The organism is Paenibacillus sp. FSL L8-0641 (assembly GCF_038006265.1).
In the GTDB taxonomy this organism is placed as follows: domain Bacteria; phylum Bacillota; class Bacilli; order Paenibacillales; family Paenibacillaceae; genus Paenibacillus; species Paenibacillus polymyxa_D.
The window spans coordinates 4,867,501-4,925,171 of sequence record NZ_JBBOUW010000001.1 but is presented as its reverse complement, the minus strand read 5'-3'; the positions used below and the strand labels follow the sequence as shown (position 1 = coordinate 4,925,171).

Below are 57,671 nucleotides of genomic sequence, written 5' to 3'. Positions count from 1 at the left end.
AACCTTTTCCATGAGAAAGGTGTTTATTATATTTTAAAAAGCTTAAGAAAATATCTTGAAATCAATAACAAAGAAAAGTGTATGGTCTGTACAGCTTTGTTCGAAAGATTCAGACTTGAGGCCACGAAAGACCAAAAAGCAGAATATGAAAGTATCATGGAGGAGGTTTTAATCAATGCAAGTAAAAAACCTGAAATACATGCTAATTATAGGGCTTTTTAGTTTCTTTGAATTGTCCCATACTATTACTGTTTTTGGACATGGAACTGGAGCTTAATAGTTATCAAGTTATCAAAAAAGCCAATTCCTATGGATTGGCTTTTTTGGTTCATCCCGTTAAAGGGATGAATTGGGTTTTATTATATTTTTAACCTGTAGGGAAGGTATCAGCTTGTAAACTAATGTAAATACCACACCGAACAGGAGGTTTATTGATGTGAAATGGAAACAATTGGAGGAATGCATCGAAGAAAAGCGGAAGGAACTAAATGATTTGGCGAATGAGGTGGGATTGAAGGACCGGCGGGTGTTAATCAAGTCCATGGAGTTAGATCGACTCCTTAATAAGTACAGCGACTGGAAATATAGCTATCGTAGACAACAGAGCATCCCCCAAAGTTCACAAATACAAGAGAAGCAACACGAGCTTGTCCTATCTTATTAATCTTCAAGCATCATGACAAGATAGAATCTAACTTCACCAGGGCTTCTAATACATAGTGGGATATAGAATAAACAAAATAATCTCTATTGCATCTCGTACGCTGCTCTTATCCACGTTGTTCGTACGGTTTATTGTTCTGCGTCTACATCAGGCGGAAGCCATGTATTAATGATGAATATGTATCAAAAAAACCTCCCGATTCACGTTATTACGTGACTCAGGAGGTTTTTGGGTTTTACTGTTGAAGTTGGCGTAGTACGGTGATTTCGACACGGCGGTTTTTTTGTCGTCCAGCTTCGGTACTATTGTCACCAACCGGTCGGGTATCTGCATAACCCGCATACTGAAATCCTGAGGGTGAAAGTTGCTCTCTGTCGAGAAAGAATCGGAGTACAGATAGTGCCCGTGCGCCTGAAAGCTCCCAGTTATCCTTATACATCGATGAGTTCGAGGAGCGCGTGAACGGAATGTTGTCCGTATGGCCCTCAATGCTAATCGGTGTTTTCAAATCTCGAAATAGACTGGCCAACTTGGATAGTGTGTTGGCAGAGCCTTGCTTGAGTGCAGCTCTACCTTGATCGAATAAAAAGCGGTCATTCAGCGTAATGACAATACCACGCGGCTGATCTGACACAAAAATCTGATTTTCCAGTTTGTTGTCCGTAATATATTCTTGAATGACACCCATTAAATTTTGCAGCTCTTTTTCCTGCGTGCGGAATGCTTGTTCACGTTCGGTAAGCTTTGTCGATCCAGTTTCCTTTTTATCGGCTGCTGGTTGCTTGGTCGTGGGTGGATTCTTGCTGGTATAACGATCGGCAGTACCTGTAATGCCCGAGCCTTGCTCCAAAATAGAATCTCCCTTGTGGAACGTATCCTGAAGGGATTGAACAACGACATCGTATTTTTTAGCATCCAAACTACTCATGGCATACATCACAACGAAAAATATGAGCAGCAGGGTGATTAGATCGGCATAGGTAATCATCCAGCGGTCACGATGGTCTCCGCCGCCTCCTTGACCCCCACGGCGCTTACCGCGCGTTCTCATGGAAGTCCTCCTTTGGAGATGCGTCCTCAGTGCGTGAGCGACGAGGCGGTTTGCGATCTATATTTTGCTCTGAGCGGATAAAGAACTCCAACTTTTTGCGTACAAGCTTTGGATTCTCTCCGTTTTGGATAGCTAGAATACCTTGGAGCAGCAAATCCATTGTGATAATTTCACTCTCACTGGCTGCTCTTATTTTGGATGCGATGGGTAGAAAGATCAGATTGGCGCTAGCAACGCCGTATAGGGTTGCGATAAAGGCAACAGCAATGGACGGACCAAGCGCAGTAGGCTCGGTCAGGCTGCCCAGTACATGGATCAGGCCCATAACCGTACCGATAATCCCCATCGTAGGGGCATAACCGCCTGCGGATTCAAATATTTTGGCGTACCCCTCATGTTTGTGTTCAATGGCATCTAACTCAAGCTCTAAGATCTGTTTGATCTGTTCCTGCTCGGTGCCGTCGATGACCAACTGAAGACCTTCGCGCAAAAATGCATTCGGATGCTCTGATGAAATACGCTCTAGCGCAAGCACACCGGATCGGCGTGAGGTGGCAGCCATGGAAACCAAATCTTCTATATATTGCTCCGTAGGATTGTCCTCACGGCTAAATGCCATCCGTAGAGCGGTGGGGATCGTCTTCAGCTTGGAAGCGGGGTAGCTGATCACAACTGCGGCGAAAGTTCCCCCAAATACAATGAGAGCCGATGTACCTTGAAGCAGCCCGGTAAATTCGCCGCCTTCCCATAAGAAGCCACCGATTAATGCTATGATTCCTGCGATGATGCCCAATACGATGGTGATATCCAAAATTTAATTCACTCCTATTCAAGACTTATCGTTTGCATCCGCGGTAAGAAAGAGGTATAATACGGGAACAAACATTCTTATCCAACCATATTTCCCAAGTATCATTGCTCGGGAAATATCGACATAGAGTTACAGGTAAAGACGTTAAAGCTCGACTGGTGTAAAATCATGATGTTTCCATTTTAGACGATAAGGGTGATGCAGGGCAATGAGTGATATCGTTGTTAGCGATAAGACTTTTGAAATTCAGTCGGAATTCCAACCTCAAGGCGATCAGCCCCAGGCCATTTTTGAATTGGTAGAGGGAATTGCAGAAGGAAAGAAGCATCAAACGCTATTGGGTGCTACGGGAACAGGTAAGACGTTTACCATCGCACAAACCATTGCCAAGTTAAATCGGCCTACGCTGGTTATTGCACATAATAAGACTTTGGCTGCTCAACTGGCGAGTGAGTTTAAAGAATTCTTTCCGAATAACTCCGTCGATTATTTTGTCAGCTACTATGATTACTATCAACCGGAAGCATATATCCCGTCTTCCGATACGTATATTGAGAAGGATTCCAGCATCAATGAGGAGATTGATAAACTTCGCCACTCAGCGACAAGCTCTCTGTTTGAGCGTCGTGACGTTATTATTGTAGCGAGTGTCTCCTGCATTTATGGTTTGGGTTCGCCGAAAGAATATTCAAGCCTGCTGCTTTCGCTTAGAGTTGGCATGGAGAAACCCCGCAATCAGATTTTGTCCCGCTTGGTCGATATTCAATATCAGCGGAACGATATCAACTTCGTGCGGGGTACTTTCCGTGTACGGGGGGATGTTGTTGAGATATTCCCGGCTTCCCATGGGGAACATGCTATACGTGTAGAACTATTCGGGGATGAAATTGAACGAATTACCGAGATTAATGTGCTTACAGGTGAATTGATCGGTGAACGTGATCATATTGCTATTTTCCCGGCATCTCACTTTGTTACTCATGAGGATACGATGAAGGTAGCATTGGTCAACATTGAACGTGAGCTTGAAGAGCGGTTAGCGGAGTTGAAGGAGCAAGGGAAGCTGTTAGAAGCGCAACGTTTGGAGCAACGTACCCGCTATGATATCGAGATGATGAAAGAGGTTGGTTTTTGTTCCGGTGTCGAGAATTATTCAGGTCCACTGACATTCCGTGAACGAGGAGCAACACCATATACGCTAATGGATTATTTCCCGGATGATATGCTGATCGTCATTGACGAGTCCCATGTAACATTGCCGCAGATTCGTGCCATGTATAACGGTGACCAAGCACGTAAGAATGTACTGGTGGATCATGGTTTTCGTTTGCCGTCTGCATTGGATAATCGCCCGTTGAAGTTTGAAGAGTTTGAGGACAAGGTAAGTCAGATTATCTATGTATCAGCTACTCCAGGACCCTATGAGATGGAGAAGTGCGAAACGATGGTGCAGCAGATTATTCGTCCTACCGGGCTTCTTGATCCGATTATTGAGGTGCGTCCGAGCAAGGGGCAGATTGACGATCTTATTAATGAAATACGGCTTCGCATAGAACGTGAAGAACGGGTGCTGGTGACCACACTTACGAAGAAGATGTCCGAAGATTTGACTGACTATTTAAAAGAAGTAGGCATCAAGGTACGGTATATGCACTCCGAGATTAAGACGTTGGAGCGGATGGCTATTTTGCGGGATCTTCGTCTAGGGACCTTCGACGTGCTAATCGGGATCAATCTTTTGCGGGAGGGTCTTGATTTGCCGGAAGTATCTCTGGTCACGATTTTGGATGCAGACAAAGAAGGCTTCCTGCGTTCTGAGCGCTCTCTGATACAGACAATCGGACGGGCAGCACGGAACAGTGACGGTCGTGTTATTATGTACGGCGATAAGATTACCGATTCTATGGATAAAGCGATAAAGGAAACGGAACGTCGGCGTGCGATTCAAATTCAGTATAATGAAGAACATGGGATTACCCCGCAAACCATACGTAAAAAGATTCGTGATGTTATTGAAGCAACTAAGGTGGCAGAATCGAAGAATGATTACCTTCCTAATGAGACGGGTAAACTTTCCAAGAAGGAGCGCCAATCACTCATTCAGCGTCTGGAAGCAGAGATGAAAGACGCCGCCAAGAACCTACAGTTCGAGCGGGCAGCCGAGCTGCGTGATGCTTTGCTGGAGTTGCGAGCTGATTAAACATTGAGAATAAGCTAGAAGCAAAACATATGAAAATAAAATGTTTGATTGCTTTGCTTTTAAAAATAGTGAGGGCGGCCTATGTGGTCGTTCTCTTTGCGATATATCACTTCCATGGGATAATCCAATGCGATATAGCATGACGTGAACTACGGCTAAGGAGATGAAACATTTGGCGAATGAAAGCATCATCATCAAAGGCGCACGCGCGCATAATCTCAAAAATATTGACGTGACGATTCCACGGGACAAGTTCGTCGTCCTGACAGGGCTTAGCGGCTCTGGTAAATCGTCACTGGCTTTCGATACGATCTATGCGGAAGGGCAACGGCGGTATGTGGAATCTTTATCTGCGTATGCCCGTCAATTCCTCGGGCAAATGGAGAAACCAGACGTTGATTCGATTGACGGTCTGTCTCCTGCCATTTCCATTGACCAAAAAACAACAAGTCGGAATCCGCGTTCTACTGTCGGAACAGTTACCGAAATCTATGACTACCTGCGGTTGTTGTTTGCCCGGGTGGGTCATCCTCATTGTCCTGAACATGGCATTGAAATCACGTCACAGACCGTCGAACAGATGGTAGACCGCATTTTGCAGTATCCTGAGAAGACACGACTGCAAATCCTAGCTCCATTGGTATCGGGTCGCAAAGGTGAGCATAAAACACTGTTTACGGATATAGCCAAGCAGGGCTTTGTGCGGGTACGTGTGAATGGCGAACTGCGTGAATTGTCTGAGAAGATTGAGTTGGAAAAGAATAAGAAGCACTCCATTGAAGTGGTCGTAGACCGCATCGTTGTCAAGGAAGATGTGCGTGCGCGTCTGTCTGACTCTATTGAGACGGCATTGAATCTTTCAGGCGGGCAGTTGCTTGTAGACATTATGGGGCAAGAGGAGTTGCGGTTCAGCTCCAACTTTGCATGTCCTATTTGTGGATTCAGCATAGATGAACTGTCTCCGCGGATGTTTTCCTTTAATAGTCCGTTCGGCGCTTGCCCGGATTGCGATGGGTTAGGAGTTAAAATGGTGGTTGACCCTGATTTGCTCATTCCCGATCCTGAAAAAAGTGTGGAAGATGGGGCGTTTCAGGCTTGGAGTGGGGGAACTTCCACTTATTATCCTCAATTTTTACAGTCAGTATGCGAGCACTACGGTATTCCACAGGACATTCCTGTTAGTCAATTGACGACAGAACAAATGAACCTCATTTTACATGGAACGGGTGAGCAGAAGATCCGTTTCCGCTATGAAAATGATTTTGGTCAACGTAAGGAAGCCTATGTGACCTTTGAGGGGATTATCCCCAACTTGGAGCGTCGGTATCGTGATACGGCTTCTGAGGGCATACGTGAATTTATTGAAGGCTTTATGAGTGCAAAGCCATGTAACACCTGTAAGGGACATCGACTGAAAAAAGAAAGCCTGTCGGTAACCATTCAAGAGCGCAATATTGCTTATGTAACAGCCCTGTCTATCGGTGAAGCCTCAAACTTTTTCCATACACTGGAGCTGAGTGAGAAGGAGAAGTCGATTGCCAATCTCATTTTAAAAGAAATTAACAGCCGACTGGGATTCCTCGTTAACGTGGGTCTGGAATACCTGACTTTAAGCCGTGCGGCAGGCACGTTGTCAGGCGGTGAGGCACAGCGTATCCGGTTGGCGACACAGATCGGATCCAGTCTGATGGGTGTGCTTTATATTTTGGACGAGCCTAGTATCGGGCTGCATCAGCGAGATAATGATCGTCTGATTAGTGCTTTGGAGCATATGCGGAATCTTGGCAATACCTTGATCGTGGTGGAGCATGATGAAGATACGATGATGGCGGCGGACTATATCATTGATATCGGGCCGGGAGCTGGAATCCACGGTGGGATGATTATGTCGCAGGGGACCCCGCAGGAAGTTATGGAAGACCCGAATTCCTTAACCGGGCAGTATTTGAGCGGACGCAAGTTCATTCCGGTCAATACCGAGCGGCGCAAGCCTGCTGATAAGTGGCTGGAGATTCGCGGAGCTAAGGAGAACAATCTCAAAAATGTGAATGTCAAAATTCCGTTGGGTGTTTTCTCGGCTGTTACTGGTGTATCCGGCTCTGGAAAGTCGACGCTGGTCAACGAAATTTTGTACAAAACGTTGGCGCGTGATCTGAACCGGGCGAGAGTGCGTCCAGGGCAGCACAAAGAAATTCGCGGGCTAGAGCATATCGAAAAGGTTGTTGAGATCGATCAATCGCCAATTGGCCGTACACCGCGTTCCAATCCTGCAACGTATACTGGTGTATTTGATGATATCCGTGACTTATTCTCGCAGACGAACGAGGCCAAAGTACGAGGCTACAAGAAAGGCCGCTTTAGCTTTAACGTTAAGGGAGGTCGTTGTGAAGCTTGTAGAGGCGACGGCATCATCAAGATTGAGATGCATTTTCTGCCAGATGTGTATGTTCCATGTGAAGTGTGCAAAGGCAAGCGTTACAACCGGGAGACCCTGGAGGTTAAATACAAAGGAAAAAGTATTGCCGATGTGCTGGAGATGACGGTAGAGGATGCGACGGAGTTTTTTGAAAATATTCCGAAGATTCATCGCAAGATCCAGACGCTGATGGATGTAGGTTTGGGGTATATCAAGCTGGGTCAGCCTGCGACTACCTTGTCTGGCGGTGAAGCACAGCGTGTGAAGTTGGCCTCCGAATTGTATCGTCGCAGCACAGGCAAAACCATTTATATTTTGGATGAGCCGACAACTGGTCTGCATGTTCACGATATTGATCGATTATTGACGGTGCTGCATCGTTTGGTTGATTCAGGAGAGACGGTGCTGGTCATTGAGCATAATCTGGATGTGATTAAAACAGCCGATTATCTGATTGATTTGGGACCGGAAGGCGGAAGTGGCGGTGGAACGATCTTGGCTACCGGGACACCGGAGCAACTCGTGAAAGTCGAAGAATCCTATACAGGTCGATACTTAAAGCCGATCCTTGAACGGGATACAGAGCGTAGCCAAGCGCTTCAGACAGTCGATCTATAGATATCGTTTAACGTACGCTTTAAAAGCCCTGCACAGGCAGGAAGGCAGAATACGAACTACTGTATTTATGCCTTCGCCTTGGCAGGGCTTTATTTTTTTTGTAAAAAAAGAAAACTTTTATCAAATTCCTGCGTTAAAGCATGTGACACGTAGTTTACCAAGCGCTGGGATAATAAATCTATCCGTATATTCATCGACAGAAAGTCTCTGAGTAGTCTCTAAATTTTGGAGTTTTGGATGTTTAGGTTCGGACTTGAAGAGGTAAATATATAAATCGTCATAGCATCATACAAAGTTCCGTGCCCACGTGACACCATTACAAGTTGAAGCGAAACCGTCTCTAGTTTTATCACATCTAAGGTTCATACAACATCTCTGAGGAAGTCATGAAGGGAGCTGGAACGCTTGAAGGTTAAGCAAAGTAGAGTTTTACGTACACGTGTGTATACATGGGCAGCAGGAGCTGCTTTGGCGGCATGCTTGATGGGATATAGTGCTGCACCGTCCTATGCCTCCGAGGTGTCCGAGGCGTTTGTGCCCAAACAAGCCGAAATCGAAACAAGTGCGGCCATTGGCAGTATTAAGGATTTAGGAAACGCTCACAATTACATTCAACCCACAGCAAATGGTGGGTTTTTAACGCTGAACGTCGAGGACGATACAGAAGCAAGTGTAGTACACGTCACATATGGCAAGCTGGACAGTTCTGTGGAGGCTGTATGGAAACATCAGCAGGATCTGAACGTACAGCCTGGAACAAGCAGCAGGGGAGTCCAGCGGGAGACGTCGGATGGTGGCTTGCTGTTTCTGATTGAATATACAAAACCGAACGGAATACGAGAGTTGCAGGCTTCACGATTGGACGAGGATGGAAACACCTTGTGGTCCAAAACATTACCCACAGATGGCTTGATATCTCATGGGGAGGATTCTCAGGTTGGCTTGGAGCCACTGGAGGATGGCGGTTTCCTGGTCTCCTATCTGAACCTTGCGGAACAGTCCTTCACTGTACTCAAATACACTGAAACTGGCGATATACAATGGAATCGAACGACGGCCGGAGTGACCTCGGGTTGGCTGGTCGGTAGTCACAATGGATATTATGCGCTTTTGAACAGCTCAGATGGTCCCGTGGGGGTACAAGCAGATGTATATGGTCGCGATATCCGTGACATCCATCTGGACTTGGGATCAGGTAAAGAAATTGCCGCAGTACGTGAGTTGCCGAGCGGTCATATTGCTGTAACAGGGCTTAAAGGAAACAGCAAGCGTACACAGGTGCTAAGTAATAGTCTGCAATTATTTAGCAATACAGCGGACTACGGGGCTGACCAGGTGTATCTGCCTGAGGAGCAGCTGTATGTCCAGTTCAGTGATCAATATGATCCACTGGGGAAAACGACGAAGATGCATGGCATCACCATTACAGGCTTGAAAGAAAACGGTACGAAGGTGTGGGAAACGAGGACTCATTATAAGGAGGACAATTCCTTCGGCATCCGGTATGATACGGGATTGATATATAAGATACCTTCAGGCTACGCGGTGGTGACATCTACAACAGGCGCTCATAAACCGACAGTGCTTGATTTTGCGAAAATATTGATACCGGAGTAATCCGGTGTCTTTTTTTTGTGAAAGTGAGGGAGACGATATTGCGGGGCTGTATGGCGATAAGAAACAGCCTGCTTGTATATGGGATACAAGCAGGCTGTTAATAGGCTCTATATTTAGGATGCAACGTGGCTGGACTGTAAAATGGCAGACAGCTTTTCCTGGAAAGTCGGAATACCTACACGCTGTACATATGCGTAAAAGCTTTCGCCAGCGCTCCTGTTTTCTTTGTAGAACAGAATGAGCTCCGCCAGCACAGGTCCAACCTGATCCCCACGTACGCGACCTTTGAGCGCCTTGTTAAACTGGGCGCCTGCCCCAAGCGCTCCGCCGACAGCGATGTCGAACGCGTCGACCAAGCCTTCGGGTGTCTTTATGAGCGAGCCTTGCAGACCGATGTCCGCAATATGCTTTTGACCGCAGGAATTTGGGCAACCGATAAAATGAATGCGCACCTTTTCATCCAATTGTACGTGCTGATCCAAATACTCGGCAACGTCAACCGCCCGTTTTTTGGTTTCCACAATCGCCAGATTGCAAAACTCATTTCCTGTGCACGATACCGTACGACTCATAAAATGCTTGGGTCGTGGTGTCAGGCGTTGCAGCACGGGAGCTTCCAGTAGTTCATCCACTTGCTCATCCGGCACGCCGCTCAGCAAAATATTTTGCGACATCGTGGTACGAATCTGACCATCGCCATAGCGGTCAGCCAGTTCGGCCAGTTCATGCAACTCGTCAGCGCTAAGGCGACCGACAGGCACGTTCAGACCGACATAGTTCAGGCCTTTTTGGGCTTGAGGATGCACACCGTCAAAATAGGCGGCTTGCCAGCCAATCGTTTTGTCTTCACCTCGTCCGGGCATTTCACCGATGTACTCGGTGAGCTTAGCCAGAAATTTGTCTGGGCCCCAATCGACAACGAGGAATTTCAAGCGAGCATGGTGCCGCTTTTCCCGATAGCCGTAATCACGGAAAATGGTGGTGACAGCAATAGCAACCTTCAGCACTTCCTCTGGACGAACAAACAAATCCAGAGACTGTGCCATATGCGGCTTGGCGGACAAACCTCCACCAACCATCACATGGAAGCCGATCACTTCTTTTCCGTCGAGGATCTTGGTGGCCGGAGTGAAGGACAGGTCGTTAATTTCAGCCTGTGCATTGTTGTACGTATTACTGGAGATAGACATTTTGTACTTACGCGGCAGATTGGAGAAGTCTCGATTTAATAAGAAAAAACGGTTTACTTCATCTACAATCTCTTGGGTATCTACCAATTCATTGGGATCAATACCAGCCAGCGGATTACCGACAATGGTACGCGGGCAGTCTCCACAGGCTTCGAAGGAATACAAGTTGACTTTTTCCAGTCTTTCAAAAATATCGGGCAAGCTTTCGACTGTCAGCCAGTGAAATTGAATCGCCTGGCGAGTGGTGACGTCCACAAGACCGCGTCCATATAGCGCGGATATGTCCGCCAATGCATGTGCCTGTGCTGAAGTCATGATCCCTGTGTTGATGCGGACTCGCATCATGAAATGACCATCCTTGGGCTTTTGCTGATATACCCCAGCCCATTTGAAACGGTCCATATCGTCCGCAGAGATCGAGTCATAGCCTTCATTGGCATAGTTTTCGATAATGGTACGGATAACGTCGAGACCGTCCTTTTCCAGCTTGACTAACTCGAATTTGTTAAGCTTATCGGGATGAGCGTTCCAGATTGGTTCGTAGGCCATTCTTTTAACCTCCTGTAGGTGCTTATTTATACTTTAGTGTTTTGGATAGAGGAGTCATGATTTTATTCTTTATTTCCGACAATAAAACTAAGATATAATGTGATGGTATCATAGTTGGTTATGCCCGTAAATGAAGGAATGACCTAAACGGTATAACGATTATTTATCGTTTTTGCTTATTTTTTTGATATAAGGATTTGGAAAATTTATAATATAAATAGCATGAGAGGACAGGGATGCAGCAAACGGCGCCTTTTAGAAAAAGATAGGGCTTAAAGCGATTGTATACGTGTCCCCTCTATGGTAGATTTGGACTAACTGATAGAACAGGGTCATGTAAGAGAGGGAATGGTGAGTATATGCGTAAGATGGGGAAAAGGGCAGTTGTTCTGGCTTTGGGCAGCGCTCTATGTATTTCTGGAACGGCAGGTGCAGCCAGCAGTGGAACTGCGTTAAAGGCCAAAGTCATTAATGGCGGGGTCTATGTTAACGTAAGCGATATGAATAAGGCATTAGGAACCAGCGGCGCATATAACAGCGCAAATGGTACATATACGTTATCGGCCGGTCGTGTGCCGCAGGTGGTTAAAAATGTATCTCCTTCTGTGGTTGGTATCATTGGCCGTTCAGCCACGGGAGAGACCGTAGCAGGAGGAGATCGATACAACCTGGCTCACGGCACGGGTGTCATCATTCGTACAGATGGATGGATTGTGACGAATGCGCATGTTATCGAAGGATTAGGTGATGCCGTGGTCGTAACCTCGGACGGAAAATCTTACGGAATCACCGACAGCTATAGCGATCCGATCAGTGATTTGGCATTAGTTAAAATCAAGGCAAGCGGCCTCAAACCCGCTACCTTGGCAACTTCAACGAACAGTCTACAGGTAGGGGAGCAGGTAGTGGCTATTGGTACGCCTATATCCTTTTCACTTCGCAATTCGGCAACCTCAGGTGTGGTTAGCGGGCTGAACCGTGGTGTCAACGCTGCTTATCGTTTGATCCAAAGTGATACCGCGATCAATCCTGGTAACAGCGGCGGTCCGCTGGTCAATCTCAAGGGTGAGGTCATTGGGATCAATACGATGAAATTCTCGGCGGTCGGCATTGAAAATATGGGCTTTTCGATTCCGGCGGATACGGTGAAATATGTCATCGGCCAATTTTTCAAATACGGAGAGGTTCGGCGCGCTAGTCTTGGTCTAGGGCTGGAAGAAAGCTGGTCAGCTATCGTCGGATTACCTACCGAGGATCCTTTGAAAGTTACGAAAATTACTTCAGCCAATGCCGTTCAGGCCAAAATCAAGGAAGGCGATGAGCTGTATAGTATTAACGGTAAGCGTGTAGCTTCCGCTATTGATGTCAATGAACTGCTTAAAAACTATCAACCAGGTCAAACGGTGAGTGTACTTATGCAGTCTGACGGTGATATTGTGAAGCGCAAGCTGGTACTGACACAGGATAATGGTGAAATCTATGAGTCCATTCAGTCTGGAGAAGATAGTGAAGATTCGAACGGTTCGGAAGCCGCTGAAGATGGTGGTGTAGCGCCTTCTAAGGAAGCATCGGAGCCAGCTCAAGGAGCAACTACTGGAAAGTGAACAATAATGCCTCTTGAATCTATAAAATAAAGCTAAAGGGAGATTTACTGTGAAGCATATTCAAAGAAAAATGATGCGTAAGCTGGGGGTCGGCGCTGTCGCATTGTCCCTTCTGCTTTCCGCTTTGCCAGCAGTTGCAGCAGATCATGATAAAACCATGCTGGAATTACGGTTGCAAAGCGGCAGCAATACAGCCATCGTGAACGGTCATAATGCCAATATTACGAAGCCGTATTCCAAAAGTGGTGCACTGATGGTTCCGGCTGGTGTGTTTAAAAAGGCATTTAACAGCAAAATTCGATTAGCTGAAGATAATGTGGTTAAAATCACTAGCGGAACTCATGTTGTATCGCTAACCATTGGTAGAAGTACAGCGTGGGTGAGAGGTCACAAGGTGACACTTCCAGCTCCACCGGAAATGTCATCAGGTATTCTCATGGTGCCTCTGCGTCAAGTAGCAGAAGGGCTTGGCGGTAAGTTGGAGAAGAATGGTGCCGGAATCATTATTCGGATGGAAGCACAAGAAGAGGCAGGCACGGTAGCTGAAGAGACACCGAACATTGATAATGATGAGGGTAAGACACAGATCGGGAACAGTTACTATGACTGGTCTATGAACTATCCAACAGGGCTCGTCATCGGTCAGGGAGGTGGAGATGAGAGTATTTCCACATTTATGGACGAGAACAGTGCGTATTATATGGAAGTGCACACAGCGTCACAGCCGGTTCCACTGAATGCGGACGATCTGCTGCAACAATTGGTGCAGGCAGCCAAGGAAACGGGAGAAACTGTGATCGATCGAAAATCCTTCCCGAAAGCGAAGGTACCTTATGCTCGTGTCATTACGAAGGATGGGGACGGCGTGCTGTGGGAAAATCGTCAGTACTATGACAACGGACGATTGTATGTAGTTTATTTTTCCGATGCTAAAGCAACGAATTATAAAGATCTGGCCCAGTATGCGGGACTTTTAAATTCCTTCAAGACCTCCTTTAATGCGCAGGATAAAAGTATTAAAGACTTGTCTACTGTCGTAGGAGGCACACGCGAGGCCGGGAATCCAGACTACGGTGTGTCACTCAGCATACCCGCAGGCTGGAAAATGGACGATCAACGGATGCAATATGAAAGTAATGATGGATCGAGCTTCCGTGTGAAAGTAACCTCAGCTCCAGCAGATGGAAAATTGGAGAACTGGGGCCAGCAGCTGCAAAAATGGCTGAGCGATTCATTTGTGTCCACGGCTTATGAGGCACAGAAGACGTATCCGCTGGAGGTTGCAGGCGTTCAAGGGTTAGTACAGGAGTACCGCTATAATTTTGGCGATGGATGGGTCAAAGAGTACAATGTGCTGATTCAGCAAAATGGATACCGCTACTTGGCTGAATACGCAGTGCCTGAAAAAGTAAGCAAAGGAAATGATCAGTTCAACGCGCTCATTTCCTCGCTTCAAATCGATTTTCAAACCGTAGCGAGTAACTTTGGACAGTTGGAAGAAGACGACTATTTGACAGACAAAACGAAAACGGTCAAAAAGACGTCAAAAGCCTATGAATATACAGTGAATATCCCACGATATTGGACCGCGATTAGCGATCAATTTGAATTGGGCGATGTAGAGTACCAGTTTACCGGAGGACGCTTTTCCATCAAAATCGACAACGACCAATCATTTGAACTAACGGTATCCCAGCTCAAGGACTTCTACGATAAGCAAGCAAAGAACTACAAAAACCTCAAAGTTGAGGAAGTTAAGGACGTAACATTTGCTGGTGTTCCGGCAGTGTCCTTTACATTCCATCGTATCGAGGAAGGCATTGGCTACACAGGCCACCAATTGGTTTTAGAACGTGATGGAAAAACGTATACCGTGACAACGACATTGAATGATGCGAACAACACGGCTGTACAGTCTAACGCACTGGATTCGACGTTAAATTCGTTTAATTTTGTGAAGTAAGAGGGTGTAGGTAAGAGATTAGCGAGGTTGTGGGGGAAGCGCTACGCGTGCCATTTGAGCCTACGAGCGCTGACGCTTCTTCGGATTCAAATGGCCCGCTTCACTGGCGCCCGCCAAATACCGCCAATCTTATAATGAGTGAAGTAAGCACTAGGGAAGTCGATACGGATTTCCCCGTATAGGAGGAATCCAAAATGATTACGCTAAAAGCAGTCGACAAACATAATTGGGAAGCATGTGCCGAACTTGAACCGACACCTGAGCAAAAAAGATTTATGGTATCTAACCTTTTTTCGATTGCGGAATGTCAGTTTTTAGATGGATTTTTATCTAAAGCAATTTATAATGATGACGAATTAATTGGTTTTACAATGTATGGTTTAGACCCGGATGACGGAAATTACTGGGTTTACCGATTTATGATTGACGAAAAATTTCAAGGTCAAGGTTATGGCTACAATGCGATGTTGCTGGTTATCGACGAAATAAGGAAAGCCAGTGATAGGACGGATGTTATCATGATTGGGTATAAACCAGACAATGAACTAGCTAGAAAGCTATATAGTAAATCAGGCTTCAGGGAGAAGGGAATATCACCCTGGGGAGAAATGCTTGCGAAGTATAGGTTTGCCTAGTTAATGATAGGATGACTCACCTCCAAAGCACCGTTTGACGGGATTGGAGGTGTTTTTAGTATTATTTTTTAAAGGAATCGCTTGGAAAGTGTAGAAGCTTAGGTCGCAGTCTGGTACACTAGATTAGTTACAAGATAAGAATGATTCTGCCGCAGATGTTTGTGATGCGGATTTTTTGAGTTAGATGTAATTCACGCGAGGAACCGATGGTTCAGTGTGTGGATGATCGGACAAGATGATAGAGACGGATAGGATTTAAAATATGATTCTTAGTAGGCTTCCATTCCCCTGACTAAACATGATCAGCTTTGGAATGAGTCTATGGAACATCCATGAGATTACCAAGTAAGCAGCATAGCTGCCCTGAAAACAACGATTATTCCTCGGGGGATCATTCGTTTTCAGCATATGGGGAGGGCAATAATGAAATCAGCAGTACGAAGAGAAGATGTCGAGCTTCTGGCACCAGCCGGTGACTGGGATTGTATGCGTGCGGCGGTGGCAAACGGGGCTGATGCGATCTTTTTCGGGGTGGAAAAGTTCAATGCACGAGCACGAGCGAATAATTTTCGCATGGAGGAACTGCCTGAAATTATGGCGTTTTTGCATAGCTATGGAGTTAAAGGTTTTTTAACATTCAATATATTGGTATTTGAAAACGAGTTGGAGGACGCTAAGGAGCTGGTCGATGCCTGTATTGATGCCGGAGTCGACGCCTTAATTGTCCAAGATATGGGCTTGGTGAAAATGATCCGCGACATTTCACCGGATTTCCCGATCCATGGTTCTACCCAAATGACGATTACCTCGCCGGAAGCGGTAGAGTTTACAAAGCCGTACAATATGGAACGGGTCGTGCTTGGACGCGAAAACAACCTGAAACAGATCCAAAAAATAGGCGACCAGGCGAGACTTCCAATGGAGGTATTCGTACATGGAGCGTTATGCGTATCTTATTCTGGCCAATGCCTGACTTCAGAAATGTGGGGCGGCCGCTCTGCTAACCGTGGTGAGTGTGCACAGGCATGTCGTTTACCTTACGATCTGATGGTGGACGGAGAGCAGAAACCAATGGCAGATGTGACGTATCTGCTGTCACCTAAGGATCTGGCAGCGATTGACTTGATGCCTGAACTGATCGACGCGGGTGTTGTTTCTTTTAAAATTGAAGGGCGACTGAAAACACCTGAATATGTGGCGAATGTGGTCAGCAAGTACCGCAAGGCCATTGATAAGTATTTTGATGGCGATACGTCCAAGACCAGCAAAGAAGATATCCGCGAGCTGCAACAGAGCTTTTCACGCGGCTTTACGCACGGTTTTCTCGAAGGGACCAATAACAAGAAGCTGGTTGACGGTACGTTCCCGAAAAGCCGGGGGGTGTATCTGGGCCGAGTGGAACAAATCCTTCGTGATGGTGTAGTGTGCCGTATTGATGCCCCACTCAAGCGTGGCGATGGGATTGTATTCGATGCGGGAGATCCCACGCAAAAGGAAGAAGGCGGACGCGTATACGATATCCGTCGCAAGGGCGTGAAGATTGAAGGCGAAGCCGGAGAAGGCTGGATCATTGACATCGTAGCGGGACGCAACGATGTGGATCTGCGCCGTGTGCACGTGGGCGACCGCATTTGGAAGACCAACGACCCAGCGCTGGATAAACGTCTGCGCCAGTCGTACGACACGGACAAGCCGTACCGGGTCTTCCCGGTACATGTGCGAGTCAGCGGCTCCCCAGGGCAACCGCTGTCGACGTGGTGGACCGATGTGCAAAAGGGCACAACGGTCCGCGTGGACTCCGAGCTGGAACTCGAAATTGCCCAGAAGCGTCCGATGACGCACGAACTGCTCGAAGAGCAGTTCGGCCGACTGGGCGGAACGGTGTTCCAGCTGGAAGAACTGGACGTCCATCTGCATGGGGACGTCATCGTGCCGATGCGCGAGCTGAACGGTATCCGCCGTCAGGCGGTGGAACTGCTCGCGGGCGAGCGTCCCAAACCGCCCGTGTACACGAAACGGGCGGTCGAGGTGTATGACGATGCATCGGCTCCGGCATCGTCTGTGGCACGCGGTCAGGCAGAGCTGACCGCGTTGTGCCGCAGCCTCCCTCAGGTGGAGGCTGCGCTCGAGGCCGGCGTGGAATTCATCTACGCCGACTTCGAGTTCATCAAGCAATTCCCAGCAGCCGTAGAGGCTGTGCACGCTGCAGGCCGCCGAATTGCGCTGGCGACCCCGCGTATTCACATGCCGGGTGAAAATGGCTACCACAACAACATCCTGCGCTTGAAGCCGGATGCTGTGTTGGTACGCAATCCAGGGGCACTGTATTTCTACTTGCGACATCGGTTGGAGAACCCGGACGCACATCACCCGCAATTGATTGGTGACTTCTCGCTGAACATAGCCAACCATAAAGCGGCTGATCTGTTCCTGGATTCCGGCTGCGACCTGGTTACGCCTTCGTACGATCTGAACATTCAGCAAATGGTCGATATGCTCAGACGTACACGTACTGATAAGCTGGAGATCGTGATCCAGCAGCATATGCCAATGTTCCATACTGAACATTGCGTATACTGCACCTTTATGAGTGAAGGCACCGACTACACTAACTGTGGACGTCCATGTGAGGACCATCGCGCATCCCTGCGTGATCGAATTGGTATGTCTCATCCGGTCCGTGTGGACGAAGGCTGCCGCAACACGGTGTACAACGCGATTGAGCAATCCGGCGCGGAATATCTGTCCAACTTCCTGGAGCTGGGCGTGTCCCATTACCGCGTGGAATTTTTGGAGGAGACACCGGAGCAAGTGCATGAGGTTATTGATCTCTATAACCGTGCCCTGCGCGGAGAAATCAGTGGAACACAAGTATGGAAGACGCTGAAAGCGACGAATCAGTTGGGTGTTACACGTGGGCAGCTGGTGAAGTAAATAACTGTATATTTGTTCGGGAGCCAGAAAGATTCCGGCAGCATAATATATTCATATAGAAAGCAAGTGATTAGAAGACATGTTCTCTTTGAGGGAAGGTGTCTTCTTCTTTAACCTATCAAATTCATCTATCTTCCTGTTATAATCATAGACAGTATATCTATCCGTTATATTGAAGACAAAGGAGTTTAACCTATGAAAATCCGTAAAGCGATTATTCCTGCTGCGGGATTAGGGACTCGGTTCCTTCCTGCTACGAAAGCGATGCCTAAAGAGATGCTTCCCATTGTAGACAAACCAACAATTCAATATATTATTGAAGAGGCTGTTGCATCTGGTATAGAGGATATCATTATCGTTACTGGTAAAGGCAAAAGGGCGATTGAGGATCATTTTGACTACTCCTTTGAGCTGGAGCATAATTTGACTGCGAAGGAAAAATGGGATCTGCTCAATGAAGTGCGTAAACCATCGGAGATGGCAGATATCCACTATATTCGTCAAAAGGAACCTAAAGGGTTGGGGCATGCCATCTGGTGTGCACGTAAGTTTATCGGTGACGAACCCTTTGCCGTCCTTTTAGGGGATGACATCGTTGAGTCTGAGAATCCATGCCTCAAACAGATGATTGACGTGTTCGATGAGTATCAGCGTTCTGTTGTAGGTGTAAAACAAGTGGATTGGAACGAGGTACATCGTTACGGCATAGTTGAAGGTCATGCACTTACTTCCAAAATCTCTGAGGCGGAACGATTGGTAGAAAAGCCAAAGAAGGAAGAAGCAACCTCCAACTTGGCGATCATGGGACGTTATATTCTGACGCCTGATATTTTTGATATCCTGGGTCAGCAATCGGCGGGAGTAGGCGGGGAGATTCAGTTGACGGACGCATTGTCCAAACTGGGAGAAAAGAATCCGATCCTGGCCTACGAATTTGACGGCAATCGCCATGACGTTGGCGAGAAATTAGGATTCATTGAAACTACTATTCATTATGCTCTGCAGCATAACGAAATCAAGGATGAAGTACTGGCTTATATGAGACAGGTTATTGAAGAGATTGATCAGCAAAAATAGCCTTACTATAAGAAGTTTCGGGAAGATACTTTTTTGCGAAAAAAAGGTAAAAATTTTAAATGATGTAATAAAAAGAAACTTTTTCTCTCTTGATGCGTCTTATATATAGAGAGATTGCTCCTTGAGGTTCTCTCAACTTTATCGAAGGGAGGGATTAAGATGAATTCTCCAGAATTAGTCTTTTTCGAACAAGAGGACACCTTTGATTTGGACTTACAAATTAATGATCTAACATTAAAGCAAGCGACAAGTCCTTGCACAAGCACTGTAACTTGTAGTGTTTCTAGATGCCTTGGTACACATGTGACTTGTGAGTGTTGGTGCTAACTTTAAAAGAAATCTGACCCTGGATATTATTTCATACATCCAGGGTCTTTTACTTCAGGAGGAGGTTATCCTATAGTGGATAAAGTTACAAATATAAATATGTTTCAGTCATTAGATTTTTTTATGGTGAGAGTACCACTATTGCCTATTGATTTTTACTATAACTTATTCAGTGAGAGTACTACATATGATGTGACAAGGAACAAGGCTTTATCTTTGTTAACAGACCCTGTTATACGGGAAGCGATCACCATAGCCAGCCCTTCACTTATGAATTCTATCAATAATGTCCTAACCAATAAAAATACTAAAAAAATGAACACGGTGCTACGGGCAGTTGTGAATTATCTAATCAGGCTTTCTTCAAGAGCTACACCTTATGGGATTTTTTCTGGGGTTTCTATAGGTCTCTTTTCGGAACTTAGCTGCTTGGAAGTGGGTGATACTAGGCAGAACAGGAAAATATCCCGTCCAGATATGGAATGGATCATGGGATTGGTTAGATATTTAGAGAAAGAGGGAAATGTGGTAAAACAGTTGGCGGTGCGGACTAATCCATCCTTGTATTTATCTGGTACAAGAATAAAATTGCCATTTTTAAACTATATTGAACAACACCACGATCCTGATGTAAAACGAATGAAAAGTAGTTCGATAAAAGTGTCCAAGCCGGTTCAGCTTGTGATGGATTATGCACAAACTCCGATTCCTTTTGCTAATCTAGTTAAGAAAATACAAGAAGAGTATCCCGAAAACAAAGAAACTTTAATAACTGAATTTCTGATGAAGCTATTGAATCAGGAGTTTTTAATTAGCAATTTGAGACCACCATTATGCATAGATAATATGGATTTGCCTTTTGAATATCTACGAAAACAGATAGCACCTATAAACAATATTGAATATATCAAAAAAGGTCTGGATGAAATTAGTGAAGAAATAAAACAATACGATGATTCTCCAATAGGTAAGGGGGAATCCTTGTACAATCAGCTATGTATAAGAATGAGAAAATTAGTTCCAACGAAAGAAACTTTGCAGATTGATATGGAGACAAAAGTAGAAGAAGCCTTTTTAAGCCAAAATGTCTCTAAAGATATTGCTAGATCAGCAGAGATCTTATGGAGGCTGTCGCCGGATTTGAGTAATCCTCATTGGACACAGTACCGAAATGATTTTATAGAGAAATATGGTATTGATTGTCAGGTTCCGATCTTAGAGCTTTTGGACGAAGATTTAGGGTTAGGGGCTCCGCCTGATTATAAATATCCTGAGAGTAGATATAGTTTAGAACACCCTATACTAAATGCAGAGAGAGAGAAGGTTCTGGCAAACTGGATTACAAATGTTATTAAAGAAGGAAAAATAGAAATAGAACTGACGAATGAAAAATTAAAGAGAATCGAGACTTTATCTGATGAGCTTTTGCCCCCTACCTCTATAGAAATGTATGTTACCATAGCAGCAAATAGCGAAAAAGCTTTGAAAAATAACGAATATAAGATCATTATCAACCCCAATTCGGGAAGTGCAGGTGCGGGTAAAACATTTGGAAGATTTGGACCAATCCTAGATAAGACTGCAAGAGAGAAGATCACGAACACGTATAAAATTCAAGAGGAATACAGAAAAGATGCTATATTTGCTGAACTTGTATATTTAACGGTCAATAGTAGACATTCTAACGTAGTGATTACCAACAAATCATGTAGTCACCAAATTGTGTTGGGAACTAATTATTCCAATGTAGATACTTCAAAACAAATTTCAATTTCTGATTTATATGTAGGATGTACCCACAATTACTTTTATTTAAAGTCACAGTCGTTGAATAAAGAAATAATCCCAGTTTCCACCAACATGCTAAATTACAATAATGCTCCCAATGTATACCGTTTTTTAATGGAAATTTCACAAGAAAGACACAGAAGCATTTTGCCTTTTCAGTGGGGAGGCCTATCGGAATTCCCTATGCTGCCTCGTGTGAAATATAAAAACATAATTTTATCTTTAGCGAAATGGTCGCTTAATAAAAATAACGATGAATTAAAAAAATGTAAAAACGAGGAGGATTGGATTGAGGGTTTTGAAAAGTGGAGAGGGGAGTGGCGCGTTCCAAGATATGTTTATATTACCACTTCTGTTTCAGATAACAGAGCACTAATTGATCTTAAAAATGAGTTTTTCATATTAGAGCTATTTGAGAAATATCATAAATTAAGTGATTCACAATCATTATGGTTAACCGAGAGTGGATTTGAACCAAGTGACGTATGGGCTAGAGGGAAAGAAGGGCGCTTTATCGCAGAGTACGTTATTCCCTTAGTAAGGACAAATGTAGAGGGACCTTTGACCCCGAAGCAGTGTGAAGATATGAATCTTATTCAAAGACCAATCAGAGAGCATTCAAATATTATATATTTACCGGGAAGTGAATGGCTTTATATAAAGCTTTATGGTATGTCTGAACGAGAGGAAGAGTTTATTGGCAATTACATTAGAACATTTTGTGAGCAGGTAGAGAATCAAGGAATAATAAATCGTTATTTTATTGTTAGGTATAAAGATCCGGATCATCATATACGGTTACGACTTCATGGTGAGGAATCCGTTGTTTGTAAACAACTAATCCCTGCTATTCATATGTGGGCTAGACGCCTAAAGGCTGAAGGTCTACTAAGTAAAATAATATTTGATTCATATGAGCCGGAAATTGAGCGATACGGTGGTAAACGTTTAATTAGTATAGCGGAGCGTTTTTTTGCTGTTGATTCGAAGATTACAGTAGAACTGGTCTCTTTAAAATATAACAATAAGTTGAATGTTCCTATAGAGATTATTGGTTTCATTAGTGTAATTGATATTTTAAATCAGTTTATACCAGCGGTAGAACGGCAAGTTACTTGGTTTCATGAAGAAGAATGGCATAAGGAGCATGTAAAAGATTTTATGAAGGATCGCACTTTTTATATAATTTTGTGCGATGTTTCGGACAATTGGTCCTCACTTAGAAATTTGGAATACGGGGACTACTTATTATCTAAGTTTCAAGAGCGAAAAAAAATAATAAATGAATATAAAGAGGCACTTGAACATGAAAAGGATTTAACGAATACATTTTCCAATATTCTAGGTAGCCTCATTCATATGCATTTAAACCGTCTTATAGGTACGAATAGGAAAATGGAAAGAAAGATAATGTCGTTGTTAAGTCATTCTTTATATCATTTTAATGAATCAATAAAGCACAAGAAAAATGTATTTCAAAGGAGTTGAACGTTGATGACAGTAGTACAAAACAATAAGAGCCTGCATAACGATATTATGAAAATTGTAAGTGTTATAAGTGCCAGGTTGACTGACCCCCAGTATGTACAGACTATATGTTCTTCTGAGCAGAATCATGTAGATAAACAAGAGGAGTTTAATTGGAATGATATAAGCCTGGCAACTGGATTTCCAGCAATCAGTATTTTGTATGGGAGACTAAGTACTGTATTAAAGGATGAGAGATTAAAAGAGTATGCACACTCCTACCTTTTAAGTACTCGTGAATCATTAAAGAAATCAGGAGCGTCATTATCACTATGGGAAGGATTATCTGGTGTTGGATTTGCCGCGTATCTATTATCTGACAATGGTATAAAATACAGGAGATTTATCAACCAAATTAACACTTTGATATTGCATCATGGTAGTGCTGATCTACTGAATGCAAAAAGTAGGCTGGAATCAGGTACGTCAATTAATGATTATGATGTAATTTCCGGATGGAGTGGCATAGGAAGGTATCTGTTACTGTTCTCTGATATACCTGAAATTAGGGAGCTCCTTATTGGTGTTCTTGAGTATCTTGTTCTTCTAAGTAAAGATAGGATTATCAACGATAAACAAGAGATTCCGAATTGGTATATTTCAAATAAATATTTACTTTCACATGAAAAGGATGAATATCCATTTGGATATTTTAATATGGGTTTAGCTCATGGAGTTCCTGGCCCCTTGGCATTATTATCTATAGCGTTGCTTCAAAATATAAAGGTACCTGGTCAAATAGAGGCAATTCAACGATACTGTGACTGGATAACAAAATGGAAATTGGAACAAACAGATAGAATACAGTGGCCCTTAATTATAAGCTACGAAGAATTTACAAACGATCAATTATACTCTAAAAAACATCGGGATGCTTGGTGTTATGGTTCGGCAGGTGTTGCGAGGAGTCTATTTTTAGCAGGTAGATCCATCGGAGATAGAAGCTTGGAGGTTTTAGCTGTAAACGCATTTAAATCGATATACAAAAGATCTATCGAAGAGTGGAATATTTATTCACCAACGGTATGCCACGGATATTCAGGATTATTGAAAATTACCTATCATATGTATCGGGACACACACGATCCTGAATTGCAAGAAAACTATCAAAGCTTGCTCCGAACGGTCGTTAAAATGTTTGACGAAGAATCGGCATTTGGTTTTTATGATTTATATAGGGATTCTAATTCTACTAAGAATTTAAATTATGTAGGTTTACTTGACGGTGTTTCGGGAATAGCCATGACATTACTAGATTCTCTTTATCCTGATGAAAAGGATTGGGGGGCGAGCTTATTGATTTGCTAAGGTAATAAGTAAAGTAACGGATGAATTACTCAAACCACAGAGAGGAACTGGTTAGCGTTCTTAATCGATAACAGGGTTACAATTCCACTCAAAAGATGAACAATAAAAAGGGTTATCTCAAAGGCAGTTTTTTTATAGTGAAACAGCCTAAATGGGACGAATTATAATTAACTTCATGAGAAAAAGCGTAGGTTACAAGGCTGAATTAGTCCGAAACCTGCGCTTTTTGCTTCACTAGAGTCTGTAAAATAGTTTGTTTAGTAAAATGGAAGTCATAGAAAGGGGGGAGAATACATGGGGCTTTGGTCAAAAGAGCAACTGCGAGCTTTCATTAAGGAGAAAAACCAGGTGACTCACAGGATGTGTAAAATGCCTCAAATGAACTGCTCGCGGAGACTCTTCAGGAGGTGTTGGAAGCAGAAATGGACGCGCACCTGGGCTAGGAGGAGCAAGATATCAAGGGTAAAATGACGCCAAACAGCCGTAACAGCAATAGCAAGGAAGAACGTCGTTAGCGAGTATGGCGAGCAGGAGCTTGCTGTACCTCGACGTGGGCGGCCAGCCAAATGAATGGAATAGCTCTTAAACGGCTTTGACGATTTGACGGGATGAGTAGATGCACTTCATGTAGGCGTAGAGAATGACTTTGGTGAGCTTATTGCGATGATTGCTGTTTCACCCCCTTCAGGGTAGGCTGCGTCTAAGGTGGTGTCATCGAACCAATTCAGGGTCTCACTTACGACGCGAGCGAGTTGATACTGATGACTTCTCGAATGGAATCGACCCAAGCAATGATGACTTTAGGTTCCACCTATTTTCCAGTCCTTGTACTTTTTTTCTGCTTTTACTTTTTCAAGCTCTAAAGAGAGTTCTGGACCTCTTCCGTAGCTGTATTGCTTACCTACAGGCTGCTCCAGACGGTATACTTCGTCCACCACATCCACGTCTTGAGCTGTGTCTTATTCCGTATCCCGAACTGCTCTATAACCTCTTTTACAGGTACTCATGCCAATCTAATTTCTATCACTTTCATTTTTATTTCTAACGGGTAACTCAACTCTAGTTGCCAACGCAAAAACACTTTCAAGGTTATCACCCTATCTTACGACAGGATTGCATTCTCTTGAAAGTGTTTTAATTGTCTCACGTTATGGGGTCAGTCCCACTTCCATTTTACCAAGGATGGGCTTTTTTGTTTTTTAGGGCATCCCATCGATTTATGGGACAGCCTCAAATAAACAAAACAGAGAACAACTAAACTCCAGGGACTATTCCCTTTTCAGTTCGTTTATCAGTTCTTTTTCCTTGGGATCAGCTTGAATCAGCTTATCGTACAATGCTTTGTCATCTTGTCCCTGCTTTTGCAAAGCGGCAATATAGTATCGGGTTACCTCACGATTCGTAGCGTCACTCAGATCGTCCTTCAAGCCGTTTTTCAGGATGATGGCAGCCTCGGAGGGTTTACCTGACATGAACTCAATTTTTCCAGCACTGAGCGCAATGCTTGGAGTTACTTCAAAAGTACGTATCAATTGAATTTCAGGTGGAATCGTCTTAAGATGAGCTACCCCATCTAGAACCTGCTGATAAGCAGCAAGACCTGCTTGGAAATACTTCTGTTCCTTGGCTGAGTCCTTAGCCAATCGAGCTTTATTGCCAAATTCAAACGCTTGGGTAATCAGCAAATTGTACCAATCCAGATCCCAGATGAAGTTAGCACGGTTATTTTCTAAAATGGCAAATGCCTTGTCATTGTTTCCTTTAGCTTGCTCAAGTCGCATTTTGATAAACAGCATATTTCTATTATACGGTTCTGCCTGCAGCCCCAAATCAACAATGGCCATACCGCCTGTATAGAACTCCTCGCGTTTCGTTTGCTTATAGACCTGATAATACATACTAGACAAACCAACAATTGAATCAATATGAGTTGGACGCAGATTCAAGTCCTTATTATAAGCAGCTTGTCGTTGTTCGAACGAATTGCTGCTTTCCAGAGCTTTTGCTTCCCAGGCAGCATTACTAGCTTGTACAAAGCGCAGCCCTACAAACAGAAGCACAATACTGAGAACACCAATGACGATACTATAAATCGGACGGAAACCTTCAGGCTTCATCGCCAAGCGTTTTACAGGTTGTGCATCCATTGCTACAGCCATACCCCCGAGTCCAATGAATACGAGTATACCCATGAACACATAACTCATATTAAAGTCCAATAGACTATGGAGCAAAATGGACATTGCTAAAATCAGGTAAAGGAAGTGGCTATCCCGATTTTCCTCATCGCTCTTGGTGTAACCTTTAATGTATTTATAGAAAATATAAAGGATGAATGCCATAAAAATAATGAATCCAAAAATACCGGTCTCTACCAGATACTGCATGAAAAAGTTATGTGCCTGTGCGCTTGTGTAACCATAGTCTTGATATTTTCCATACAGTGTAGCCCAGCCGCCGCCACCTGCGCCAATTAACGGATAGTCCGCAATTAGCTTAGAAGCATCACGATAAAAGGTTATACGCTCCAGTACACTATGCTGTTGGAAGTTGATATTTTCCAGACGTGTTTCCACATTGGCTGGTAGAAAACTTCGTAGTCCTGTACCAATGAGCAGGAATGCAATTACACCAATTACGACCACAGAGCCAACAGGTAGCCACAGATTAGAGAGTTTACGTGAGGCTAGACCTTGCATCCATTTTTCCAAACGAGCTCCTAGAGAGGTTTGTACAAGCCATAGAACAACAGCAGTCACCAAGGAAGCCCCAAGAAGCAGTCCCCAGCCTTTAGCAGCCACAGCACCGTTGTAGGTCTGATTCAGCTCTAATCCCCAATTTGTAATTGGACTCAAAATAGCAAGTGAGACGACACCCGCAATTGCACAATGCAAAAGCCATAAGATTTGCCGTGCTGGCTTAAAGAACAGAAGTAAAAGAACAAAAACGACTGGCAGCATAATGAGACCACCACGTGAAAGTGTCAGGAACAGTGATACCAATATAGGCACCAGCATAAAGGCATGAGTCGCTTTTCCATACCACGTCTTCGACTTCATCAGACAAAAGATAGCTGCGAACAAAAATGCCATCAAAAATGCCGCATATGTATTCGCGTATTGGAAGACGGATGTGAGACGCGGACCATTAGTGTCAATTTTTATGGCATCAATATAGCGATTACCGCTTACCATTGATGAGAACCAATCTACGAGTCTTCCGGCGAATGCCCACTGTCCAAACCAGTTGATGAGGCCGAAGCCTATAATAATATAAGCTACGGTCATAATCGCGGTTTGGATGATCTGGTTGCTCAACCGATCTCGCAGGGCGTACAATGTAATGATGAAGAACGAGGCATAGATGCACTGCACCACTACCATGTTCATCGCGAGATAATGAGAAGCAGCAGAAATCAATGAAAGCACGAACGTCAGCGGAAGTAAGATAACAAGCACAGCCAACCAGTCTCTTTGATCTTCCAATTTGAATTTCTTATAATAGGTTACGATCCCCAATATCAGCAGAATCGTGCTGATGATCAAAGCCCAATACAGAGGCTTCTCAAATTCGAGCATTTGCCCATTAAAAAGTGCAGCCTGGAAGGGGGCCCAAGCTAAAAACAGAGTCATGCCAACAATTAACACCCAAAACATAGCCGGCCTTTTATCGTCACGGGTCGACGTTTTGGCCTGTTTCCCGTATACTGGATTCGACAAGGTTTACAATCTCCTTTTCTTGTAGATACGTCAATATTTTAGCACACAGAGAAAGATGAGCAAAGAAGCATTATCGCTTTGTTTGTCTACAGAGGACACGAACTTGCCAGGAATGTGTTGATATGTACATAACACAATGATAATTATTTTAGTTAATATCGTTGGGTTTCAATGACTTTTGAGCTTACTAACAAGCATTGGCATAGCTACTATGGAAGAGTTATAATATCATAGTGTTTTTGCCCTAATATTCGAAATATGTTCAAGAGAGGTGAGGATGTAAGAGGTTCCTCAGTATACAAGATGAAAATGGTTTGGAGATTGCAAGATCAGAAAGAATAGAAAAATAAGATGTAAGATTGGATAGGAGGTTGAGGGTCATTTTTCTTGCTATTTGGAATTATCGCAACTTTGTAATCGGTATGGTTAAAAGAGATTTTAGATCCCGCTATTTAAATTCAGTGCTTGGTTCGGCTTGGGCAGTGCTCAATCCGCTAGCTATAATTATTGTATACACTGTAATTTTTTCACAAGTTATGAAATCCAGATTACCTGGAGTAGATGATACGTTGACATATAGTGTGTATCTTTGCGCCAGTTTATTACCTTGGCTGTATTTTACAGAAACAATACAGCGTACCATGACTGTATTTATAGACAATGGAAGTCTTATTAAAAAAGTGAATTTCCCAAAGGCGACATTGCCAATTTTTATACTGATTGCTTCAACAATAAATTTTGTGATTATATATGCACTCTTTATAGCTTTTTTACTTATTATTGGACGGCTACCGGGTATTGAAGCGTTGGGAATTATTCCCTTGCTCATTGCTCAACAACTTATTGCTGTAGGCTTAGGTTTATTTATAGGCTCTATTAATGTATTTTTTAGAGATGCCGGTCAAGTTATGGGGATTATATTACAGTTTTGGTTTTGGTTTACTCCAGTTGTTTATTCTATTCAAATTCTCCCTGATAAGGTGAAAAATCTCTTTTCGCTTAATATTTTGGTTCCAATTATTGAAGGTTATCAGAATATTTATCTCCAGCACAGTATTCCAGATATGGCTGTTATCTTCAAGTGTCTGTTTGTTGGGCTAATTTGCTTGTTTATTGGTTATATAACCTTCAAAAGACTTGGTAAAGAGATGGTAGATGAATTATGAGAATAAAATTAGAGAAAATAGGAAAAAAATATAAAATATTTAAATCTCCTTCTTCACGCGTGGTTGAATGGGTATTCGGGAAGAAAAATCATCGAGAGAAATGGGTTTTAAAGGATTTAAGTTTTGAGGTAAATGAAGGCGAATCACTTGGCATAATTGGGCATAATGGTGCTGGTAAGAGCACTCTGTTGAAAATTCTTACTGGTGTACTCGAACCCTCAGTAGGTTCATTCACAACAACAGGCAGAATCTCAGCTCTCCTTGAACTGGGGATGGGATTTCATCCGGATTTTACAGGTTTACAAAATATAAGAATGTCATTGCAATTAACAGGAGTAGATAACGACACAATAGATAAACTAATTCCTGAAGTCGAGGCATTTGCCGAGATCGGAGATTATATTTCTCAACCTATGAGGACATACTCCAGTGGTATGTCTGTACGTTTGGCTTTTGCTACAGCTACCGCTATTCGGCCGGATATATTAATTGTTGATGAAGCATTATCTGTGGGGGATGCGTACTTTCAACATAAATGCTTTGATAGAATCAGAAAATTTAGAGAAGAGGGTACGACACTTCTCTTTGTTTCACATGATCCAGGAGCAATTATTAACTTATGCGACCGAGCTATACTTATTGATAATGGAGAAATTGCTCAGGAAGGAACACCAGAATCTGTCCTGGACTATTACAATGCTGTTATTGCCCTCCGTGAAGTAGAATATAGTATTAGTCAAAGTGTTGGAGAGGACAATCGGGTTAATATACGTTCTGGAAGTAAGGAAGCCAAGATAACTAGGGTTGAATTGTTTGATAATAGGAGCCAGCCTGTTCATGCTATTCAAGTAGGGGAGCAGTTCCATTTAAGGGTTATATTTGAAAGTGGGATTGATTTAATTAATCCTACTATCGGATTTGTAATTAAAGATCGACTTGGAAATCCTATATTCGGAACTAATACTTATCAACTTGGAGTTAAATCTGGTGAACTTAACGCCGGAGACGAAGTTATAGCATCCTTTAGTTCATTTGCCAACATTGGCACAGGGACCTATAGTGTTTCCGCGGCAATTCATGATGGCTTAACTCATGTTGAAAAGAATTACGATTGGTGGGATCATGCGCTTACATTTCAAGTTGTAAAAGGTCCGGAACCTTCATTCGATGGGACTACTTATTTACAAACTCAGGCTGATTTTGATATTTCTCCACATCATCAGAAAGAAGGTAGTGATTTCAATGAAAATTGAGTTTGATGATCGTGAAATAGATGTGAAAGATATTATGAAACAAATCAAAAGTAATATTGCCCAACGGGGATACCAAGAGGAAAATATAGATTCAGCAGGTCACAATACTGCAGAATTAATAAATATAGAAGAATATCAATTTGTATTAAATCGTATTTGGAATTATTCGGCGGATTTTCCGATAATTACTCATAGACGTGGTATCGGAAAATTAATTGTTTTAGGCAAGAAAATCATAAGAAAGCTTACCAGGTGGTATGTTAATCCTGCTTTTGAAAAGCAAGTTGATTTTAATGCTCATACAGTCCGAATGCTAAACGAAATAGTTAAGCTTCTTAAAAACAATAAGACCGACAAAGATAAAAATGATGAGCATCTAGTACAGAATCATGAGCCTGAAATGAATGTAACAGTTGAGCAACTTCAAAATCGTATTCATGAGTTAAGTGAATCAGTTGAATTGCTTCAGAATCGTCTCAGGGAAACGAATGAGTACAAGGTTAATCTGAATCATGAGGTTCAGTCTTTAGCCAACGAATTCCGTTTAGATGCACAGCAACTTCGTTCAGATTACAATCTTCGTTTGGACCAGATGGATTCTTCTATCAGGGTAGCCACTGAAAGATTGAGACGAATAGAAAGAAATAAAAATTATATTTCAATTGATGATAAATCTATTATAGATGTTGATTCTACTAAAGTAAGCCATAACAGTCAGGCAAATGATTCATTAGATTTTGATTATTTTCTCTTCGAAGAATATTACAGAGGTTCAAGAGATCAAATTAAAGAGAAACAGAAGCATTATCTGGAGTACTTCGGAAATGCAACTCACGTTCTCGATTTAGGTTGCGGACGGGGCGAATTTACTGAAATGCTACTGGAAAAAGGAGTAAAGGTTACATCTGTTGATCTGAGCGATGATATGGTGGCTTATTGTCGAGAGAGGGGATTCCCGGTTATTCAATCGGATGTAATCACTTTCTTGGAAACTGTTGACGATAATTCAGTTGATGGTGTTTTTTTAAGCCATGTTATTGAACATATGAAAACAAGCGATTTGATTAAGTTAGTCCAACTTGCTCATAGAAAGTTGAAGCCGACCGGTTGGTTTATTGCTGAGACACCAAATCCACAAACAATGTCTGTGTTTACTCAAAGCTTTTACATGGATCCGACTCATATCAAGCCCGTACATCCACTAACTATTAAGTTTATTTGCGAAACAGCCGGATTTCACCGTAATGATTTACATTACATTTCTCCAAACGATGCTTACCTTCAATTGCCGAGATTGGAAGTGGCCGGTGCAGAGATCGCCAATCTGGATAGATTTAATGAGACTGTTGAGCATTGGAACCGTATCATTTTTGGATGTCAGGATTACTTTATTTCCGCTCAAAAATAGACAGGGGAGTACTAAGAAATGAAAATTGCTTTTGTCATCCCATGGTATGGAGCCAATATATCTGGAGGGTCGGAATCCGCATGCAGAAATTTGGCTGAGCGTATGGTTAAGTCGGGGGAGACTGTAGATGTAATTACAACTTGCGTGAAGGATTTTCATAGCAATTGGAGCGTTAATTACCACAAGCCCGGGTCTGAACTGATTAACGGTGTGAATGTCATTCGCTTCAAAGCTAGAAAGCGGGATACTGCTCTATTTGACTCAATTAATAAGAAACTGATGGATAATATTCCTATCTCCATGAAGGAAGAGGATATCTATCTCAAAGAAATGGTAAATAGTCCAGAATTAGAAAAATATTTAAGTCGGAATAAGGATCAATATAAAGCTTTTATTTTTACTCCGTATATGTTTGGCACTACATATCATGGAGTTCAACAAGTGTACGAAAAAGCAATTTTGTTCCCTGCTTTTCATGATGAGAGCTATGCCTATTTCCAGAGATTTAAAGAAGTCTATTCTAAAGTTAAGGGTATTGTATTTAATTCTTTAGCAGAGCTTGAATGGGCTGAGGAGCATTATAATATTGGTCATATTTCTAAACGGGTAATTGGATTAGGTGTGGAACGGTTTATAACTGACCCAGAAGATTTTAGACAAAAGTATGGAATCAAGGATCCGTTCATTCTGTATGCAGGAAGAAGAGATCCCGGTAAAAATGTAGACAAACTCATGAATTACTTTCTGGATTATAAGAAAAATCGGCCAGATAGTGAAATGAAGCTTGTTTTACTAGGTGGAGGAGAATGTTCCAAAGGCATTGCTGATGATAATGGTATCTATGATTTGGGTTTTGTGTCCGAAGAGGATAAATATAATGCATACAGTGCGGCCTGTTTTTTTTGTAATCCCTCTTCTTTTGAGAGTTTTTCGATTGTCATTATGGAGAGCTGGTATGCTAAACGCCCCGTGCTTGTTTATGAAAAATGTAATGTTACAAAAAAGTTTGCTGAAGAATCTAATGGGGGTCTGTATTTTAATAATTATGCAGAGTTTGAAGCCTGTGTAGATCTCTTAACAGAAAATCACAACTTAGCAGATAAAATGGGTTTGAATGGTTACCATTTTGTAAATTCACGATTTAGTTGGGACCGGGTAATTGCCAATTATAAAGATTTTATTGATATCAGTATTAACAAGGAGAATTCATGATTATTAATCAACTGCTACCTACGATTAGTTACGGCGATGCTGTAAGTAATTCTGCTGTAAATATTATGAAAATACTTCGTGACATGGGGATTAAATCGTCTATTTATGCTCAAAATATTCATCCTAAAATGCAAAAATATGCAAATCACTATAAAGAATGTCCCAAGAAGGATCCATTAATATACCATCTCTCTACAGGCAGCGAAGTTGTTAGTGAGTTACTAACAGTCAGAGCAAAAAAAATCGTTTATTATCATAACATAACACCACCTCATTTTTTTAATGGGTATAGCGGTGTGAGTCGCATGCTCTGTGAGCAAGGGCGCAATCAGCTTAGAGAACTATCAGATCAGTTTGCTTTCTCTCTAGCCGCTTCAGAGTATAATCGTTTGGAGTTGGAGCAAAATGGATATAAAAATACACAAGTTATGCCTATCATTATTAATTATGAGGATTATGACCAAGCCCCAGATAACACGGTATTAAACGATTCTTTACAAGATGGTTGGGTGAATTTAATCTTTGTAGGGAGAATAGCGCCTAATAAGAAGCAAGAAGATGTAATTAAAACATTTTTTTACTACAAAAAGTATATTAATCAGAAGTCACGTTTAATTTTAGTAGGCTCTTACCAAGGTATGGAGCGTTATTATGAAGAGCTATTGCGCTTAATTAAAACGTTAGGTCTTAGTGACGTTTATATAACTGGACATTTACCGTTTAATCAAATTATTGCATATTATAAAAGTGCAGATTTGTTTTTAAGCATGAGTGAGCATGAAGGGTTTGGTGTTCCATTTGTTGAAGCAATGAAATTTGACTTACCAATTATAGCCTTCAAGAGCAGTGCTGTTGGAGAAACAATTTCTAATGCAGGATTGCTGACATTAGATAAAGATTACATCCTTACTGCGGAACTGATTGATTATGTACTTCGTGATACTCATATCCAACAGCGATTGAAATTCAACAGAGCTGAGAGGTTAAATTACTATTCAAAAGAAAACACTTCATTATCATTCCGAAAATTTATTGAACAAATTGTTGATAGGCTTTAGGAGGATTTTATGAAAAAGCGGGTTGCTTTTGTTGTTCAAAGATACGGATTAGAGGTAAATGGCGGGGCGGAGTATCACTGCAGATTAATAGCAGAACTCCTTACAGATCAATATGAGGTGGATGTTTTAACAACAAAGGCTTTAGATTATATGACGTGGGAAAATTTTTATAAATATGATCTTGAAGAGATTAATGGTGTTAAGGTTAGAAGATTTGAGGTATCCAAGCCAAGAAATGTCCAATTATTCAATCAAAAATCAGATTTTATTTTTAATAATAAGAAAGAATCTACATATTTTGATGAACATGATTGGATGTGGAAACAAGGCCCTGCTTCTATTGACTTGCTACAGTACTTAAAAAACTACCATCAAGATTATGTGAAAGTTATTTTTTTTACTTATAATTATTTTACGACATATTATGGAGTTCACCTCATTCCAGAGAAAAGTATTCTCATCCCCACAGCTCATGATGAACCACCAATATACCTTTCTTTGTACAAATCGTTATTCCATTTGCCTCGACATATTTTGTTCAATACGCATGAAGAAAAAGATTTAGTTCATAAATTATTTCATAATGAACATGTTCCAAATGAGATTGTAGGGGTTGGTGTGAATAAGCCAATGGTAGCTGCTTCCACCTCAGAACAACGTCTTAAATTAAGACTGCCTGAAAACTATTTTATTTATGTTGGAAGAATAGACGAGTCTAAGGGCTGCAAAGAATTATTCGAGTATTATTTAAAATATAAGTCTGAACAAAGGGAATATCCTAAATTAGTTCTTGTGGGAAAAAGTGTAATGGGAATTCCTAAGGACCCAGATATTGTTCCATTAGGTTTTGTAACGGAAGAAGAGAAATTCACAGCGATCTCAGAGTCTCTATGCATGGTAATGCCTTCTAAATACGAGAGCTTGTCAATGTCAGTACTCGAAAGCTTGTCTATGTCCACTCCAGTAATAGTAAATGGTCATAGTGATGTCTTAAAGGGCCACTGTGAGCGTGGGAATGCAGGTTTGTATTATACTTCTTATGAAGAATTCAAGGCCTGCTTAGACCTTATTTCAGATGAAAAGAGCCTAAGAGAACGTATGGGAGAGAATGGGGTAACATATGTTGAACAATTTTATAATTGGGATGCAATTAAAGAAAGTTATGTAATTGCCATTGAGAATTGAATTCAACCCCAAAGATGTGCCTTTTATAGAAGAAGCATCTTTTGGGTTCTTCTTTATTACACGAGGATTATATTCCTTGAAATTACCTTCTTAAATTTGCCCTTCCTCTCTTTTATGAGGGTCGACTCAGAAGTGCAATTAACTTATACTGGTTCAAGGGGGCTTTGAAAGAACCTGTAGCGTTTTTATACATTTCATACACATATAGTAGAGTTATTAAATTTACTAATGTGTTTATATCTGGTGAGGTTGATAAATGATTAAAACGAAGATTTCTCGTATATTATATAGGTTGGGAATGGGACTAAAGCCTCTGTTTGTGAAATTTCTTTCCTTTGAAACTAGGCAAAGATTGAAAAAAAAAATATTAAAATCAGCTTTTCCTATTGAAAAGTCAGGTAAGAAGTTAGCAGCAAGTAAAACTTCTAAAGGAATTAACTTAATTGGCTATAACAGAGCTGAAATGGGGATTGGGGAATCTTGTCGTATTGCTGCTAAGAGCTTAAGTGCAGCCGATATTCCCTTCGGAATTATCAATTTCACTGGGACTAATAGGGCACGTATGACGGATTTAAGTTGGACTGAGAAGGAAATTGATAGGCCAATATTTAATGTTAATATTTTTCATATTAATGCTGAACAGATGACTGAAGTTTATGCTGCTCATGGTAATTCTATTTTTCAAAATCGATATAATATTGGGTATTGGGCATGGGAATTACCTGACTTTCCAGATGAGTGGTGCGACTCTTTTCAACTATTAGATGAAATATGGGTTCCATCTACTTTTGTGAATAATTCAATTGCAATTAAGAGCCCTATTCCGGTGGTAACTATACCTCATTCTATAGAAGTGCTGATCACCCAGCCTCGAAACAGAGCTTATTTTAAGTTGCCGGAAGATGTTTTTCTCTTTTTATCTATGTATGATGTGAATAGCTACCAAGCACGCAAAAACCCGCAAGCATCTGTAGAAGCATTTAAACGTTCTTTTGCATTTAATGATCAAAGTGTTGGTTTGGTCATTAAAGTTAATGGTTCAAATGCTAATCAAGAAGAAATGGAAATGCTTCTTGAACTCGTTAAAGAATACGATAATATATATTTGATTAAAGAAACACTATCTAGAAATGACATAAACGGATTAATTTCAGTAGTGGACTGTTTTGTTTCACTCCATCGTAGTGAGGGATTCGGATTGGGTTTGGCGGAGGCGATGTATCTGCATAAACCGGTTATTGGTACGAACTGGTCTTCCGTCACTGACTTTATGAATGACTCTAATTCATGTCCGGTCAACTACACGCTTGTTCAGGTGGGCAAAGACTATGGTCCTTACAAGTCATATCAATATTGGGCTGACCCGGATATAGAAAACGCGAGTAATTACATGAAAAAACTTGTATCAGAACCCCTATATTATGAAAAGATTGCGGGTGAAGGTAAGCGAACAATTCAGGAGCACTTTTCACCTTCAGTGGTAGGTAGTTTGATACAAAAACGATTACAGTATATTTATTTGTGGAAATTTGGAGGATAAAATGACAATTACTTGTGTTATTATGGCTGGCGGAAAAGGGGAAAGGTTTTGGCCTAAAAGTAGAACCAATCTTCCAAAACAATTCTTAAACATTTCAGGGAATAAATCTATGATTCAGCAAACTATATCAAGATTGGAAAAAATGGTCTGTATCGATAATATTTTTATTGTCACAAATGAACTTTATGCAGAGCTACTGAAAGTTCAGATACCTCATTTACCATCTGCCAATATTATTGTTGAACCGGTTGGTCGTAATACTGCTCCTTGTGTGGGCCTTGCATCAATTATAATTGAAGAGAAATTCCCAGATAGTACAATGGTGGTTATTCCTTCTGATCATTTTATAGAGAATGAAGAAGGATTCATAAATATTATTAAAACGGCAGTTGATGTTGCTCAGGATAACTCTAACCTCGTTACTTTGGGAATAAAGCCTTCATATCCAGAGACTGGTTATGGATATATTGAAAGTACGAATGAAGTTGATTGTATAGACGGATTCGAAGTTCACAAAGTGAATAAGTTTGTCGAAAAACCTAACTTAACTACCGCACAATCTTATTTGGAAGCCGGGAATTTCTTTTGGAATAGCGGCATATTTGTGTGGAAAGTTAAAACAATTAGATCTTATATCAAAGATTTAATGCCTGAAATGCATGATATTCTTGAGACAATGGTTACTGCACTTTCGACTACTGAACGAGACGAGGTCATTAAGAGTGAGTTTCCTAAAATGCCTGAGCAATCCATAGACTATGGAATAATGGAAAAAGTAAGTAACATATATGTTATTCCTTGCGTTTTTGGCTGGGATGATGTTGGAAGCTGGACGGCATTGGAAAGAATTAATGAACTTGATGAGAATGGCAATGTCGTTAAGGGCAACACGTTAAGCTTGGATACCAAAAGATGTATTATCGAAAGTAACGGTAAATTAATTGCTACTTTGGGCATTGAAGACCTAATAGTGGTTGATACTGAAGATGTTACTTTAATCTGCACTAAGGACAAAGCTCAAGAAATAAAATTATTACTCAAAGAATTGAGAATGCAAAAGAAAGAGGAATACCTTTAATAGAAATCTTATAAAAGAGGGAGCATCTGAGGATGAAACATTTTGTTCCAGGTTATGCCACCTCTTTTCTATTGTTGTTCGCAGCTTTACGTTTTCTAAGGAAGGTGACTTCAATGAAAATTGAAATTTATAATGATAGAAGTGGTATTAATATTAATGAAATTGATAAAGAAATAAGAGATAATATCAGTAAGAAGAGTTATAAAGATGATTTTCTTGCAGAGAAAAGAGAGAACAAAGAGTCCGATTTGAATTTTATTTTGTTGGAGGATTACTCAATATTATTAGAAAGAACTTGGTACTATCATGCAAACACCCCACTTACTTCAAAACGGAGAATAGCGGGAAGATTAATAGTATTTATAAAAAAATGCATCCGTTTTTTATTGGGGTGGTATGTAAATCCGATTGTGCAAAAACAAACTGAGTTTAATGCTAATGTGGTTAAAGGATATAATGAACTAATAATACAGTTAAAAAATGTGGAGAAACAAATAAAGGATAGCCATATAAGTAGGGGACACGAATGATTAATCAACTCCTGCCGTCAATAAGTTATGGAGATGCGGTCAGTGACTCAGCTTTAAACATTATGAAACTTATCAGGAGCATGGGGATTAAGTCCAATATTTACGCACAACATATACATCCTAAAATGAGGAGATATGTAAAAGAAGCTTCACTATGCCCTAAAAACGAAAGTGTAATTTATCATCTGTCAACGGGAAGTGAATTGGCTTATCAAATACCAGAATTCTCGAAACAAAAAATTTTGTTTTATCATAATATAACACCCTCTAATTATTTTACTGGATACAATGATACTTTAAAAAAACGTTGCCAAGACGGACGTGACGAGTTGAATTTTCTTGCGGATTATATAGATGTAGCCATAGCTGCCTCTGAATATAACCGTGCAGAGCTTGAAAGTTTATCTTATAAAATCACATTAACGAGTCCCATTATAGTTAATTACGAAGACTACCAAACAAAATCTGATAGCAATCTGGAAAAAATGTTGAATCAAGATGATTGTACAAAGATTTTGTTTGTAGGTAGAATTGCACCGAATAAAAAACAAGATGATGTTATCAAGTCATTCTACTATTATCAGAAGTATATTAATCCCAAAGCGAAGTTATTCCTTGTTGGCTCCATCGATGGTACAGAGAGATATTATAATGAACTGAATATACTGATTAAAAACTTACAGCTAGAAGAGTATGTAACGATTACAGGGCATATTTCTTTTAATCAAATCTTGTCATATTATAGAAGTGCTGATTTATTTCTTTGCATGAGCGAACATGAAGGGTTCTGTGTTCCTATATTGGAAGCTATGTATTTTCAACTGCCAATTATATCGTATAAGAGTACTGCAATTACAGAAACACTGGGCAGCGGCGGTTTTTTGATTTTAGAAAAAGATTATAAAGTAGTGGCTGAACTTATCCAAATAATGCTGACTGATAAAGAATTAAACTCTAAATTAAGAGCAAATCAGTTGAATCAGCTACAAAAGTATTCAAAGGAGAATGCTTCTGAACAATTCAGAAAAATCTTTCTCGAATTTATAAAACCCGGTTACTAGATTGCTAATGCAAGTTATTAATTTTAGTGATCTTTTCAATGTATATCCTGGTCTCATCATCAAGTATTTTTGAAACATTGCTCTCTGTTTTGTATTATATTTTCTCTAAATCCTTACATTACAGAAATAGCTTTTGTTCTCACAGTCGTAGGGGGAGAAATTCTTTGCAAAGAAAAATGTACATTTTATTGACAACTCTTTTTTTAATAACTTTTGCATCTGGACGTTTTCTGTTAATAGCTAAGAAGAATTTTGACTATTCGTTGTTCGATATTTTAAAACCAACAATTATTGATATATTGTTTGCTGTGTTACTTATATTGTTATGCTATTGGCTTGGTAAACTAAACAGACTGTTGCCTTACGTTATAGCTATTTCCTCGATGTTGTTCTATTTTGCTAATATTGAATATATTTATGCAATGGATAACATACTTAATCTGTCGGATATATCGTATATTTCTGATAGTGAGTTTTTAAAGGGTTCGGCTCTGCACGTGAGTTTTCCGGTTTATTATATTCTAGTGGTTTTATCTTTAATTGGAGCGTTGATTTTTGGAAATCAGCTAAATAAGGGCGCTCATGAGGGTGAAAATAAGAAGTTGAGTGTTATTTTTTTAGTCGTATTAATTTGTTCAGAGGGTGTATTAGTCTCACTTTCTGATAATGATTGGAAAAACAATAACTTTGTATATGCGTCACTGAATAATGGAATATACTCAGTGATGAATAATGAGAAAGATTCTGGTAATCAATATTATCCTGAGAATATTGAAGAGAAAATAAATACTACAGACCTGATTGGGGAAGGGAAAGATTTGCTATTGCATGCAGCAACTGGCCGCAAGAATGTCCTTATTGTTACAATGGAAGGGATACCTGGGGCCTATGTGGCACAAACTCAAAAGCATCTAAACGTGGATAATCCGATAAAAATGAATAGCTTCAGTAAGATTAAAGAGCACAGTATAATTATTCCTAATTATATTACTCATAATAATCAAACAATCAGAGGTTTGTATTCATTTCTCGCTGGGGATTATCCTAAGTTAGACGCATCTACTCCTAAAGCTTATGAGTACATGAAAGACAGTGAGAACCAAAGGGAATTACTACCACAATTACTGAAAGACAGAGGATATAATACAGCATATATACAAGCTGCAGGATTAGAGTTTATGTCTAAAGATCAATTCATGAAATCCGCCGGTTTTGATACTGTTATAGGATCTGAAGGCTTCTCACATAATGAGGTTCCATTTTCATGGGGGATTGATGATAAAGCATTTTTTGAACAAACAGAGAGTTATTTGAATGATCTAGATAGTAAAGGTAAGCCATGGTTTGCAACTCTGCTTACTGTGGGGACACATCATCCCTATGCGGTTCCTCAAGATTACGAAGAGAAGTATCCCGACCGCAAAGAGGCAGCGGTCAAGTATTTAGATGATTCTTTATCAAGTTTTATTGATTATATAAACCATTCAGATTTTGCGAATGATACACTCGTGCTTTTTGTTTCAGATGAATCCCATGGTGTAAATGATCAGCCTTATGGTTCTAATTGGGGACTTTGTATCGCATATGCACCTAATATTGAAGGAACTATTTATAATGATAATGTCTTTGGGCATAAGGATATTCTTAATTCCGTATTAGACTATGTTGATTCAAAAGAATACTCTAATAAGAAGGGGAGGAGTATATTCAGAACTTATGGTAAAGATAGCCCCATTATGTTTGCTACTCATGTTAATGGTGATGTTTTTTACTCTACAGAAAAAGGTAAAGTTTATAAATTAGATAGTAAAAATAATTTATATGAAATTGATTCAGAGAATCATGAAATGTTCTCGGAAAACTATACTATAAAAAAAATCATTGATGAGTCTTTGAGAAATGATATTTCTCTTTATAAAAATTATATTAGTAAACCTTCTTCAGATAATAATGAACTGAATATTATTAAAAGCAAAACCTATGAGGTCAAAGCCAAGGAGGGGTATTTAATCACTGCTGGACAATATATGACTCTTCCTGATAAGAGTTATGTCAATATTGATTTCAATTATGAACTGCTTGATACAAAAGAGGGAGAGGGTTTGACATTTGAACTTAGGACCAATGAAGGGAAAATAATTAAAAAAACGGTTGATGGGGCCACGGGCAACAAACATCTACATTATCGTTTTTTTAATGATAAAGAGCAATCAGGTTATACATTTGAAATGTTTATGACGCCTTTTTTCAGTGACACTACTAGTATAAAAAAGGTGAATATAGATAATATGGTTGTATCTTTTGAGGATACGGATAAAGAATTAAAGAAAGGCCAATCTGATGCAACAGAATTTGATGTTTTCAAAAAGGGCGATGAAGAAACGAATAAGAATCTTATACCGTTTATGTCCACTTCTAAAGGCGGCGTAATTCTCACATCCAATAACCAAATATTGATAAATTCTAAAGATAGCAATAATTATTTAGTTTATGGTCCGTATTTATCTTATCCTAAGGGCAAATACACGCTTCAGTATAAATTTAAGCTCAATGAAAAGTATGTTTTAAGTGAACCGTTGTTCACACTGGATGTATCTACACAACAAGGAACTCAAATACCAGCGCAACGTTCCTTCACTTCAAAGGATTTGGATTATGATGGGCAATATTATATTGCGAAATTGGAATTTGAATTGAGCCAAGATATTTCTGATGTAGAGTTTAGATTCCATGGAAATCGAAGTTTGAATATGACAGTTACGGATGTAAGTACAACCAAAAAGTAAGAGGCTTATTGTTCTTATTGTTATACTATTCTTACGAAGAGAAAGTAGTGATACTTTTGAAAAACAATTTTAAGATTACTATTATAGCCCCAATGTTTAATGAAGGGGACAATGTCTTTGTCTTCTATGAAAAAATCTATAAAGTATTACAAGGATATAATTATGAAATACTTTGTATCAATGATGGTAGTAAGGATAATACCCTGGAAAAGCTAAAACAAATCGCGGGAAATGATTTTAACTTAAAAATTATAGATTTATCTCGAAATTTTGGTAAAGAAATCGCGATGACGGCAGGTTTAAAATATGCTAGTGGTGATGTTGTCATTCCGATTGATTCGGATCTTCAAGATCCCCCGGAATTAATACCACTGTTGATTGAAAAATGGCAAGAAGGTTTTGATGTTGTCTATGCTACAAGGCTAAAGCGCGACGGCGAAACATGGATTAAAAAGCTAACAGCGCATTTATTCTATCGTATTATAAAAAAAATAACGAAAGTTGAGATACCTGCCGATACAGGAGATTTTAGATTAATGTCTAGACAGGTTGTAGACGCATTAAACCAATTGCCTGAACGGCAAAGATTTATGAAAGGGTTATTTAGTTGGGTCGGATTTAGACAAACTAGTATTACGTATCACAGGGATGCTCGGTTGGCGGGTAAAAGTAGTTTTAATTACTGGAAACTTTGGAATTTTGCAATTGAAGGTATCACATCATTTAGTTTTGCACCTTTGCAAATTTCAACATATTTAGGTGTGCTAACAGCAATATGCTCTTTGGTTTACGCTTTTTATCTTATCGTGCGCACTATTTTTTTTGGGAATCCAGTGGCAGGTTATCCATCGTTGATGGTTGCCATTTTGTTTTTCGGAGGTGTGCAGTTGATTACTTTAGGAATCATCGGAGAATATATTGGAAGAATTTACAGTGAAACTAAGCAAAGGCCCTTATTCCTTGTAAAAGAAGAGATTAACCTTACAACGCAAATTAAATCAGTTGTGAAAAATTTTTAATAAAAGAGGTGGAGGGTTATTTTTTTAAAATATTTGCTTGTTGGTCTTATCAATACAATGATTGGGTTTTCTTCTGTGTTATTGCTCTTTAACGTGTGCGGATTTAATTACTGGGTTTCAAGTGCTTTAGGAAACACTATTGCTATATTAATGAGTTTCTTCTTAAATAGAAGGTTTACCTTTGGGTCTAATACTCAGATCAAAAAAGGTATAGTAAGGTTTATGATCGTGGCAATGTGTTCCTATTTAATCGCCTATCCTATAGGTTACTTTGCAGGATATATTTTAAAGGATATTTTAAAGGATATTTTAAAAAATCATGTTTTAATTGATAATCTGTCTATTATCATTTCTTCAGGATTATACACATTAATTGGATTTGTAGGACATAGAAAATTTACATTTTCTAAAAAGTTGGAGGTTATATGATTTATAATTCTATAGTTTTACGAACTAGTCTTATTATATGCTCCATTCTGTTAAGTGTTTTGCTGGTATGGAAGATGGGCGTTATTTTTTTACCTCTTGGTTTTTGTATTGGGTTAAGCCTCTTAGCCTTTAAAATTAATTCTAGTTCAAATAATAAATTCAAAAATTATTCAGTAGTGCTCGCTGGAGGTTTGTTAGGTGTAGCATTTTTTATATGTACTCTAAGTGTGAAATTATTGCAACCTTCCTATATAGGGTGGCTATTATCAGGTGATCCTGCACAACACTTTTTAGGATGGCAATTTTTTAGGAATCAGCCTTGGAGTTTCCCTCTCGGCGTAATAAATGACTTGAATATACCTTCTGGAACAACCATTACTTATACAGATTCCATACCCCTATTTGCATTTATATTCAAGGCACTGGGACCTATACTCCCCACCACTTTTCAATATTTTGGAATATGGCTACTCTTGAATTATATACTTCAAGGCCTGACTGGATTGTTACTAATGAGAAGGTTAACTAGCCATACGGGATTACAGATTCTCGGAACGATGTTTTTTATAATGAGTCCTATTATGCTGTGGAGAACAACTGGCCATGAAGCGTTAACAGCACATTGGATTATACTTCTTTCCTTGTACTTTGCCATTACAAGATATAAACATTTACGATGGCTGGCTCTCCTATCCCTAAGTTTACTTATCCATCCCTATTTGTTTTTTATGGTAATCCTGTTTTTTGGTGTTAAGATATTAGAAATGTTGGTAACTCGAGTTATCACTTTTAGACAAGGGTTATTATATTTGACTAGTGCTTTCATTATCGTAATAGTGATACTTTGGCTTATTGGATATTTTTATATTGGCTCATCAGGATCTATAGGAGGATTTGGTATCTATTCAATGAATATAAATTCATTGTTCAATCCTCAGGGCTGGTCTCATTATTTACTTAAAGATCAACCTAATGCTACTGAAGGACAATATGAAGGCTTTAACTATTTAGGACTTGGGGGCATTTTGTTGCTCGTTTGGTCAATGTATTCTATTATAGCTCATAAAACTACAGTTCCCATTAGAAAGTATGGTTGGTTACTGGTTGTAAGTTTTATTTTAACTTTAATAGCTCTCAGTAATGTTATTGCTTTAGGTTCTTCAATTTTGTTGGAGATCCCTTTGCCAGAGGTGTTATCCACACTCTTAGGTATTATAAGGGCTTCTGGTAGATTTTTCTGGCCTGTGTATTACTTAATAATTTTATTCTCTTTATATATTGTTATTAAAAACACTAGAACTCTAAGTGCCGCTATTTTGCTGGCTCTTGCCCTCATATTACAATACACAGACTTTTCAGGGAAATACCTTGAGTTGCATAAAATGTTTTCAAGCAACCGCACTTGGGATAATCCGTTAAAGTCACCTATATGGAATCAAATTGACAGCAAAAAGTATCATAATTTCTTATTTGTTCCTGGGGATATAAACAAACAATATGTTGCGTTTTCTATGTTGGCTGCCCAAAAAAACATGTCAATTAATGCTTTTTATACAGCAAGAGAGGATGAAAATAGAGAAAAATATAAACAGGAACTATTAGAGGATTTTAAAATCGGAAAATGGGATTCTAAAAGTATCTATATTGTGGATAACTCTGTACTCAGTTATGCGCTGAAAAACAAAAGTGAAAATGATGTTCTTCTTGTTGTGGATGGGTTTAATCTGTTAATACCAAATGGAAAGGTGGATGCCAATTTTATTCTTAATAAATTGGACGAACATGCCTTTGATTATCAAGTTGGTAGGACTATTAACTTTGGAATGGATGGAGATTCCGAGGCTTTTAAACTTCAAGGTTGGAGTCATACGGAAGAAAAATTCACTTGGACAGTAGGTAAGGAAGCTTCATTATACTTTTCATTAAACAAACTTGACAGGGATATGAATTTATTCATCAAAATGGGACCATTCATAGGGAATAATTTAAAAGGTCAACATATCATTATATATGTAAATGGAAAGATTATTTCAAACTCATTTATACGTAATCCGGGAGAGTATAAATTTCTAATTCCGAAAGAAGTCATATCGGATAACTTGGAAGTTACTTTTAAGATGCCAGATGCTACTTCACCTAAAAGTATAGATGTAAATGAGGATATAAGGATCTTGGGATTTTATGTTGAGTCTTTAAATATAAAGTAAAGGAATGATCAAAAATGAAAGGTATAATTCTTGCAGGCGGGACGGGTACCCGCCTTTTTCCTTTAACTAAGGTAACCAATAAACATCTGCTTCCTGTCGGTAAGTATCCCATGATCTTTCATTCCATATATAAGCTGAAACAAGCTGACATAACGGACATTCTTATCGTGACAGGTAAAGAACACATGGGTGATGTTGTAAATCTGCTTGGAAGCGGCCGTGATATGGGCGTAACCTTTACATATAAGGTACAGGACGAAGCGGGTGGCATTGCGCAGGCGTTAAATTTGGCAGAGCATTTCGTGGGTAATGATCAAATGGTCGTTATTCTGGGGGATAATGTGTTTGAGGATGATATTTCTCCGTTTGTGCAAAATTTTCGTAAACAAAACGATGGAGCTAAATTATTATTGCAAAAGGTTCATGATCCGCAGCGATTTGGTGTGGCAGAAATTCAAAATCAACGTATTCTATCTATAGAAGAAAAGCCTCAGCTACCTAAAAGTAATTATGCAGTTACAGGGATATACATGTTCGATCACAATGTTTTTAATATTGTAAAAACCCTAAAACCTTCGACACGTGGAGAATTAGAGATTACAGACGTAAATAATGCGTATATTGCTAACGGAACATTAACCTATGATATTCTTCAAGGTTGGTGGACGGATGCAGGAACGCATACTTCGCTTGCCAGAGCAAATGAACTTGCGCAAAACATTATATTTGGTGAGGAATTTGGTAAGTTAAAGTTGTAAAGCAAAGTTTCACAGCATTGAGGGAAGGACGTATAGCATGAAAGTGATACCTTTAAGATTGACAGGCGCCAGTGTAATAGAGCCAATTGTTCATGGTGATCAACGTGGTTTTTTTATGGAAAGTTATAATCAACAGGTTATGCAAGATGAGGGGATGACCCATACGTTTGTTCAGGATAACCAATCCCTTTCTGTTGACGCAGGAGTTATACGTGGGTTGCATTATCAATTAAATCCGAAGGCACAAACGAAACTTATCAGGGTACTCACAGGTGCTATCTATGATGTGATTTTGGACATTCGAAAAAGTTCTCCTACGTTTGGGCAATGGGTGAGTGTCATTTTAAGTGAGCATAATCATCGTCAGTTACTGGTGCCTAAAGGGTTTGCTCATGGTTTTTGTACACTTGTTCCAAATACCCAGGTGTTGTATAAGGTTGATGAATATTACTCTCCTTTGCACGACAGAGGGATACTGTGGAATGACCCTAAAGTGAGTATTGACTGGCCTACCTCCAAGGCGATACTGTCAGAGAAGGATAGACAGCAGCCGGTTCTGACAGATGCGGAAATTAATTTTGATTAGAAGCTAGTACAAATTAATACTTTGTATGCTTTTGAGTTAAGAAAATGAGTCAGAAGTCTAATATACTTTAGACATTGCTCAGCTTAGGAGGTCAGTATGAAACTTCTTGTCACCGGCGGCGCCGGATTTATAGGCAGTAACTTTGTATTGTATATGTTAAAACACCATCCAGATTACGAAATTGTAAATATAGATGCTCTTACCTATGCAGGTAACCTGGAAAATTTGAAATCCATTGAAAATAATCCCAAGCATAGCTTCATCAAATTAGATATTACCGACGCACAAGCGATTGACCAGCTGATGCAGCAGGGAATTGATGTGGTGGTTAATTTTGCAGCGGAGTCACATGTGGATCGGAGTATTTTGGAACCGGAAGTGTTTGTGAAAACAAACGTATTGGGTACGCAAGTGCTACTGGACGCAGCCAAGAAATATAACGTGACCAAGTTTGTACAGGTATCAACAGATGAGGTGTACGGTTCTCTGGGGGAAACAGGATTGTTTACGGAGGAAACTCCGTTGCAGCCTAATAGTCCTTATTCTGCATCCAAGGCAGGTGGCGATCTGCTAGTTCGTGCATATCATGAAACCTTCGGTTTACCAGTGAATATCACGCGTTGTTCCAACAACTATGGTCCATATCAGTTTCCTGAAAAATTGATCCCGCTAATGATCTCTCGTGCACTGAGTGATCAACAGCTACCAGTATACGGGGATGGCTTGAACATTCGTGACTGGTTGTATGTAGAGGATCATTGCAGCGCAATTGACCTAGTCATTCATCAGGGTAAACTGGGTGAAGTATACAATATCGGGGGAAATAACGAGCGGACAAATGTGCATATCGTCAAAACAGTATTAGAGGAGCTGGGAAAGCCAGAATCTCTGATTTCGTATGTGCAGGATCGTCCAGGACATGACCGCCGTTATGGCATTGATCCAACGAAGACCATGAATGAGCTGGGCTGGAAGCCAAACCACTCTTTTGAAACCGGCATTAAAGAAACGATTCGCTGGTATTTAGACAACGAAGAATGGTGGACTCGCATTCAATCTGGCGAATATCAACAATACTATGCAAAGCAGTACGGTTCCCGCTTGGGGGATGCGTAGAATGAAGGTATTGGTTACTGGAGCATCCGGCCAACTTGGTAAAGACGTAGTAAAGGTTTTTCAGGAGCAAGGACATGATGTCCTTGGTTACGATCGGGAACAATTGGATATCACGGATTTGGAGCAGGCTGTGAAGATCGTGGAACAGTACCAACCTGATGCTGTCATCCATTGTGCAGCGTATACGGCTGTGGATGCAGCGGAGACTGATGTCGACGGGGCTTATCAAGTCAACGCGGCAGGTACACGTAATATGGCAGTGGCTGCGGAAAAGGTTGGAGCCAAGCTGGTTTATATCAGCACAGATTATGTGTTCGATGGAACGGCAAAGCAGCCATATCATGAGTACGATAATACCAATCCGCAGAGTATCTACGGAAAGTCCAAACGGGCGGGGGAGGTATTGACCCAAACACTTTCCTCCAGGTATTTTATTGTTCGCACATCTTGGGTATATGGATTGTACGGGAACAATTTTGTTAAAACGATGCTGAAGCTTGGTCAGGAGAAGCCGCTCCTGCAGGTGGTGAATGATCAGAAGGGTTCACCGACCTATACGGTGGATTTGGCACGTTTTTTGGCAGAATTGGTTCAAACGGAGAAGTATGGCGTATACCATGCATCCAATAGTGGCTCCTGTACCTGGTATGAATTTACGCAAGCTATTTTACAGGATGCGGCGGAAATATTAGATGCCAAGATCACAGCGAAATTGGAGCCATGCAGCACAGAACAATTCCCCAGACCAGCAGCGCGGCCACGTAATTCTGTTATGGAGCATATAGCGATCCGAACCAATGGATTGAATGATTTGCGCGACTGGCGTGAGGGATTACGTGATTTTTTGCAGGAGTGTCTTAGTAAATCCGAGTAAATAAAACCTTATTATAAATATCAACAATCTCCCATCAGTTCATGATTGGGAGATTTTATTATATTAAAGCCTATGTTGATTAAGGACGATGAGCATTATAATGTATAAGCAGATGGAACCTATTGTCCCTCTATTGCACATTTTAAAAGAAGGAGGTCATTACTCTGAACAGACCTAACATACAAATTTTATTGTCTACATATAATGGAGCAGCTTATTTAGATGAGCAAATAGAAAGTCTCATCAATCAAAAAGACGTAGAAATTCAGATTCTAATTCGTGATGATGGCTCGACAGATGATACGGTTGCCAAGTTGAGGGCGTTGAAGCAACGTTATCCTCAACAGATTTTTTTATGCCTTGAGAGCAATGTAGGGGTTATTAAAAGCTTTTTTGATCTGATTCAAAGATCGTCTGAGACATTCGACTATTACGCTTTTTGTGATCAGGATGATGTGTGGATGCCGAATAAACTTGCTCAGGCTGTGGCTCATCTCAGGAATCAGGATGGGAGCCGGCCGCTGATGTACTGTTCTGCTACACAAATGGTCTCTCAAACATTGGAACCACTCAAAGTATGGCCAGCTGACATCCCCCGACCTGTATCCTTCTATAATGCTCTGATTGAGAATGTATGTGTAGGTTGTACCATGGTGATCAATAGAGAAACACTTGAGCTCGTGAAAAAGAGAATTCCGACTTCTTTGGATAACATTATTATGCATGACTGGTGGATTTACTTATGCACTTCCTCTTTTGGTGAGGTTGTTTTTGACCCCGAGCCGTCCATTTGGTATCGGCAGCATCAAAACAATGTACTGGGAGGTTCTACGGATGGCTGGGTTAGCAAGTGGAGGAAAAGACTAAGTAGATTTGCAAAAGGAAAAAATCGCTATATTTTAAGCAAACAAGCCCAGCAATTTATTCAACTTTATGGACAAGACATGTCTCCTCAAATGTACAAAGATATGGATCAATTCCTGGACAGCTACCAAAAGGGCGTATTTTCTCGTATGAAATATATTTGGCAGTCTCCATTTTATAGGCAGTCACGGTTGGACAACTGGATTTATAAGTTGGTTTTCATATTGAGGAAGTTATAGAGGTATGGAAAGAAAAATATTGAAACTTTTTTCCATATATAAGCGTCAAATAGTCAAAGGTGCAAATGAATACTAGATAAAATACCATCGAATGCGTGTTCCTTTATGGAAAAATATAGTATAATTGAAACGTGCAACCGATAGAGCTGGCAAGGGCGGTCGGCTAACTCTCCCGAGGAGGGGGGTGAAGCCTGTGACAGTGTTTGAGGCGCTCAGTTTAATGCTGACGTTCGGGGCGTTAATCGTCACACTGTTAGAGTTTAACAAACGAAAATAGACCGCCCCCGCAAGGAAGGGTCTATTTTCGGCCTGATTGTTCCAAAACCGTCCGCTCTTGGAGCGTTGGTTGCGCAGGGGCTGGCTGGCACCAGCCCTTTTTCCATGTATATCTTACCACGATGAATTTTAGACCTCAACCGAGGATTTTACAAAAATCTAATAAACGACTTCCAATGAACAATATATAGATCGAAAATGATTTCGTTTGTCTATATTTGCACTTTGGAGTGACAGGAATCGAACTTTGCATAATCCTTCTAAACTATGTAAGATTACAAGTTATGTGCTTTTTTGCGCCCCGTGGTCTACGCGGTATGCTATAATAGGCGATAGTAGAATAGATTACTGAATTTGTCAGGAGCGTTTTAAATATGGATGTAAGCATACTGGTCGTCAACTATAATACATGTCAATTGACGCTGGATTGTTTGCAGTCGGTATATGCGTCTAAGTCGCAGTACGGATATGAAGTGATTGTGATTGATAATCACTCTAGTGACGGATCTGTTGAGGCTATTCGTGCTGCATACCCGGAGATTACGTTGATAGCCAATAAGAATAATACAGGTTTTGCCAAGGCGAATAACCAGGGGATGGAAGTAGCCAGCGGGCGTTATGTATTGTTGTTGAATTCCGATACGTTGGTGCAACCGGACACGCTGGATACAATGATTCAGTTTATGGATACGCATCCGGAGATGGGGGCATCGGGCTGTAAGGTTATCTTGCCAGATGGCTCGCTAGATAAGGCTTGTAAGCGAGGATTTCCAACGCCGTCAGCTTCTTTTTACTACGCTTTCGGCTGGTCTAAGCGTTACCCGGATAACCCGAAGTACAATCAATATCAGCTTGGGCATCTAAGCCCGGATGATGAGTATCCAGTAGATGTACTGGTAGGTGCTTTTATGCTGGTGCGCCGGGAGACGATTGACCAGGTCGGGGGGTTGGACGAAACCTTTTTTATGTATGGTGAGGATATTGACTGGTGCTACCGGATTAAGCAAGCCGGGTGGGGCATTTACTACTACCCGCGCACATATATTATTCATATCAAAGGGGGCAGCGCTCGCCGCCGTCCTTTGAAAATTATTTATGAGTTTCATAGAGCTATGTGGGTATTTCATCGTAAGCATTATAAACAGCAATACAGTTGGATCACCAATATGGCTGTATATGCGGGGATTGCCGTGAAATTTGGAATGGCTTTCCTAAAAAATAAGTTGTCCGCACCGGTCAAGCCGGACGGCGGGGAACAATCTCATACTGAGGTGAAAGCATGATACGCAGAAATCAGCGTTTTTTAACCCAATTATATATTGTGGCGGATTTCGCGGTCATTCAGTTGTCCTTTCTGATCGCTTGGTTTTTCAAATTTGAAAGTGAATGGATCACCTATACAGAACCGCTTCCTATTCAAGTATATGGAGGCTGGAGCTTAATCTACGGCCTGATTGCCGTAGTGCTGGGGATGTTATTTTCGCTCTATTCGCCCAAACGCAAAAAACGATTTGCAGATGATGTATTTCGCGTCACCCAGATTCATATCGTTGGACTGTTCGTGCTGTTGAGTGTGATGTTCTTCGTGAAACAAATTGATATCTCGCGGTCCTATCTGGCAATCTATATGGTTGGAAACGTGCTGCTTATTTTGTTTTATCGATTTTTCTTGAAGCAAGTTCTTAAAGCTCTCCGTCAAAAAGGGTACAACAAACAATTCATGCTTATTCTTGGGGCGGGTACTCTAGGCCAGCGATTTTATCATAACCTTGGACAGTATCCTGATCTGGGATACGAGGTAGTGGGTTTTCTGGATGATAAGCGGCATTGGAGTGAAGAGGAAGAGGCGCATTTCCGCCCGATTCTTGGAGGCTTAGATCAATTGGAGGCTACGCTGTCGCGTCTGATGATTGACGAGGTCATTCTGGCGCTGCCGCTGGATGCTCATGATAAGTACCCCAAGATTATCAACATGTGTGAAAAGGCTGGAGTGCGCACGCTTATAATCCCCGACTTTTTCGATTATTTGCCGGCTCGCCCGTACTTTGATAACTTTGCAGGTATGCCGATGATCAATGTGCGGGATATTCCACTGGATGTAGCGGGGAATCGATTGTTTAAGCGCCTATTCGATATTTTATTCTCTTTATTCGCGATTCTCCTGACCTCTCCGATCATGCTAGCAGTAGCGATTGGTGTGATGATTACATCCAGAGGGCCAATCATTTTTAAGCAGGAGCGGGTAGGCTTGAATCGTCGCACCTTCCGAATGTACAAATTTCGTTCGATGAAGGTGTTACCACCTGGAACTGAAGATACGGGCTGGACGACTGCTAATGACCCAAGACGCACACGTTTTGGTACTTTTATTCGTAAAACGAGTCTCGACGAGCTGCCGCAGTTTTTCAACGTTCTGCTGGGTGATATGAGTGTCGTTGGTCCACGCCCAGAGCGGCCCTATTATGTGGATCAGTTCCGTGAGGAAATTCCAAAATACATGGTGAAGCATCATGTTCGTCCCGGAATCACAGGCTGGGCACAGAGCAACGGGTTGCGCGGAGATACATCTATTGAGGAACGGATTAAACATGACATCTTCTATATTGAGAATTGGTCGCTCTTATTCGATATTAAAATTATTTTTCGTACGATTCGCAACGGTTTCAAGAACGCGTATTAATTTAGAGTCACCCTTCGGTTTAGCCGGAGGGTGCTTTTGCGTCTGGCAGTTGTTTTGAGCATGCGTATGTGGGGTATTGACCTTTACGAAAAGGATGTGACACCCTATGAAACGACTGATTGCTGCGGTCATTCTTTTAATGTTAACCGGCACATTTTTACTGGCTTACAAAGGGCAATCTACAGAAGAACAGACTGACTTTACCACGCACCGCGTAATTTCGCATGCCATGGGAGCCGTTAATGGTTTGGCCTATACTAATGCGCGTGAAGCGTTTGTGGAAAATTATAAAAAAGGCAGCCGCGTATTCGAGGTCGACCTGATGTTTACTTCGGATGGACAATTGGTGGCGCGCCATGAATGGACAGAATCTTTTACAGAGCAAATGCAACAGGAACACGCAGTTGCTACAGAACAGGGAGGAAAACCTTGGAGCTATCATCAATTCAAGAACACCCCCATACACGGTTCTTATACCCCAGTAGATTGGAAGGATGTATTGGATTTATTGGAAACATACCCGGATGCTTATATTGTGACCGATACGAAAGAACAGGACCCTGCCCAGATCAAACAGTTGTTTGCACAACTGACCCGTCAGGCGCAGGAGAAAAACCCCGAGCTTTTGTCTCGTATTGTTCCCCAAATTTATAATGAAGAAATGCTGCAAATGTTGCGGAGTATTTATCCCTATCCATCCGTTATTTATACGCTCTACGCCACAGAGGATAAAGATGACCAGATCATTCGATTTGTACAACAAAATGATATAACGGCCGTAACTTTACCAGAGAATCGGGTGAGTGGTGCTCTAGTGGAAAGTTTGCGTCAGGCCGGAGCGGTATGCTACGTAAATACCATTAATGAGTTGAAGGATGCGGCTGAGTATGAACAGATGGGTGTGCAAGGTTTCTATACAGATATTTTAACGGAAAAAGAACTTAGTAAACGCAGTTGGTTGTATGCGCTACGCCCCTAAGCTGTCTGAACGGGGTGTTCCCATTTGATACGAACATTGACACCTTTTAAGCACTGTCATAGACTTAGCATAGAACGCTTTTGGATATTGGAATTCGGTTCGACTGGATCATGACAAAAGCAATGGATGCTGGAGGAATGTGTGTTGGCAGATTCAATTCAATCATGGAGGCATGTGTTTAAGCTTGATCCTGAAAAGGAACTGGATGATGAGGCACTTGACGCCGTGTGTATGTCTGGTACGGATGCGATTATGGTAGGAGGTTCATCGGGCGTTACCTATGAAAATACGGTGGATTTGCTGTCGCGGGTTCGGCGTTATGAGGTGCCGTGTGTGCTTGAGGTGTCCGATCTGGAGGCTGTAGTGCCAGGGTTTGATCTATATATGATTCCTATGGTACTGAATACCGCTGACAGTAATTGGATTCTAGGACAGCACCAACGTGCGATTGAACAGTTTGGTTATATGATCCCTTGGGATTTGCTTGTGACGGAAGGATATATTGTTTTGAACGGTGATTCTACAGTCGCTAAGCTTACCGGAGCAAATACTTCGTTGGATACTTCATCTGCCACCTCATATGCACAGATTGCTGACAAGCTCATGCATCTGCCGATTGTATATGTGGAATATAGCGGTGCTTTTGGGGATATGGAGCTGGTGCAAAAAATCCATCGCAGTACAGAGCACTCTCGTGTCCTATACGGGGGAGGAATCGTGGATAAATCTACCGCGTTACAAGCGGCTGCTGTTTGTGACACCATTGTAGTAGGAAACATCATTTATCGTGACTTGGCGAAGGCGCTGGAGACGATAGCTGTGAAATTGGAAGTATAGAACGTGATTTTATGGAAGTTCAGGGAAAGGAGCATGCACGCATGCAATCAATAGATATACACGAGGCGGTAGCTCGCCTTAATCCACCTCAGCGTCAGGCTGTGGAGGCGGTAGATGGCCCACTGCTGATTATGGCTGGCGCAGGCAGTGGTAAAACACGGGTGCTCACGCACCGAATAGCTTACCTCATCGCGACCCGCAAGACGGCTCCATGGGGTATTTTGGCGATTACCTTTACGAACAAGGCCGCGCGTGAGATGCAGGATCGCGTATCCAAGCTGATTGGCCCACAGGGAAGAGATGTGTGGGTATCCACCTTCCACTCGATGTGTGTGCGTATTTTACGTCGGGATATCGAGCGGATTGGATTTACCTCGAATTTCAGCATTTTGGATTCTACGGATCAATTGTCTGTCATTCGGAGCTGCATGAAGGATCTGAATATAGACACCAAAAAATTTGAACCCAAAGCGGTTCAGTCTATGATGAGTACGGCAAAAAATGAACTGGTCACTCCCGAAATGTATGAGCGCAAGATTGGCGACTATTTTGAAGGGATTGTGGCGAAGGTATATACCAAGTACCAACAGCGGCTCAAAAACAACAACTCTCTTGATTTTGATGATTTGATCATGGCAACGATTCAGCTGTTTAAAGAAGTACCTGAGGTACTGGACTTCTACCAGAAGAAATTTCAATACATTCATGTTGATGAATATCAGGATACAAACCGTGCGCAGTACATGCTGTGCAAAATGCTGGCCGACAAGCATCACCGGATTTGCGTAGTAGGTGACAGTGACCAATCCATCTATCGGTGGCGAGGTGCCGATATTAGCAACATTTTGAATTTTGAAGAGGACTACCCGGAAGCGCGTACCATTTTGCTGGAGCAGAACTACCGGTCCACCTCGAATATTCTCAATGCTGCCAATGAAGTCATTGGTCAAAATACAGGCCGCAAGCCGAAAAAACTATGGACTGACAAAGAAGGCGGCGCCAAGATTAAGGTTTACCGTGCTGATTCTGAACATGATGAGGGCTACTTTATCGCCTCCGAAATTCATAAGAATATTAAAGCGGGCAAAACCTATAGCCATCATGCCATTTTGTACCGTACGAATGCTCAGTCTCGGGTTGTCGAGGAAATTCTGATTAAATCAGATATTCCTTATCAGATCGTGGGCGGTATCAAGTTCTATGATCGGAAGGAAATTAAGGATTTGCTGGCGTATCTTCGCCTGCTCTCCAATCCTGACGACGACATCAGTTTGATCCGAATCATTAATGTGCCAAAACGAAGCATCGGAGACACAACTGTCGGCAAATTGCAGGCAGCTGCAGCGGAACGTGGAGTTTCGATTTTCCGTGTCCTTCAAGTGGTAGATGATTTGGGCTTTGCAGGACGTACGCGTAATGCGTTGGTAGAGTTTTACGATATGATCGAAGGTTTAAGTCGTATGGTAGACTACCTGTCGGTTACCGAGTTAACAGAAAAAATGCTGGAAACCACCCAATATCGATTGGAACTGCAAAACGAGAATACACTCGAGTCACGCTCGCGTTTGGAGAATATTGATGAGTTCCTGTCGGTAACCATGGAATTTGAAAAAGGTGCGGAAGACAAGTCACTCGTCTCCTTCCTGACCGACCTTGCGCTGATTGCTGATATTGATTCCATGAATGACGACGAAGAAGAGCAAAGCGATGCGGTTGTATTGATGACCATGCATAGCGCCAAAGGTCTGGAGTTTCCCATTGTATTTATTGTCGGTATGGAGGAGGGAGTGTTCCCTCATAGTCGTGCCTTTCTGGATAACGAAGAACTGGAAGAAGAGCGCAGATTGGCGTATGTCGGCATAACCCGTGCAGAGGAGCAACTGTTCCTTACATGTGCACAGATGCGCACTTTGTTTGGACGCACCACGGCTAACCCGCCTTCCCGCTTTCTCGAAGAGATTCCAGACGAGTTAAAAGAGGATACGATCATCAAACGTGACCGCTATCGTCGTTCAGGCAATGTAGGCGGATCTTATGGTGGGCGCGGACTGAATAAAGGTAGTGGCAGCAACTTTGGTGGAGAACGCTCGTTTGATACGATGAGCCGCAGTGGTTCGTCCGCTTCCGCGTCACCCCGCGTAACCGTAACGACATCTTCATCCGCGAAACCGACTCCGGCTGCTTCGGCAGGAGGCCCCTCCATTTTTGCTGCTGGAGACAAGGTGCAGCATGGCAAATGGGGAATTGGAACCATTGTAGCTGTAAAAGGGACTGGCAATGATATGGAACTTCAAATTGCTTTCCCGGCTCCGGTAGGGGTTAAACGACTGCTGGCTGGCTTTGCACCTATTACAAAAGTAGAATAAATCTCAAACATCATTAAATCTCGAACCTCATGAGTGGCAGTTTGGCTTAGGCCTCTGCCCTGATGAAGTTCCCGGAGGGATACGCCTGCATGAACCCAATGCACAGAATGGAGCAGCTTGTTGCTGAACTGAACACATATAACTATCATTACTACACACTGGATGA

At 41.3% G+C, this 57,671-nt stretch carries 44 protein-coding genes and 1 pseudogene (2 of these 45 only partly in view); 40 read left to right on the top strand and 5 right to left on the bottom strand.

The window, feature by feature from the left end:
* Together MKY16_RS22275 and MKY16_RS22270 are read left to right on the top strand one after the other, a co-directional pair.
* Positions 1-222, top strand: the 3' end of a protein-coding gene (locus MKY16_RS22275; RefSeq protein ID WP_340957038.1) for a DNA-binding protein. 1,188 nt of this gene lie to the left of the window's left edge; the window shows 222 of its 1,410 coding nt (coding positions 1,189-1,410); its start codon lies off the left edge, out of view; the stop codon is at positions 220-222.
* Between the two features lie 214 nt (positions 223-436).
* Complete coding sequence (locus tag MKY16_RS22270) at positions 437-664, top strand: aspartyl-phosphate phosphatase Spo0E family protein (protein WP_023990607.1); 228 nt, start codon at positions 437-439, stop codon at positions 662-664.
* A gap of 235 nt (positions 665-899) precedes the next feature.
* Here MKY16_RS22270 and MKY16_RS22265 read toward each other — a convergent pair whose 3' ends face one another.
* Both MKY16_RS22265 and MKY16_RS22260 read right to left on the bottom strand, forming a co-directional pair.
* Positions 900-1,715: a flagellar motor protein MotB gene (locus MKY16_RS22265; RefSeq protein ID WP_039271420.1), complete on the bottom strand. Its 816-nt coding sequence runs from the start codon at positions 1,713-1,715 to the stop codon at positions 900-902.
* On the bottom strand, positions 1,699-2,526 hold the full coding sequence (locus MKY16_RS22260) for a flagellar motor protein (protein WP_029514537.1): 828 nt from the start codon (positions 2,524-2,526) through the stop codon (positions 1,699-1,701). Before MKY16_RS22260 ends, MKY16_RS22265 begins: the two co-directional genes overlap by 17 nt.
* Before the next feature lie 208 nt (positions 2,527-2,734).
* On the opposite strand from MKY16_RS22260, the gene uvrB reads away from it, so the two are divergent.
* The 3 genes from uvrB to MKY16_RS22245 all read left to right on the top strand — a co-directional run bounded on the left by uvrB (position 2,735) and on the right by MKY16_RS22245 (position 9,377).
* Entirely contained in the window at positions 2,735-4,726 is a 1,992-nt protein-coding gene (gene uvrB / locus MKY16_RS22255; RefSeq protein WP_029514536.1) for an excinuclease ABC subunit UvrB, read from the top strand.
* A 172-nt stretch (positions 4,727-4,898) separates the two neighbouring features.
* Positions 4,899-7,760 (top strand): excinuclease ABC subunit UvrA, encoded by a 2,862-nt coding sequence (gene uvrA / locus MKY16_RS22250; protein WP_029514535.1) that lies wholly within the window; start codon positions 4,899-4,901, stop codon positions 7,758-7,760.
* Between the two features lie 405 nt (positions 7,761-8,165).
* On the top strand, positions 8,166-9,377 hold the full coding sequence (locus MKY16_RS22245; protein WP_029514534.1) for a hypothetical protein: 1,212 nt from the start codon (positions 8,166-8,168) through the stop codon (positions 9,375-9,377).
* Positions 9,378-9,490: 113 nt separating this feature from the next.
* On the opposite strand, the gene MKY16_RS22240 is transcribed toward MKY16_RS22245, so the two are convergent.
* Positions 9,491-11,116, bottom strand: coding sequence for a nitrite/sulfite reductase (locus MKY16_RS22240; RefSeq protein ID WP_340957033.1), 1,626 nt, complete (start codon positions 11,114-11,116; stop codon positions 9,491-9,493).
* 359 nt (positions 11,117-11,475) lie between these two features.
* Between MKY16_RS22240 and MKY16_RS22235 the strand changes: the two genes are divergently transcribed.
* The 9 genes and pseudogenes from MKY16_RS22235 to MKY16_RS26205 all read left to right on the top strand — a co-directional run.
* The gene (locus MKY16_RS22235; RefSeq protein WP_340957031.1) at positions 11,476-12,720 is read left to right on the top strand and encodes a S1C family serine protease; all 1,245 of its coding nucleotides are present in this window, start codon (positions 11,476-11,478) and stop codon (positions 12,718-12,720) included.
* Between the two features lie 49 nt (positions 12,721-12,769).
* On the top strand, positions 12,770-14,683 hold the full coding sequence (locus tag MKY16_RS22230; protein ID WP_340957029.1) for a stalk domain-containing protein: 1,914 nt from the start codon (positions 12,770-12,772) through the stop codon (positions 14,681-14,683).
* Positions 14,684-14,877: 194 nt separating this feature from the next.
* Positions 14,878-15,318: a GNAT family N-acetyltransferase gene (locus MKY16_RS22225; RefSeq protein WP_039271408.1), complete on the top strand. Its 441-nt coding sequence runs from the start codon at positions 14,878-14,880 to the stop codon at positions 15,316-15,318.
* Positions 15,319-15,741: 423 nt separating this feature from the next.
* Positions 15,742-18,252: a U32 family peptidase gene (locus MKY16_RS22220; protein WP_340957026.1), complete on the top strand. Its 2,511-nt coding sequence runs from the start codon at positions 15,742-15,744 to the stop codon at positions 18,250-18,252.
* 195 nt (positions 18,253-18,447) lie between these two features.
* A complete protein-coding gene (gene galU, locus MKY16_RS22215; RefSeq protein WP_340957024.1) occupies positions 18,448-19,329 on the top strand; it encodes a UTP--glucose-1-phosphate uridylyltransferase GalU in 882 nt (293 codons plus the stop codon).
* 159 nt (positions 19,330-19,488) lie between these two features.
* The gene (locus MKY16_RS26210; protein WP_445744870.1) at positions 19,489-19,656 is read left to right on the top strand and encodes an FDLD family class I lanthipeptide; all 168 of its coding nucleotides are present in this window, start codon (positions 19,489-19,491) and stop codon (positions 19,654-19,656) included.
* A 75-nt stretch (positions 19,657-19,731) separates the two neighbouring features.
* Entirely contained in the window at positions 19,732-22,932 is a 3,201-nt protein-coding gene (locus MKY16_RS22210) for a lantibiotic dehydratase (RefSeq protein ID WP_340957023.1), read from the top strand.
* Positions 22,933-22,938: 6 nt separating this feature from the next.
* Complete coding sequence (locus tag MKY16_RS22205) at positions 22,939-24,279, top strand: lanthionine synthetase C family protein (RefSeq protein ID WP_340957022.1); 1,341 nt, start codon at positions 22,939-22,941, stop codon at positions 24,277-24,279.
* Between the two features lie 294 nt (positions 24,280-24,573).
* A pseudogene (locus MKY16_RS26205) lies at positions 24,574-24,828 on the top strand (transposase); the annotation flags it as partial.
* A gap of 251 nt (positions 24,829-25,079) precedes the next feature.
* On the opposite strand, the gene MKY16_RS22200 reads toward MKY16_RS26205, so the two are convergent.
* The gene (locus MKY16_RS22200; RefSeq protein WP_340957019.1) at positions 25,080-25,214 is read right to left on the bottom strand and encodes a hypothetical protein; all 135 of its coding nucleotides are present in this window, start codon (positions 25,212-25,214) and stop codon (positions 25,080-25,082) included.
* 333 nt (positions 25,215-25,547) lie between these two features.
* Positions 25,548-27,998 carry an O-antigen ligase family protein gene (locus MKY16_RS22195; RefSeq protein ID WP_340957018.1) on the bottom strand — a complete coding sequence of 817 codons (2,451 nt, stop codon included), beginning with the start codon at positions 27,996-27,998 and terminating at the stop codon, positions 25,548-25,550.
* 371 nt (positions 27,999-28,369) lie between these two features.
* Here MKY16_RS22195 and MKY16_RS22190 point away from each other — a divergent pair, with 371 nt between their 5' ends.
* The 26 genes from MKY16_RS22190 to ligA form a co-directional block, all read left to right on the top strand.
* Positions 28,370-29,164: an ABC transporter permease gene (locus MKY16_RS22190; protein WP_340957017.1), complete on the top strand. Its 795-nt coding sequence runs from the start codon at positions 28,370-28,372 to the stop codon at positions 29,162-29,164.
* Positions 29,161-30,417: an ABC transporter ATP-binding protein gene (locus MKY16_RS22185; protein ID WP_340957016.1), complete on the top strand. Its 1,257-nt coding sequence runs from the start codon at positions 29,161-29,163 to the stop codon at positions 30,415-30,417. The genes MKY16_RS22190 and MKY16_RS22185 overlap by 4 nt, the downstream gene beginning before the upstream one ends.
* Positions 30,407-31,825: a class I SAM-dependent methyltransferase gene (locus tag MKY16_RS22180; RefSeq protein WP_340957015.1), complete on the top strand. Its 1,419-nt coding sequence runs from the start codon at positions 30,407-30,409 to the stop codon at positions 31,823-31,825. Before MKY16_RS22185 ends, MKY16_RS22180 begins: the two co-directional genes overlap by 11 nt.
* A gap of 18 nt (positions 31,826-31,843) precedes the next feature.
* A complete protein-coding gene (locus MKY16_RS22175) occupies positions 31,844-33,037 on the top strand; it encodes a glycosyltransferase family 4 protein (protein ID WP_340957014.1) in 1,194 nt (397 codons plus the stop codon).
* Positions 33,034-34,095, top strand: coding sequence for a glycosyltransferase (locus tag MKY16_RS22170; protein WP_340957013.1), 1,062 nt, complete (start codon positions 33,034-33,036; stop codon positions 34,093-34,095). Before MKY16_RS22175 ends, MKY16_RS22170 begins: the two co-directional genes overlap by 4 nt.
* A 9-nt stretch (positions 34,096-34,104) precedes the next feature.
* Positions 34,105-35,280, top strand: a complete 1,176-nt coding sequence (locus tag MKY16_RS22165) for a glycosyltransferase family 4 protein (RefSeq protein ID WP_340957012.1) — start codon at positions 34,105-34,107, stop codon at positions 35,278-35,280.
* A gap of 256 nt (positions 35,281-35,536) precedes the next feature.
* Positions 35,537-36,820: a glycosyltransferase gene (locus MKY16_RS22160; protein WP_340957011.1), complete on the top strand. Its 1,284-nt coding sequence runs from the start codon at positions 35,537-35,539 to the stop codon at positions 36,818-36,820.
* 1 nt (position 36,821) lies between these two features.
* Positions 36,822-37,898 carry a mannose-1-phosphate guanylyltransferase gene (locus MKY16_RS22155; RefSeq protein ID WP_340957010.1) on the top strand — a complete coding sequence of 359 codons (1,077 nt, stop codon included), beginning with the start codon at positions 36,822-36,824 and terminating at the stop codon, positions 37,896-37,898.
* A 32-nt stretch (positions 37,899-37,930) separates the two neighbouring features.
* Positions 37,931-38,428, top strand: coding sequence for a hypothetical protein (locus tag MKY16_RS22150; RefSeq protein ID WP_340957009.1), 498 nt, complete (start codon positions 37,931-37,933; stop codon positions 38,426-38,428).
* Positions 38,425-39,489 (top strand): glycosyltransferase, encoded by a 1,065-nt coding sequence (locus tag MKY16_RS22145; protein ID WP_340957008.1) that lies wholly within the window; start codon positions 38,425-38,427, stop codon positions 39,487-39,489. Before MKY16_RS22150 ends, MKY16_RS22145 begins: the two co-directional genes overlap by 4 nt.
* 164 nt (positions 39,490-39,653) lie before the next feature.
* Positions 39,654-42,275 carry an LTA synthase family protein gene (locus MKY16_RS22140; protein WP_340957006.1) on the top strand — a complete coding sequence of 874 codons (2,622 nt, stop codon included), beginning with the start codon at positions 39,654-39,656 and terminating at the stop codon, positions 42,273-42,275.
* A 56-nt stretch (positions 42,276-42,331) separates the two neighbouring features.
* Positions 42,332-43,294, top strand: a complete 963-nt coding sequence (locus MKY16_RS22135; RefSeq protein ID WP_340957004.1) for a glycosyltransferase family 2 protein — start codon at positions 42,332-42,334, stop codon at positions 43,292-43,294.
* Positions 43,295-43,327: 33 nt separating this feature from the next.
* A complete protein-coding gene (locus tag MKY16_RS26200; RefSeq protein ID WP_445744869.1) occupies positions 43,328-43,723 on the top strand; it encodes a GtrA family protein in 396 nt (131 codons plus the stop codon).
* 74 nt (positions 43,724-43,797) lie between these two features.
* Positions 43,798-45,930, top strand: coding sequence for a DUF6311 domain-containing protein (locus tag MKY16_RS22130; protein WP_340957003.1), 2,133 nt, complete (start codon positions 43,798-43,800; stop codon positions 45,928-45,930).
* A 14-nt stretch (positions 45,931-45,944) separates the two neighbouring features.
* On the top strand, positions 45,945-46,688 hold the full coding sequence (locus MKY16_RS22125) for a sugar phosphate nucleotidyltransferase (protein ID WP_340957001.1): 744 nt from the start codon (positions 45,945-45,947) through the stop codon (positions 46,686-46,688).
* 37 nt (positions 46,689-46,725) lie between these two features.
* Positions 46,726-47,274, top strand: a complete 549-nt coding sequence (gene rfbC, locus MKY16_RS22120; protein ID WP_340956999.1) for a dTDP-4-dehydrorhamnose 3,5-epimerase — start codon at positions 46,726-46,728, stop codon at positions 47,272-47,274.
* A gap of 96 nt (positions 47,275-47,370) precedes the next feature.
* Positions 47,371-48,390, top strand: a complete 1,020-nt coding sequence (gene rfbB / locus MKY16_RS22115; protein WP_340956998.1) for a dTDP-glucose 4,6-dehydratase — start codon at positions 47,371-47,373, stop codon at positions 48,388-48,390.
* A gap of 1 nt (position 48,391) precedes the next feature.
* On the top strand, positions 48,392-49,264 hold the full coding sequence (gene rfbD / locus MKY16_RS22110; RefSeq protein ID WP_340956996.1) for a dTDP-4-dehydrorhamnose reductase: 873 nt from the start codon (positions 48,392-48,394) through the stop codon (positions 49,262-49,264).
* Between the two features lie 191 nt (positions 49,265-49,455).
* Positions 49,456-50,367, top strand: a complete 912-nt coding sequence (locus tag MKY16_RS22105; RefSeq protein ID WP_250240517.1) for a glycosyltransferase family 2 protein — start codon at positions 49,456-49,458, stop codon at positions 50,365-50,367.
* A gap of 184 nt (positions 50,368-50,551) precedes the next feature.
* Positions 50,552-50,644 (top strand): putative holin-like toxin, encoded by a 93-nt coding sequence (locus tag MKY16_RS26195; RefSeq protein WP_219727884.1) that lies wholly within the window; start codon positions 50,552-50,554, stop codon positions 50,642-50,644.
* Between the two features lie 373 nt (positions 50,645-51,017).
* Positions 51,018-51,926, top strand: a complete 909-nt coding sequence (locus MKY16_RS22100; protein WP_340956989.1) for a glycosyltransferase family 2 protein — start codon at positions 51,018-51,020, stop codon at positions 51,924-51,926.
* Complete coding sequence (locus tag MKY16_RS22095; protein WP_039271378.1) at positions 51,923-53,323, top strand: undecaprenyl-phosphate glucose phosphotransferase; 1,401 nt, start codon at positions 51,923-51,925, stop codon at positions 53,321-53,323. The genes MKY16_RS22100 and MKY16_RS22095 overlap by 4 nt, the downstream gene beginning before the upstream one ends.
* 106 nt (positions 53,324-53,429) lie before the next feature.
* Positions 53,430-54,302: a phosphatidylinositol-specific phospholipase C/glycerophosphodiester phosphodiesterase family protein gene (locus tag MKY16_RS22090; RefSeq protein WP_340956987.1), complete on the top strand. Its 873-nt coding sequence runs from the start codon at positions 53,430-53,432 to the stop codon at positions 54,300-54,302.
* Positions 54,303-54,428: 126 nt separating this feature from the next.
* Positions 54,429-55,139: a heptaprenylglyceryl phosphate synthase gene (locus MKY16_RS22085; RefSeq protein ID WP_340956984.1), complete on the top strand. Its 711-nt coding sequence runs from the start codon at positions 54,429-54,431 to the stop codon at positions 55,137-55,139.
* Between the two features lie 41 nt (positions 55,140-55,180).
* Positions 55,181-57,505 carry a DNA helicase PcrA gene (gene pcrA / locus MKY16_RS22080; RefSeq protein ID WP_029514509.1) on the top strand — a complete coding sequence of 775 codons (2,325 nt, stop codon included), beginning with the start codon at positions 55,181-55,183 and terminating at the stop codon, positions 57,503-57,505.
* A gap of 89 nt (positions 57,506-57,594) precedes the next feature.
* On the top strand, positions 57,595-57,671 hold the start of the coding sequence (ligA, locus tag MKY16_RS22075) for an NAD-dependent DNA ligase LigA (protein ID WP_039271371.1). It continues 1,939 nt past the right edge of the window; the window shows 77 of its 2,016 coding nt (coding positions 1-77); it begins with the start codon at positions 57,595-57,597; its stop codon lies beyond the right edge, outside the window.

What these genes read in the sequence shown, in the direction of transcription:
- MKY16_RS22265 (WP_039271420.1), bottom strand. Translation starts at nt 1,715, where the DNA reads ATGAGAACGCGCGGTAAGCGCCGTGGGGGTCAAGGAGGCGGCGGAGAC.
- uvrB (WP_029514536.1), top strand. Translation starts at nt 2,735, where the DNA reads ATGAGTGATATCGTTGTTAGCGATAAGACTTTTGAAATTCAGTCGGAA.
- MKY16_RS22240 (WP_340957033.1), bottom strand. Translation starts at nt 11,116, where the DNA reads ATGGCCTACGAACCAATCTGGAACGCTCATCCCGATAAGCTTAACAAA.
- MKY16_RS22235 (WP_340957031.1), top strand. Translation starts at nt 11,476, where the DNA reads ATGCGTAAGATGGGGAAAAGGGCAGTTGTTCTGGCTTTGGGCAGCGCT.
- MKY16_RS22225 (WP_039271408.1), top strand. Translation starts at nt 14,878, where the DNA reads ATGATTACGCTAAAAGCAGTCGACAAACATAATTGGGAAGCATGTGCC.
- MKY16_RS22220 (WP_340957026.1), top strand. Translation starts at nt 15,742, where the DNA reads ATGAAATCAGCAGTACGAAGAGAAGATGTCGAGCTTCTGGCACCAGCC.
- galU (WP_340957024.1), top strand. Translation starts at nt 18,448, where the DNA reads ATGAAAATCCGTAAAGCGATTATTCCTGCTGCGGGATTAGGGACTCGG.
- MKY16_RS26210 (WP_445744870.1), top strand. Translation starts at nt 19,489, where the DNA reads ATGAATTCTCCAGAATTAGTCTTTTTCGAACAAGAGGACACCTTTGAT.
- MKY16_RS22205 (WP_340957022.1), top strand. Translation starts at nt 22,939, where the DNA reads ATGACAGTAGTACAAAACAATAAGAGCCTGCATAACGATATTATGAAA.
- MKY16_RS22185 (WP_340957016.1), top strand. Translation starts at nt 29,161, where the DNA reads ATGAGAATAAAATTAGAGAAAATAGGAAAAAAATATAAAATATTTAAA.
- MKY16_RS22180 (WP_340957015.1), top strand. Translation starts at nt 30,407, where the DNA reads ATGAAAATTGAGTTTGATGATCGTGAAATAGATGTGAAAGATATTATG.
- MKY16_RS22175 (WP_340957014.1), top strand. Translation starts at nt 31,844, where the DNA reads ATGAAAATTGCTTTTGTCATCCCATGGTATGGAGCCAATATATCTGGA.
- MKY16_RS22170 (WP_340957013.1), top strand. Translation starts at nt 33,034, where the DNA reads ATGATTATTAATCAACTGCTACCTACGATTAGTTACGGCGATGCTGTA.
- MKY16_RS22165 (WP_340957012.1), top strand. Translation starts at nt 34,105, where the DNA reads ATGAAAAAGCGGGTTGCTTTTGTTGTTCAAAGATACGGATTAGAGGTA.
- MKY16_RS22160 (WP_340957011.1), top strand. Translation starts at nt 35,537, where the DNA reads ATGATTAAAACGAAGATTTCTCGTATATTATATAGGTTGGGAATGGGA.
- MKY16_RS22155 (WP_340957010.1), top strand. Translation starts at nt 36,822, where the DNA reads ATGACAATTACTTGTGTTATTATGGCTGGCGGAAAAGGGGAAAGGTTT.
- MKY16_RS22150 (WP_340957009.1), top strand. Translation starts at nt 37,931, where the DNA reads ATGAAACATTTTGTTCCAGGTTATGCCACCTCTTTTCTATTGTTGTTC.
- MKY16_RS22145 (WP_340957008.1), top strand. Translation starts at nt 38,425, where the DNA reads ATGATTAATCAACTCCTGCCGTCAATAAGTTATGGAGATGCGGTCAGT.
- MKY16_RS22130 (WP_340957003.1), top strand. Translation starts at nt 43,798, where the DNA reads ATGGGCGTTATTTTTTTACCTCTTGGTTTTTGTATTGGGTTAAGCCTC.
- MKY16_RS22125 (WP_340957001.1), top strand. Translation starts at nt 45,945, where the DNA reads ATGAAAGGTATAATTCTTGCAGGCGGGACGGGTACCCGCCTTTTTCCT.
- rfbC (WP_340956999.1), top strand. Translation starts at nt 46,726, where the DNA reads ATGAAAGTGATACCTTTAAGATTGACAGGCGCCAGTGTAATAGAGCCA.
- rfbB (WP_340956998.1), top strand. Translation starts at nt 47,371, where the DNA reads ATGAAACTTCTTGTCACCGGCGGCGCCGGATTTATAGGCAGTAACTTT.
- rfbD (WP_340956996.1), top strand. Translation starts at nt 48,392, where the DNA reads ATGAAGGTATTGGTTACTGGAGCATCCGGCCAACTTGGTAAAGACGTA.
- MKY16_RS22100 (WP_340956989.1), top strand. Translation starts at nt 51,018, where the DNA reads ATGGATGTAAGCATACTGGTCGTCAACTATAATACATGTCAATTGACG.
- MKY16_RS22095 (WP_039271378.1), top strand. Translation starts at nt 51,923, where the DNA reads ATGATACGCAGAAATCAGCGTTTTTTAACCCAATTATATATTGTGGCG.
- MKY16_RS22090 (WP_340956987.1), top strand. Translation starts at nt 53,430, where the DNA reads ATGAAACGACTGATTGCTGCGGTCATTCTTTTAATGTTAACCGGCACA.
- MKY16_RS22085 (WP_340956984.1), top strand. Translation starts at nt 54,429, where the DNA reads ATGCTGGAGGAATGTGTGTTGGCAGATTCAATTCAATCATGGAGGCAT.
- pcrA (WP_029514509.1), top strand. Translation starts at nt 55,181, where the DNA reads ATGCAATCAATAGATATACACGAGGCGGTAGCTCGCCTTAATCCACCT.